At 59.4% G+C, this 57,671-nt stretch carries 44 protein-coding genes, 5 pseudogenes and 2 riboswitches; of the genes and pseudogenes, 20 read left to right on the top strand and 29 right to left on the bottom strand.

The window, feature by feature from the left end; translation table 11 throughout:
• Positions 1 to 159 precede the first annotated feature (159 nt).
• Both NKH19_RS17735 and NKH19_RS17730 read right to left on the bottom strand, forming a co-directional pair.
• Positions 160 to 1,119 (bottom strand): LysR substrate-binding domain-containing protein, encoded by a 960-nt coding sequence (locus NKH19_RS17735; protein ID WP_352982505.1) that lies wholly within the window; start codon positions 1,117 to 1,119, stop codon positions 160 to 162.
• A gap of 347 nt (positions 1,120 to 1,466) precedes the next feature.
• Positions 1,467 to 2,273: pseudogene (locus NKH19_RS17730) on the bottom strand (IS5 family transposase); the annotation flags it as partial.
• Between the two features lie 1,733 nt (positions 2,274 to 4,006).
• Here NKH19_RS17730 and NKH19_RS17725 point away from each other — a divergent pair.
• From NKH19_RS17725 to NKH19_RS17715, 3 genes are all read left to right on the top strand, one after another.
• Positions 4,007 to 5,047 carry an isopenicillin N synthase family dioxygenase gene (locus tag NKH19_RS17725; protein ID WP_352982503.1) on the top strand — a complete coding sequence of 347 codons (1,041 nt, stop codon included), beginning with the start codon at positions 4,007 to 4,009 and terminating at the stop codon, positions 5,045 to 5,047.
• A gap of 452 nt (positions 5,048 to 5,499) precedes the next feature.
• Positions 5,500 to 5,583, top strand: coding sequence for an IS4/Tn5 family transposase DNA-binding protein (locus NKH19_RS17720; protein WP_352982548.1), 84 nt, complete (start codon positions 5,500 to 5,502; stop codon positions 5,581 to 5,583).
• Positions 5,584 to 5,907: 324 nt separating this feature from the next.
• A complete protein-coding gene (locus NKH19_RS17715; protein ID WP_352982502.1) occupies positions 5,908 to 6,045 on the top strand; it encodes a hypothetical protein in 138 nt (45 codons plus the stop codon).
• 371 nt (positions 6,046 to 6,416) lie between these two features.
• Here NKH19_RS17715 and NKH19_RS17710 read toward each other — a convergent pair whose 3' ends face one another.
• The 4 genes and pseudogenes from NKH19_RS17710 to NKH19_RS17695 all read right to left on the bottom strand — a co-directional run bounded on the left by NKH19_RS17710 (position 6,417) and on the right by NKH19_RS17695 (position 12,647).
• Complete coding sequence (locus NKH19_RS17710) at positions 6,417 to 6,635, bottom strand: hypothetical protein (protein ID WP_352982500.1); 219 nt, start codon at positions 6,633 to 6,635, stop codon at positions 6,417 to 6,419.
• Between the two features lie 355 nt (positions 6,636 to 6,990).
• Positions 6,991 to 9,333, bottom strand: a pseudogene (gene metE, locus NKH19_RS17705) (5-methyltetrahydropteroyltriglutamate--homocysteine S-methyltransferase); the annotation flags it as partial.
• 88 nt (positions 9,334 to 9,421) lie between these two features.
• Positions 9,422 to 9,599: riboswitch (cobalamin riboswitch) on the bottom strand.
• Between the two features lie 87 nt (positions 9,600 to 9,686).
• A complete protein-coding gene (locus tag NKH19_RS17700; RefSeq protein ID WP_352982546.1) occupies positions 9,687 to 10,367 on the bottom strand; it encodes an OmpW/AlkL family protein in 681 nt (226 codons plus the stop codon).
• 189 nt (positions 10,368 to 10,556) lie between these two features.
• Entirely contained in the window at positions 10,557 to 12,647 is a 2,091-nt protein-coding gene (locus tag NKH19_RS17695; protein WP_352982545.1) for a prolyl oligopeptidase family serine peptidase, read from the bottom strand.
• Between the two features lie 1,562 nt (positions 12,648 to 14,209).
• Between NKH19_RS17695 and NKH19_RS17690 the strand changes: the two genes are divergently transcribed.
• From NKH19_RS17690 to NKH19_RS17680, 3 genes are all read left to right on the top strand, one after another.
• Positions 14,210 to 15,514: a lysine N(6)-hydroxylase/L-ornithine N(5)-oxygenase family protein gene (locus tag NKH19_RS17690; RefSeq protein WP_352982498.1), complete on the top strand. Its 1,305-nt coding sequence runs from the start codon at positions 14,210 to 14,212 to the stop codon at positions 15,512 to 15,514.
• A 505-nt stretch (positions 15,515 to 16,019) separates the two neighbouring features.
• Positions 16,020 to 16,799: a phytanoyl-CoA dioxygenase family protein gene (locus tag NKH19_RS17685; RefSeq protein WP_352487555.1), complete on the top strand. Its 780-nt coding sequence runs from the start codon at positions 16,020 to 16,022 to the stop codon at positions 16,797 to 16,799.
• Between the two features lie 331 nt (positions 16,800 to 17,130).
• On the top strand, positions 17,131 to 19,134 hold the full coding sequence (locus tag NKH19_RS17680; protein ID WP_352982496.1) for a class I tRNA ligase family protein: 2,004 nt from the start codon (positions 17,131 to 17,133) through the stop codon (positions 19,132 to 19,134).
• A 783-nt stretch (positions 19,135 to 19,917) separates the two neighbouring features.
• On the opposite strand, the gene NKH19_RS17675 is transcribed toward NKH19_RS17680, so the two are convergent.
• The 3 genes from NKH19_RS17675 to NKH19_RS17665 all read right to left on the bottom strand — a co-directional run bounded on the left by NKH19_RS17675 (position 19,918) and on the right by NKH19_RS17665 (position 23,166).
• Positions 19,918 to 21,384, bottom strand: a complete 1,467-nt coding sequence (locus NKH19_RS17675; RefSeq protein ID WP_352982494.1) for an NAD-dependent succinate-semialdehyde dehydrogenase — start codon at positions 21,382 to 21,384, stop codon at positions 19,918 to 19,920.
• Positions 21,385 to 21,731: 347 nt separating this feature from the next.
• Positions 21,732 to 22,229: an insulinase family protein gene (locus NKH19_RS17670; protein ID WP_502910963.1), complete on the bottom strand. Its 498-nt coding sequence runs from the start codon at positions 22,227 to 22,229 to the stop codon at positions 21,732 to 21,734.
• A 709-nt stretch (positions 22,230 to 22,938) separates the two neighbouring features.
• On the bottom strand, positions 22,939 to 23,166 hold the full coding sequence (locus tag NKH19_RS17665) for a hypothetical protein (protein WP_245260682.1): 228 nt from the start codon (positions 23,164 to 23,166) through the stop codon (positions 22,939 to 22,941).
• Between the two features lie 372 nt (positions 23,167 to 23,538).
• Between NKH19_RS17665 and NKH19_RS17660 the strand changes: the two genes are divergently transcribed.
• Positions 23,539 to 23,751, top strand: a complete 213-nt coding sequence (locus tag NKH19_RS17660) for a cold-shock protein (protein WP_023679670.1) — start codon at positions 23,539 to 23,541, stop codon at positions 23,749 to 23,751.
• A gap of 220 nt (positions 23,752 to 23,971) precedes the next feature.
• Here NKH19_RS17660 and NKH19_RS17655 read toward each other — a convergent pair whose 3' ends face one another.
• A complete protein-coding gene (locus tag NKH19_RS17655) occupies positions 23,972 to 24,442 on the bottom strand; it encodes a Ros/MucR family transcriptional regulator (RefSeq protein WP_023783325.1) in 471 nt (156 codons plus the stop codon).
• 412 nt (positions 24,443 to 24,854) lie between these two features.
• Between NKH19_RS17655 and NKH19_RS17650 the strand changes: the two are divergent.
• Together NKH19_RS17650 and NKH19_RS17645 are read left to right on the top strand one after the other, a co-directional pair.
• Positions 24,855 to 25,514, top strand: a pseudogene (locus NKH19_RS17650) (transposase); the annotation flags it as partial.
• A gap of 82 nt (positions 25,515 to 25,596) precedes the next feature.
• Positions 25,597 to 26,601 carry a glycosyltransferase family 10 domain-containing protein gene (locus NKH19_RS17645; protein WP_352753631.1) on the top strand — a complete coding sequence of 335 codons (1,005 nt, stop codon included), beginning with the start codon at positions 25,597 to 25,599 and terminating at the stop codon, positions 26,599 to 26,601.
• A gap of 137 nt (positions 26,602 to 26,738) precedes the next feature.
• Here NKH19_RS17645 and NKH19_RS17640 read toward each other — a convergent pair whose 3' ends face one another.
• A complete protein-coding gene (locus tag NKH19_RS17640; protein ID WP_023737108.1) occupies positions 26,739 to 27,092 on the bottom strand; it encodes a hypothetical protein in 354 nt (117 codons plus the stop codon).
• A 977-nt stretch (positions 27,093 to 28,069) separates the two neighbouring features.
• Between NKH19_RS17640 and NKH19_RS17635 the strand changes: the two genes are divergently transcribed.
• Positions 28,070 to 29,125, top strand: coding sequence for a cytochrome-c peroxidase (locus NKH19_RS17635; protein ID WP_023737107.1), 1,056 nt, complete (start codon positions 28,070 to 28,072; stop codon positions 29,123 to 29,125).
• Between the two features lie 444 nt (positions 29,126 to 29,569).
• Here the strand turns inward: NKH19_RS17635 and metE (NKH19_RS17630) are convergent, their stop codons facing one another.
• From metE (NKH19_RS17630) to NKH19_RS17595, 8 genes are all read right to left on the bottom strand, one after another.
• On the bottom strand, positions 29,570 to 31,921 hold the full coding sequence (metE, locus tag NKH19_RS17630) for a 5-methyltetrahydropteroyltriglutamate--homocysteine S-methyltransferase (RefSeq protein WP_352538837.1): 2,352 nt from the start codon (positions 31,919 to 31,921) through the stop codon (positions 29,570 to 29,572).
• A gap of 95 nt (positions 31,922 to 32,016) precedes the next feature.
• Positions 32,017 to 32,218: riboswitch (cobalamin riboswitch) on the bottom strand.
• A 568-nt stretch (positions 32,219 to 32,786) separates the two neighbouring features.
• Positions 32,787 to 34,481, bottom strand: a complete 1,695-nt coding sequence (locus NKH19_RS17625) for an alpha,alpha-trehalose-phosphate synthase (UDP-forming) (RefSeq protein ID WP_352982492.1) — start codon at positions 34,479 to 34,481, stop codon at positions 32,787 to 32,789.
• Positions 34,469 to 35,026: a hypothetical protein gene (locus NKH19_RS17620; protein ID WP_352538835.1), complete on the bottom strand. Its 558-nt coding sequence runs from the start codon at positions 35,024 to 35,026 to the stop codon at positions 34,469 to 34,471. The genes NKH19_RS17625 and NKH19_RS17620 overlap by 13 nt, the downstream gene beginning before the upstream one ends.
• Before the next feature lie 321 nt (positions 35,027 to 35,347).
• The gene (locus NKH19_RS17615) at positions 35,348 to 36,340 is read right to left on the bottom strand and encodes an adenosine kinase (protein ID WP_352558854.1); all 993 of its coding nucleotides are present in this window, start codon (positions 36,338 to 36,340) and stop codon (positions 35,348 to 35,350) included.
• Positions 36,341 to 36,389: 49 nt separating this feature from the next.
• The gene (gene metK / locus NKH19_RS17610) at positions 36,390 to 37,562 is read right to left on the bottom strand and encodes a methionine adenosyltransferase (RefSeq protein WP_023812683.1); all 1,173 of its coding nucleotides are present in this window, start codon (positions 37,560 to 37,562) and stop codon (positions 36,390 to 36,392) included.
• A gap of 53 nt (positions 37,563 to 37,615) precedes the next feature.
• Positions 37,616 to 38,953 carry a serine hydroxymethyltransferase gene (gene glyA, locus NKH19_RS17605; RefSeq protein ID WP_352538833.1) on the bottom strand — a complete coding sequence of 446 codons (1,338 nt, stop codon included), beginning with the start codon at positions 38,951 to 38,953 and terminating at the stop codon, positions 37,616 to 37,618.
• A gap of 28 nt (positions 38,954 to 38,981) precedes the next feature.
• Positions 38,982 to 39,311 carry an ArsR/SmtB family transcription factor gene (locus NKH19_RS17600; RefSeq protein WP_245260337.1) on the bottom strand — a complete coding sequence of 110 codons (330 nt, stop codon included), beginning with the start codon at positions 39,309 to 39,311 and terminating at the stop codon, positions 38,982 to 38,984.
• 264 nt (positions 39,312 to 39,575) lie between these two features.
• Positions 39,576 to 39,908, bottom strand: coding sequence for a recombinase family protein (locus NKH19_RS17595; protein ID WP_352538832.1), 333 nt, complete (start codon positions 39,906 to 39,908; stop codon positions 39,576 to 39,578).
• Positions 39,909 to 40,317: 409 nt separating this feature from the next.
• Between NKH19_RS17595 and NKH19_RS17590 the strand changes: the two genes are divergently transcribed.
• Both NKH19_RS17590 and NKH19_RS17585 read left to right on the top strand, forming a co-directional pair.
• Positions 40,318 to 40,620, top strand: a complete 303-nt coding sequence (locus NKH19_RS17590; protein ID WP_352538831.1) for a hypothetical protein — start codon at positions 40,318 to 40,320, stop codon at positions 40,618 to 40,620.
• Positions 40,617 to 41,093 carry a type II toxin-antitoxin system VapC family toxin gene (locus NKH19_RS17585; protein WP_352538830.1) on the top strand — a complete coding sequence of 159 codons (477 nt, stop codon included), beginning with the start codon at positions 40,617 to 40,619 and terminating at the stop codon, positions 41,091 to 41,093. Before NKH19_RS17590 ends, NKH19_RS17585 begins: the two co-directional genes overlap by 4 nt.
• A gap of 739 nt (positions 41,094 to 41,832) precedes the next feature.
• Here the strand turns inward: NKH19_RS17585 and NKH19_RS17580 are convergent.
• Entirely contained in the window at positions 41,833 to 42,327 is a 495-nt protein-coding gene (locus NKH19_RS17580) for a MaoC family dehydratase (RefSeq protein WP_352558848.1), read from the bottom strand.
• Between the two features lie 50 nt (positions 42,328 to 42,377).
• Between NKH19_RS17580 and NKH19_RS17575 the strand changes: the two genes are divergently transcribed.
• Positions 42,378 to 42,587, top strand: coding sequence for a hypothetical protein (locus tag NKH19_RS17575; protein ID WP_352538827.1), 210 nt, complete (start codon positions 42,378 to 42,380; stop codon positions 42,585 to 42,587).
• A gap of 218 nt (positions 42,588 to 42,805) precedes the next feature.
• Here the strand turns inward: NKH19_RS17575 and NKH19_RS17570 are convergent, their stop codons facing one another.
• The 4 genes and pseudogenes from NKH19_RS17570 to NKH19_RS17555 form a co-directional block, all read right to left on the bottom strand.
• Positions 42,806 to 43,198 carry a bifunctional hydroxymethylpyrimidine kinase/phosphomethylpyrimidine kinase gene (locus NKH19_RS17570; RefSeq protein ID WP_352607523.1) on the bottom strand — a complete coding sequence of 131 codons (393 nt, stop codon included), beginning with the start codon at positions 43,196 to 43,198 and terminating at the stop codon, positions 42,806 to 42,808.
• Between the two features lie 203 nt (positions 43,199 to 43,401).
• Positions 43,402 to 43,680, bottom strand: coding sequence for a beta/alpha barrel domain-containing protein (locus NKH19_RS17565; RefSeq protein WP_352607525.1), 279 nt, complete (start codon positions 43,678 to 43,680; stop codon positions 43,402 to 43,404).
• A gap of 49 nt (positions 43,681 to 43,729) precedes the next feature.
• A pseudogene (locus NKH19_RS17560) lies at positions 43,730 to 44,002 on the bottom strand (hypothetical protein); the annotation flags it as partial.
• Positions 44,003 to 44,035: 33 nt separating this feature from the next.
• Positions 44,036 to 45,193: a porin gene (locus NKH19_RS17555; protein WP_352538825.1), complete on the bottom strand. Its 1,158-nt coding sequence runs from the start codon at positions 45,191 to 45,193 to the stop codon at positions 44,036 to 44,038.
• A gap of 1,002 nt (positions 45,194 to 46,195) precedes the next feature.
• Between NKH19_RS17555 and hemN the strand changes: the two genes are divergently transcribed.
• Positions 46,196 to 47,557: an oxygen-independent coproporphyrinogen III oxidase gene (hemN, locus tag NKH19_RS17550; RefSeq protein ID WP_352538824.1), complete on the top strand. Its 1,362-nt coding sequence runs from the start codon at positions 46,196 to 46,198 to the stop codon at positions 47,555 to 47,557.
• A gap of 176 nt (positions 47,558 to 47,733) precedes the next feature.
• Here hemN and NKH19_RS17545 read toward each other — a convergent pair whose 3' ends face one another.
• From NKH19_RS17545 to NKH19_RS17530, 4 genes are all read right to left on the bottom strand, one after another.
• Positions 47,734 to 47,925: a hypothetical protein gene (locus tag NKH19_RS17545; RefSeq protein ID WP_023727257.1), complete on the bottom strand. Its 192-nt coding sequence runs from the start codon at positions 47,923 to 47,925 to the stop codon at positions 47,734 to 47,736.
• 228 nt (positions 47,926 to 48,153) lie between these two features.
• The gene (locus NKH19_RS17540; RefSeq protein WP_352982487.1) at positions 48,154 to 49,326 is read right to left on the bottom strand and encodes an NAD(P)/FAD-dependent oxidoreductase; all 1,173 of its coding nucleotides are present in this window, start codon (positions 49,324 to 49,326) and stop codon (positions 48,154 to 48,156) included.
• A gap of 136 nt (positions 49,327 to 49,462) precedes the next feature.
• A complete protein-coding gene (locus NKH19_RS17535) occupies positions 49,463 to 51,118 on the bottom strand; it encodes an MFS transporter (RefSeq protein WP_352558844.1) in 1,656 nt (551 codons plus the stop codon).
• A 210-nt stretch (positions 51,119 to 51,328) separates the two neighbouring features.
• On the bottom strand, positions 51,329 to 51,781 hold the full coding sequence (locus tag NKH19_RS17530) for a hypothetical protein (RefSeq protein WP_352538821.1): 453 nt from the start codon (positions 51,779 to 51,781) through the stop codon (positions 51,329 to 51,331).
• Between the two features lie 550 nt (positions 51,782 to 52,331).
• Here NKH19_RS17530 and NKH19_RS17525 point away from each other — a divergent pair.
• From NKH19_RS17525 to tnpC, 6 genes and pseudogenes are all read left to right on the top strand, one after another.
• Complete coding sequence (locus NKH19_RS17525; protein ID WP_081726247.1) at positions 52,332 to 52,619, top strand: hypothetical protein; 288 nt, start codon at positions 52,332 to 52,334, stop codon at positions 52,617 to 52,619.
• 1,057 nt (positions 52,620 to 53,676) lie between these two features.
• Complete coding sequence (locus NKH19_RS17520) at positions 53,677 to 53,877, top strand: ParB N-terminal domain-containing protein (RefSeq protein WP_352538820.1); 201 nt, start codon at positions 53,677 to 53,679, stop codon at positions 53,875 to 53,877.
• Positions 53,878 to 54,117: 240 nt separating this feature from the next.
• Positions 54,118 to 54,633, top strand: a complete 516-nt coding sequence (locus tag NKH19_RS17515) for an ImmA/IrrE family metallo-endopeptidase (protein ID WP_352538819.1) — start codon at positions 54,118 to 54,120, stop codon at positions 54,631 to 54,633.
• A 219-nt stretch (positions 54,634 to 54,852) separates the two neighbouring features.
• Entirely contained in the window at positions 54,853 to 55,188 is a 336-nt protein-coding gene (gene tnpA, locus NKH19_RS17510) for an IS66-like element accessory protein TnpA (protein ID WP_352651377.1), read from the top strand.
• Positions 55,185 to 55,532, top strand: a complete 348-nt coding sequence (gene tnpB / locus NKH19_RS17505; RefSeq protein ID WP_352651376.1) for an IS66 family insertion sequence element accessory protein TnpB — start codon at positions 55,185 to 55,187, stop codon at positions 55,530 to 55,532. The genes tnpA and tnpB overlap by 4 nt, the downstream gene beginning before the upstream one ends.
• Positions 55,533 to 55,598: 66 nt before the next feature.
• Positions 55,599 to 57,050: pseudogene (tnpC, locus tag NKH19_RS17500) on the top strand (IS66 family transposase); the annotation flags it as partial.
• Between the two features lie 27 nt (positions 57,051 to 57,077).
• On the opposite strand, the gene NKH19_RS17495 reads toward tnpC, so the two are convergent.
• The coding region (locus tag NKH19_RS17495) for a helix-turn-helix domain-containing protein (protein WP_352982542.1) at positions 57,078 to 57,671 on the bottom strand (594 nt) is incomplete at its 5' end.

Genomic DNA, 57,671 nt, shown 5'->3' with positions numbered 1-57,671 from the left:
GTCGCCGCGGCCTCAATGCCAGAGCGAGAAAGACCCTTGGCTGGAAAACCCCGGCAGGCGCTAGCGCAAATCCTGGTGGACTCGGCGGGACTTACCGGCGGCAACCGATAGGACCCATCGAGAGCTCGCCGCGGACGTGGGGAGCTACAACGGCGATCACTATTGATCACGTCGCTTATTCAAGCTCGGTTGCAGGGCTTGACCCTTTAGTTCACTTGAGCTGGTACCTCGCCAAGCAAGCATCCATGTGGCGAAAGTCTTGGCCGCAGCCGACAGCGGAACGTTCTTTCGCCAGACCAGATAGATACCGCCGTCGGCTTGAATCTTGTCATCGAACAGCTCAAACAGTTGGCCGGCTCGGACAAACTCGTTTGCTGTGCCAATCCATCCAAGCGCGATGCCTTCGCCTGCGAGAGCGGCCTGCATCATGGTCAAATGATTGTCAAAATGCGGCCCAGGCAGCTGGTGGGTCTTGACGCCATAGTGGGCAAACCATTGCTCCCAGTCGAACCATGTCTTGTCGTCCGCCCTTGCATGCAACAAACGGTGGTGGGTCAGATCTCGTGGACTCTCGATGGTGGCCGAACGTGCCAGATAGACCGGGCTTGCGACCGGAGTGATCAGCTCCGACAGAAGCAACTCGGCGTCACAATCGGGCCAGGTTCCCCTCCCGAACCGGACTGAAATGTCGATTCGTTCAGAGAGTTCGGGCAACCCCTGATACGCGGTCACCATATTCACCGTGATCTCAGGGTGGCTCTCGTGGAATTCCTTCAGGCGGGGCAGCAGCCAGAAGTTCGCATTGGCGAGGTTACATGAGACAGTTAGACTATCCGCATTTTCACAACGCTGAAGCGTCTCGCCCTCGAGGGAGATGATATCAAGACCGGCTACAAGGGCATCTACATAGCGCCTCCCCTCAATCGTGACGCGTACGGGCCTGCTTTGTCTGTCGAACAGCCTGACCGACAGGAACTCTTCCGCCTGGTTGATAAGGTGACTAATGGCCGACTGGGTCACGTTCAACTCAATTGCCGCCTTCGAAAGGCTCTCCAGACGCGCCGTCGCCTCTATGGCGAGCATCACGCGTAACGGGGGGACATATCGCCAATATTTCATGAGCTGCTCTCATGTGCCACGCGCATATCGCTCGGTCTCAATAGCGCATATTTTAAGGCCTGAGTTCACACAGATGATCTCCATCACATGAAGGCCCTTTGTATCAGGTGTCAAGGTCGTCGCACGTCACCGTGTTCACTCGTCCCGAAGTCAAATCTAATCCGGTATCATGGTCATGACCCTGAACAACCCGGCTGCGACGCCGATCGACACCGAGCGCGAAGCAGTCCTGCGCGCGAACCTACCCCAAGTCCCAAGTGAAACTTGAATGTCAGAGACCTACGACGCGATCATCATTGGAGGCGGGCACAATGGATTGGTCTGTGGCCGCCTACCTGGCGCGTAAAGGACTGGATCTTGCGGCCGCGCCGGCGCTGACGCTGCTGGAGAACGGTGGCGGCCTGGTAGAGAGGCCATTTGAAGAGCGCGTCCAGCTCCGCATCGCCGGCGATCTGGCGGGAGATGTCGCGAAGGGTCCGGCCGAGATAGTTCTTGAGCCTGCGCAGCGCCTTGTTGGCCCGCTTGAATTGCTTGGCGTGGGCGTAGCGCTGGTGCTTGATCAGCGCCAGCTTGCCGACCCGCACATAGGTCTGGCGCAGGTCGAGCCGCGTCTTCTTCGCCAGCCGCACCAGCCTTTCGCGGGGCCGGTGGATGAGCTTGGCGTCGGTCGGGAACATCACGTTCTTCGGCTGCACGGTCGTGTCCACGATCACTTGGCGCGTGTCGGTCGGCTTCATCGCCCCGGTCTTGACCGCAATACTGAGGCTTTCCTGCAAAAGCGCGACGATCCGCTCCTCGCCCATGCGGCTGCGCCAGCGCGTCATCGACGAGCGGTCGAAGGGCAGTGCGTGGCGGAAGAACTCCTTGCCGCACAGATATTGGAAGTAGGGGTTTTCCACCCAGCGCTCGCACAGCACCTCGTCTGACAGGTTGAAGGTGTGCTTGAGGATCGCCAGCCCCGCGATCAGCCGGGTCGGCAGCGGCGGCATGCCGGGACCGTCCGAATAGACCGCACCGAAGCGCGCCTCCAGCACCGGCCAGACGATCGCCTGCGCCAGGCGCACCAGCTCGTGCTTCATGTTGATGATCTGATCGAGCCTGGAGCGGAATAGATCCTGCTCTCCCGTCTCGCGCTTCTCGCGTGGCCTGGACACTGCGTCCCCCTCGATTCGCTGCCGCCGAACCGAGTGAATTACGCTCCGCAGCACAAGGGAACAGCAAAATCGAATTGCAGGAACAGCACCCAAATATCGCAAATCCTGCAATTCTAAAGCCGTCGTCCGCCTTAATCAGGATGTCAGATCAATGGCTTGCGGATAGTTAACGGCCGACGCTGCAGGATCGGTGGCTCGATATGTGCTGGTAGCTTCCCAGTCCATCGATGGAAAAGTGGCTGCAGAGACCTTCAAAACGTTGGTGTTGCGAGTGCTACGGCCGCGGCGCTTTGCCAACCCGAGGAGGTCGGGCAACCCTTCTCGTCCCCAGATCCGCGACGGCACCCGGCCAGGCGCTTCGCTTATGCCGCCTTTTTCGACGAGGGCAATGCGGCGTCTGATTGGCGGTGATCGACACCACGCTCATGAGGAGTGATCTTGGAGCCGGACGCGCGCATCCGTAACCTCGGACAGGACGTCGGTGGCGAGCAAACAGGAGCCTCACAGCGGATCCGCTCGGCGCCGGCGGCAAGCGCCGTGCGGTTGACACAACCTCCTGGGCTTTGAGCGACTTGGCGCCCAACACCCCAAGGAAGAGAGGAATCATACGACGGGCCCGCTCTCCAGCGCTACCACCGGGCAAGTGGAGTCGGATGAGCCGCAGCCGATCGCCACTTCTCTAGCAACCAAACAGGATTCATCGCGCCATCATAGATGATTAATTGTGATCTTCAACGGTATAGAAATAATTTCTGTAAATAAGGCTTAACATTGTAAAACGTATTCTTCGCATTAACCAACTTGCGAATGCCGCATTCAGGTGCTATTAGTTATTAACTTGCCTACAAATCCACTGATTTAATTATGGAAGGAAGTTCAATGTGTACTGTGGAGGCTGCAGGTAGCGCCGTTCCCGCCACCCGTTTCAATAATGAATCGGATTCATTGGCACTCGCAGCGTCATGCCGACCTACCGCCAAGCTTCTGGACACCAGCTTATCAGGTAAACACAGCAATTCCGCGGCCGCGAACGACTCGCTGGAAAAGGACACCCGCTGACAGGACGCACCGCAATGCGACCCGCGATTGCGGCATTTGTTCCATCGACCTGCCGCTGCTACGCAACGACAAGCTAGTAGGCGAACAGTGCGCCTTGGCCGCAATGCGCCGGACAGCGCTCAAGTCGACATATCCCGATTGAAGATGTTTGAGATCGCCCACCCGGCGGCAGCAGTTGGGGTGCATTTCGCTGAACCCATCCCCGACAGTCAGGCTCAGGGTGCGAAACGAAGCGTTATTGTGTTTGTGTTGAGCCGCGCACATTGCACTCAAATGACAACAGTACCGCATCACTCGTATAGAGGAACCATCATTAACATCGTCGATCAGCAAACGGCACTGGAGCAGGCCGCACGCAAGCGCATCAAGCATTCCCACGCCCTCGACGGCGACGCCGCTCGCCTGTCTCACTTGGATAGTGGCCGCGTCGGATACTGCGGGCCGATGGTCGTGGCGGAACTGGCGGGCTGGGTGCAGGCAGCCTATTTGGCCAAGAAGCGAGCAGCCACTACAATCCTGGACACTAGCTGCGGAACGGGCCTGATCGGAGTCCAGCTGGAATCTCTCGGCTTTCGGTTGATCGAGGCATTCGACCTCTCCGAAGACATGCCCGAAAAGGCTCGGAAAACTCGCGTGATCCAACAAGAAGATACCTTCCAAAGAAAGGTGTATCCATGTCTAAAGAAATCATGGCCAATATGGACGACAAACTTCGCGCTAAGCGAGAAAGCTTTGATAAGATCCCGCTGGTTGATATCGCGCCGCTTCTGGATGGCAGCAACGGGTATAGGGTGGCGAAGGAAATACGCTGGGCATTGTCGAATACTGGGTTCATGTATGTGAAGAACCACGGTATTCCGCAGGAGTTAGTGGATTCGGTCTTCGATGTGAGCCGCCGGTTCTTTGATCTGCCCATGTCGCAGAAGATGGAATTGCATGTAAGCAAATCGAATGTAGCCTTCCGCGGCTATATCGAGCCGTTCGGAGAGAACACCGATCCGGGGAGGACCAGAGACCTTAAGGAGTGCTTTGACATCGGTCCTGAACGTTCCACGTTTGAAGGTCCGTTTTTTGGCCCGAACCAGTGGCCCTCAAATCTACCCGATTTTCGGGAAGTGACGTACGAATACCATCAAAAGATGGTGAGTCTCGCGAAAATACTCTTGAAAGGCATCGCACTCAGTTTGGACCTGTCGAAAAGCTACTTCGACAACTTCATGCACAACCCGATGAGCATTCAGCGCCTGCTACATTACCCGCCGCAGAGTGGCTATATTGGTGAAGAAGTTATCGGCATTGGCGCTCACACGGATTACAGCCATCTCACCATCCTAGCGCAGGACGATGTGGGTGGTCTTCAGGTCATGAACCGTAATGGAGAGTGGGTCGAGGGCATTCCGATCCACGGCACATTCGTTATCAATATTGGTGATCTGATTCAGCGCCTCACCAATGATGTCTACTTGGCGAACATGCACCGCGTGGTGAATACCTCGGGACGCGAGCGATACTCAATCCCCTTCTTTATCGACGCTGATTTCAATGCGATCATCGAGCCATTGCCCTCATGTGTCACGGACAGCAACCCGCTTCGTTATCAGCCGGTAATGTGCGGCGAACACAAAATCGGGCGTTTCGCAGCAAGTTACGCTCACCTGACCAATGCGAGACGAGTAAGCGATGCGGACTTTTCGGAGATCGGCGTGAAGGAATGATGTTCAGAGCCTTTGAGGGTTTCGACATATGACCATTCTGAGCTTACGCTGAAGTCGAACGACTTGGAGCCGGTGCGCTGGTTTGAGGTGCTAACGGGTTTCGGCTGGCGACGCGAATGGCCTCCAGAGGAGAAGGCGCGGATCGTTTGCGGCGAGTCTACGAAATGCGCTTCCCCCGCAGCAACTATTTGCCTGGCGCCGTGCTGCGCGTAAGCCCTCGGCAAAGCGTACGCCTCCGGCGAGGCTTTCGATTACCCACATCGTCGGCAGGCCTATTGCCCCGTATGAATCTGCCGTGATTCTGTCCGTGACGCCGGAATCACGGAGGCGTCACGGATGCGAGACAAGACCAGCAGCAGCGAAGCCGCTTGGCAGGAAGAGCTTTGCGCGGCGGCCTTCCCGACAATCGCCTGGTCCGCCGGCTTCAGCGGTTGCTGGATCACCTGTCAGCAGTGCCGGGCAAGCCGATCCCGGCGGCCTGTGGCGACTGGGCAGCGGCGAAGGCGGCCTACCGCTTCTTGACAACCCGCGTGTGACCGAACATAGCGTTCTCGCCGGCCATTTCGCCGCGACTGCGGCACGCCTTGCGGCGAACGAAGGTCCGATCCTTATCCTGCAGGACACCACCGAATTTATCTACAGCCGCGCGCAGCCGGGCAAATCGGCTTCACCAAGACCATCAACGCCGGGCGCTACAAGGCCGGGCAGCCCAATGTGCTGACCTTGTGCGAGGTGCTGATGCATTCGAGCTTGGCCGTCACCCTCACCGGCACACCCCTCGGTCTGACGGCAGTGAAGTTCTGGACCCGAACGAAATTCAGGGGAACGCTCGCGCTCAAGCGGCACATCAATCCACGCGCGTGCCGATCGAGACGAAGGAGAGCTACCGCTGGCTGGAGAACTTGCGTCAGTCCATCGCGCTCGTGGGCGCGCCCGAGCGCTGCGTGCATGTGGGTGACGGGGAGAGCGACATCTACGAGCTCTATTGCACCGCGTAGGACCGTCACGGTCCATCAGGACGAGACGACCTGGCTGCAGGTGAAGTTCGCCGCCATCAACACCTTGCCGCCCGTGGGCAAACAGAAGCGCTACAGTCCGCAGGTTCTGACCTACATCCATGCCCTCGAAGAGGATCCGCCGGCCGGTCGCGAGCCGATCGACTGGAAGCTGGTAACCAACCTGCCGGTCGAAGATCTCTCCGTGGCGGTCGAGAAGCTCGGCTGGTACGCTCTGCGCTGGAAGGCGGAGGTGTTCCACAAGGTCATGAAGTCCGGCTGCCGTGCCGAGGAGGCGAGGCTCGAGACCGCAGAGAGGCTGGCGAAGTTCCTCGCTCTCATCGCAGTGGTCAGCTGGCGAATATTCTTGGTCACTATGTCGGCGCGCGCCAAGCCAGACGCCGCCCGACAGCGTTCTCACCTTCGCCGAGATCACTGCGCTCGACCAGATCGACGCGTCCCGAACGCGACCGCGCCTCCAACGGCCCACGCTCGCCGCCTACCTGCCGCAAATCGCCATGCTTGGCGGCTATTTCGCCCGCAAACATGCGTCCGGCAACATGGTCGTCTGGCGCGGCATGACTCGCTTGCACGACATCGCCTTCGGCATCTCCATTGGATCAAGCCGACGATGTGGGTAATCGAAAGCTTCGCAGGAGGCGTACCCAAATCGTACAGCCATCTTCCGCGAGTGCGCCTAATTCAGCATCCCCCCATCAAGACGATGGAGCGAAGCAGCCATGTCCTTGCGCTGGCGATGCCAGGCCGTCCTTCAACCAGAGGCTGCGCACGACTACGCGCTCGGTGTTGCTTCCACAAGAGCACAAGAGTGTGAAATCCGTGACCGGCGCGATAGCGGCGCGGTCAGGCTTTGCGAGATCTGGCTACGGTGTGCGCATTCGCGGTTTCGCGCGGCCTCGATCTCCCCTTCGGACCGTTCTTCTTGGCTGTTGGCCGTCGTAAGCTTCTCAGATTTCGCGCTGCTTCGACCATATTTATCAACGCAGGGCGGACCTCGTCCCAGCGACGTATCTTCAACCCGCAATCCGGATTGACCCAAATCTGATCGTCGGAAAGACGCTCTAGAGCGCGCAAGAGCAAACTCGCCATTTCGTTGGATTCTGGCACGCGCGGAGAGTGGATGTCATATATTCCCGGGCCGATCGCGTTGGGATAATCGAAGGCCTGAAAGGCATCGAGCAGTTCCATCTGCGAGCGGGACGCCTCGAAAGAGATCACGTCGGCATCCATATCTACGATCGCATTTATGATCTCATTGAACTCGGAATAGCACATGTGAGTGTGGATCTGCGTCGCATCGTCCACACCTGTCGAGGCGAGACGGAAGCACTCGACGGCCCAATCCAGATACGAGTCCCAGTTGGATTTACGCAGCGGCAATCGCTCGCGCAGTGCAGCTTCGTCGATCTGGATTATTTGGGCGCCCGCCTTTTCAAGATCGAGCACCTCCTCGCGTATTGCTAAAGCAATCTGACGGCAGACTTCGGAGCGGGGAAGGTCGTCGCGCACGAAAGACCAGTTAAGGATGGTCACGGGTCCGGTGAGCATCCCCTTCACCGGTCTCTTCGTCAGCGATTGGGCGAATTCCCACCAGTTCACCGTCATCGGATCGGGCCGCGACACGTCGCCGAATATGATCGGCGGCCTCACATAGCGCGACCCGTAACTCTGCACCCATGCGTGTTGGGTGAACACGAAACCGGAAAGTTGCTCCGCAAAATATTGCACCATGTCGGTGCGTTCGAATTCGCCATGGACCAGCACGTCGAGGCCAATTTCCTCTTGCCAGCCTATTGCCTCTTCAACCTCTTTCCTCAGGAGCAATTCAAACGCGAGGTAGCTAAGTCGTCCTTTGGCGTGAGCCGCCCGCGCATTGCGCACCTGCTGAGTTTGCGGGAAAGAGCCGATGGTCGTCGTCGGGAAAGGCGGCAGGCGGAGCTTTTCGATTTGAAACCGCGAACGTTCGGCAAAAACGCTCTTTCGCTGCTTCATGCAGTCGGCGATACCGGCAAGCTTTCTCTCGACGAGAGGATTATGCACCTTCGGCGAAGTTGCTCGGGCCGCAGCAGCGTCGTCAGCAGACTTTAGCTCCTCCGCAACCGTATGTCGACCTCCGGACAACGCGCTGGCGAGTACGGTCAGCTCGTCCATCTTTTGCGTCGCGAATGCGAGCCAGGACTTTGTGTCCCGATCAAGTGCGGTTTCCTGCTCAAGATCGACCGGAACATGCAAAAGTGAGCAAGACGGAGCGACCTCCACTCGGTCCAGCGGCCAGCCCGCGACAATACGCTTAATCCGGTCGAAAATGGCAGAGAGGTTCGCGCGCCAGACGTTACGGCCGTCGATCAAACCGAGCGACAGCACGAGGTCCTTCGGCGCAAGTCGGCCGGCCAGCTCCAGTTGCTCGGGAGCGCACGCAAGATCGACGTGCAATCCCGCTATCGGCAGCGAAAGGGCGGTCCCGAGATTGTCGCCCAATGCACCGAAATAAGTAGCCAGCATGATCTTGAGATCAGGCGCAGCTTTGGAGAGCCGATCGTAGGCAAATTCGAACGCGGCCTGCTCATTTGGGATCAGGTCAACAACTAGCGCTGGTTCATCGATTTGGAGCCAGTCGGCACCTGCGAAGTTCAAGCGCCGCAGAAGTTCCTCATAGACCGACAGCAACTTGGGAAGCAGAGCAATAGGGTTAAAGCCTCGGGCGGGCGACTTCGAAAGCTTGAGGAATGTAATTGGGCCAAGAATCACCGGGCGCGTATGAATGCCCAGCGCCCTAGCTTCGAGAAAATGGTCCACCGGCTTCGCCGAAGAAAGGACAAAGGCCTGGTCGTCAGCGAGCTCTGGGACGATGTAGTGATAGTTGGTGTCGAACCACTTCGTCATCTCCATTGCTCTCACCGCATGATCCACGCCTGCCGTCGGGCCCTCCGCAGCTTCGCCTTGGTGGCCTCGCGCCATTGCGAAATAAATATCCAGGGGGACGGGAAGATCCCCCTGGCTCCAGCCATAACGTTTCGGCACGGCACCGACCATTACCGCTGTGTCCAGAACATGATCGTAGAGGGAAAAGTCATTCGAGGGAATTATGGTCACGCCACGGTCGCGTTGCTCGATCCAGTTCGCCTCCCGCAGCGCCCGCGCCGTTTCCAAGAGGTCATCAGCGGCACATTTTTGCGACCAGTAGCTTTCAAGCGCGTGCTTCAATTCTTGACGACGGCCGATCCGCGGCAAGCCGAGCGTCGCAACTGGAACTTTCTGCAAGATAGACATACCACACCTCCGATTGAGGCGTGGATGCAAGGCAGACTTGACAAGTAGGCACAACGCCAGTTGCCGTGGCCGCCCAGACACCCCGCCTGTGGACCTCGTCGCCATGGCAGGTGGCTCACGGATCGTCACCTATGCCCGACTTCCCAAGGCTATTGACCTCAGTGACATCAGTGGGGCTTGGCTCGCCGTTGACAGGCGGGGGCAGCGCCGGAATTTTCGCCGGCTCCTTGCCTACGAGCAACAACACAACCTCTTCGAATGATCCGGTGGCCGATTTGGCTGTGCAGGACTGATGGTAAAAGGGCGCACCAGGCACCCTTCCTTTTCAGCGACCCGGCATTCGCCTTCCGTTATCAGAAGCGGTAGGTCACACCTGCGCCTATCAACCAGGGATCGAGAGCGGCCTTCCCCGTGAGCTTCGCGCCGTCCACCGTGACGTCGAAGTCTGGCTTCAGGAAAAGCTTCTTTACGTCGAAGTTGACGCCCCAGTGCTGATCCACCATGTAGTCGAACCCGACCTGCAGCGCGGTGCCGAACGTGTTCTTAACCTTGAGAGCATCGGCGCTGCCGGCGTCCTGGTTATAGAAGATCGTGTAGTTCACGCCGGCGCCGACATAGGGCTTGAGCGCGCCGAAATCGGTAAAATGATACTGCAATGTGAGCGTGGGCGGCAGCAGCCAAACCTTGCCGATATTGCCCAGCGCGCCGATCGCTCCTTGGCCCTCGATGTTGGCATAGGTGGTGCCGAGGATAAGCTCGGCGGCGATGTTGTCCGTGAAGAAATAGGAGATATCGAGTTCCGGCGTCACAGTGTCCGAATAGGAAAGACCGGAGCCGGGCACCGCATGTACGTAACCCGAATCTTCAGTGATGACCCCCAACGCGCGCAGCCGGATCTGCCAAGGGCTTGGCGCTTCCGTGACCGAGGCTCCTGCCTGCGGGACGCACGCGGGATGCGCAAGGTCCGCCGCGACGGCCTGCTGTCCCACCACCATGAGGATGACGGCCGCTGTTACTCCCCGCGCCACGCCCATTCGCTTTTTCGCCATGATATTCGCTCCTTGCTCTTCAGAAATGATGCGATGCACTATGAAAAATCCTGCTGGAATCGACGAAGCGCTCATGCGCAGTTTGCGTGGGACAGCGCACACATTATTTGCGCCGTGCTCGCAATCATCGACCTGTACTCACTTGTTGAAACGTTGCGGTTTGTCTCCGTCCACCTATCGAACGCCATCGGCTTGCCACCCGATCGCACTGCGAAGGAAATTGGTGCCCAGGGCAATGAATGCGGCCCGCTCCCGATTGTTCTTGCCGTAGCCGTGCCCGCCCGCGCCGGGCTCGTAGAAGTAGGCGGGATAGCCAAGAGCCTGCAGCTTTGCGGCCGTCTTACGCGCGTGGCCCGGGTGGACGCGGTCGTCCCGCTTCGTGGTGGCAAGCAGGATCGGCGGATAGGGCTGTCCTGGCGTCGCGGCGTGATAGGCCGAGATTTCCTTTAGGAAGATCCATTCCTCCGGCTTGTCGGGATCGCCATATTCGTCAATCCAGCTCGCGCCCGCCAAAAGCTTGGTGTAGCGGCGCATATCGGTAACCGGGACTGTGCAGAACAGCGCGCCGAAACGCTCAGGATAGCGGGTAAGCATATTGGCGATCAGAAGGCCGCCATTTGAGCCGCCCTGGGCGGCAATCCGCCTCGGCAGCGTAATGCCTCTTCGCACGAGGTCGGCGGCAACGGCGGCGAAATCGTCATGGGCGAGACGCTTGCCCGCCCTGCGCCCCGCCTCGTGCCAACGGGTGCCAAACTCGCCGCCGCCCCGGATGTTCGCCACCACGCACGTGCCGCCGCGTTCGAGCCACAGTTTGACGAGCGAGGAGTTGTAGTGGGGCAGGGCCGATTTGCGGTACCCGCCGTAGGCGGTGAGGTGAACCGGGGCATCCCCGTTCCCGTTCGCCGGACCGACCTGCGTATAGGGGATCATCTCACCATCGGTCGAGACTGCCTCGTGGCGCGTCACCACCAGCCCGAATGCATCGAAATTCTCCGGGTCGCGCTTCAGGATTACTGGAGCGCCGAGAGGCGCTGCGGCGTTGAGGTCCAATAGGAGAAGCTTCGGCGGCGTGATCGGGTCCTGAGCCGAAATGAGGACCTCTCCATTGGTCTCGTGACGTTCAGCATCGAGCGACGAAAGGTGAACAGTCCCTTCGGTGGACACGGTGTCCAGCGCTCGGCGCGTCCATTCCTGGCCCTCGGGGGTGAACATCTCGAAACGTGGATCGAGGTTGACGAGGTAGGAGATAACGAGCTTCCCGTTATTCCAGAAGAATGATTGCAGGGAGCGCCTGTCGCCTGGTTCAAAGAGGATGGCAAAACTGCGCTCGCCGGCGATGAAGGAGGAAAGCGAGATGGCGATCAGCGCGTCCGCGGCATGGGTCATCCCTCCCACTGTCCATGGCTTGCGCGGCTTTACCGCCAGCCAGTCGCCGAAGCCGCTCCACCAGGCGTCCCGAGGAAGGTCGATCCGCATCTTCGGCCCGCTCCTGTCGCCGATTCTGGCGATCGTCTCAAAGAAGGTCGACCCCTCGATGAACCAAAGGCGCTCGCTCTCGGCGGTGCGGTCCAGATGGCCGGACACGCGGATGGATTCGGAACCGGTTTCGAATATTACCGGCGCGGTGAGCGGATCCGCGCCACGCTTCCACAGCCGCACGGTGCGCGCGTAACCGGAGCGGGTGGCCATGCCATCACCAAGGGCACTGGAAAGCAGAAGCGTGTCAGGGTCGAGCCAATTAACCTCGCCCTTGGCCTCCGCGAGGTTGAAACCATCGGCGACAAAGCTAAGAGATCCCAGATCGAATTCGCGATGCACGACCGCGTCGCTGCCGCCGCGCGACAGGCGCAGAACGGCTCTTTCCCGTCTCTCCGGCTCAAGGGACGCGCCGCCCCAAATCCAGTCCTCTCCGTCGCTAGCGGCGAGGGCGTCCAGATCGAGCAGTAGCTCCCACTGGGGATCAACTTTCATGTAGGCGGCAAGGGTGGTCCGGCGCCACAGTCCGCGTGGATTTCGGGCATCTTGCCAGAAATTGTAGAGGTACTGGCCGCGGCGCCTGATCAAGGGGATCCGGTCAGGGCGATCGAAAATCGCTGTCAGGGCGTCATGGTCCCGCTCGAATTGCGTTCCACCGAAGTGCTCCAGGGTCCTGGCAGACTGGCTGGCGGCCCAGTCAAGTGCCCGTTCGCCTTCTACATCTTCGAGCCAAAGATAGGGATCATCGTCGGGAGCATTCACCGTTGGGCGGAAATCGAATACGGTCATGTCCGGATAACGTGAAGAATGATGTCGACTCGAAAACAGCCGCAACGTCCTGTCGGCTCGGAAAGGCCCAGTTTTCGCGGCTGCGACCGCATGTTCGGCGAGCTTGATCATGGCATGATTTTTCCTCAGTTCTTGCCGCAGCGCGTTTGCAGATAGCCTTGCACGTGTCGTGCCAAACGAGAAAATCATTTCACAACAATGCGATCACCCTGATGGCGCTGTGTGTCATGTCCGACTTTGTCGGAGACCGGACAACGAGTGCAGCCGTGACCGCCTGATAGAACCTCCTGTGCGAGCTCGGTGGGCACTGCGGAATAAGCAGTGAAGCTCACCGCGAAACTGGCCGAGCTTCGGACCGACATCGGCGACGGGGCGATCGATGACCACTACGTCGCCGGTGTCGGGCGCGGCACAGCCTGAGGACTCCGCGGCGGCGACATCAAACAACTGCGTTTACGATGGCTCCATCCTGGCCCACCGGTGGGCGCGCAAAAAGACTGCTTTGCGGCCTTGTCCCTCCGCCTGGATTGAGTCGCAGGGACCGAATGGCGCACGTGCTTTTGGAACCGGCAGAGTGGTCATAACGCAATTGTCTTCCGGCTATCTTTCCAGAGATTCGACAATCCAGTTGGTGAAGGTCCCATATCGCGCAAATCATCGATGCGCTTAGGTCTGGGCATGCGCCCATCCGCAACCATCTCATCAAGAGCATGGATCCGACACCAACATAGAGAATTGCTTCCCGATGAGAGAGGCCTCGCGGCGGACATGAGATTGCGTCACTCTTCATGATCGCGGTCTCCGAGGATGTCGGGATCGAGCCAGTGCAACGGCACGATAGAGCGAAGGATCTGGCAGCTCTTGCAACTGCCAACCTCGATGGGAGAAGGCATATCGCAATCTGCCGGCAGAGACACCAGGTTCTGCACTGTCCGTTCATGAAGACTTCGTGCTGGTCTCCATAAGAGAAGTATTCTGGTGCAGAAGGTGCCCGATTAGCTATTCGGAAAATGGCGACATCGACGTGCAAATCGGGCGCCGCCGTGAGGCGTCCCCTCAATGTCGGATTTCCGACAGGATCGCAAATCCGACAACCCATTGTTTAATAAGATTTTCCTTCTCTGGCACGGCCCATGCATGGGACTCTGCGAACGCATCAGCGAGACGTCTCCATGATCATGCGCACCGAAAATGCCGTCGCCGCAGTGAAAACCGCGCTCTCGCCTGCCATCAAGCCGCCGAAAGGCCGGCGCGTCCTGGTTTAGGCGGACGATTGCGCCGGCTTCAAACACCTCGATGGGCTGCGTCTCGCGTGACGGCGACGCGGGCATCCAGACGGGCGGATAGGACATACGTCGTTGCCCCACGTCGCCGGACTGACCCTCGATTGTCACCGCGCTGGAATGCTCGGGTCTACATTCGACGACGCGAACGCGCTGGAGAAATTCTCGCAAACCCGGTCGGGACCGGGCTCCGACAACGTCCGCGAGGGGCCCAATGGTTATGGCCGATATTCGCCGCGAACAAGCGCCTAGTGGGAAGACTCTATAGGAGGAAAGCAAGTGGAGTTATCTTGCGTTGGGGTCGGTGCTGGGCCGTCTAATTTGAGCCTTGCGTGTCAGATACACGAGCAAGTTGGGCAAGGGGCACTGTTCCTGGATCGGCAGGTCGACTTCCGCTGGCATCCAGGCATCGCTTTCGATTCCTCAGAGCTCCAGGTGAGCCACTTCAAGGATCTGGTCACGCTGGTGAATCCGCGATCAGCCTACACTTTCGTAAACTACCTGTACGAGAACGGGCGTCTGTACCACTTCCTGAACGCACAGTTCGAAGCCGTGCTCAGAGTTGAGTTCGAGCAATACCTGAACTGGGCCTTCCACAGGAACCCACTTGTCCGTGGCGGCGAGACCGTGCACGAAATCCGCTTTGATGGCGAGTTTCGGGTGCGGACGGATAAGGCGGTTCTGGGCGCCAGAAACGTCGTGGTCGGCATTGGCAAGCAGGCGCAAATTCCGCCTCAATTTCAGGGCTGGATTGGACGCAACCTGTTCCACTCATCGGTTTTACTGCACATCCACCCTGAGGTGCGGAGAAAGCATGTCTGCGTGGTCGGCGGAGGCCAGTCGGGAGCCGAGGTGATGTTGCACCTTGTCGGCCTGCCGAACGAACGGCGGCCTGCCTCGATCACTTGGGTCTCGCAGCGCGAAAACTATCTGCCTCTGGACAACAGCCCGTTCACAAACGAGTTGTTCATGCCCTGCTTTTCGGATCGCTTCGCGGCGATGAGCGAGTCGCAGCGTAAGCTGCTCCTGCGGCGTTTCGTGCTTGCTTCGGACGGCATTTCGGAAAGCACGTTGCGCGCGATCTATCAGGCGCTGTACCGCCACGCATTTTTCGAGCCATACCGATGCGACATCACACTGCGGCCGGGCTGCACCGTCTCGCACTGCATCAACGCCGGACCGGGTCACAGGCTGACCCTGCAGCATGGCACGGACGAGGTCGAAGAAGTCACGGCTGACATCGTCATCCTGGCCACCGGTTACGAGAACGCGGTCCCAAGCTTGTTGGAACCGATCATGGGCCGCTTGGAGCAGATCGACAATGAATTAGCTATTCGCGAGGATTTTTCGGTGAGCTGGGACGGACCGTGTGACAGACGCATCTTCGTACAAAATGCGAGCCTCGGGCAGCGCGGCCTGGCCGATCCGAACCTAAGCTTGCTGGCCTGGCGCGCGCGTCGCATCCTCGATAGCCTACTTGGGCGCGCGCCATGCGCGAACCCCGAGCATCCTGGCTTCATCACTCATACCTCGATCGAGAGCTGGCCCGACCACGCAGCCGAAGAAATGGGCAGTGGAATATGACTCGTATGCTTTTGATCATCGGCGGTGGCATCCTAGGAATGATGCCCGCCTGCGCTGCGGCGAACCCCGGAGGCTTCTCCGATATGATCGTGACCGACCAAGCCCTTCGACCAAGCGGCGCATCGCATCACTCTGGGGGCGTGCATTTCCCCTACGGTTGCCAAGGCCGTACCAAGTCGCTCACTCGAAAGACCGCCGTGGTCTTGGCGGCCATGGCTGGGTCGGCAGGTAGCGGATGGTGCCGGCCTTTGGCGATGCGTGTCGTGGTTGAACCGGGTGAAGCGATTGATCCGGCCCAGTTTGCGGAACGCCTAGACCCGGCTGAGCCTGACAAGGCAGTCTCGCGCCGAGCTTCTGCGGACAATATCCGCCGGAGCGGAACGCACTTAGCATCGCCTCCCTCATCACGTGAGTCCGTCTCTGTGGACCCGCAACTTGATCAGCGCCCGACCGTCCTAATTGGCATGTCCAACCAAACCAGTGTTTCCAACAGGAGGCTTTTCGCATGTTGACTGATGCACAAAGAGAAAAGTGGCAGAAGGACGGATACGTCAGGCTCGAAAGGTTCTTCGATCCAGCGGCTCAGGAAGATATCTCTACCTTTGTCGAAGATATGTCACGCTGGGCCGTCAGCGATGATAAATGGCTCATGTGGTTCGAGAAGACGACGGACAATCGAAAGATCACCTCCAAGATGGAGAATTTTCTCGACTTCCATGGTCCATTGCGTCGTTTGCTCTTAGAAGATCAGCGCATAAAGTCAGCGGTCGAGGAGTTGCTTGGCGAAGATTCGCGCAGGCTCAAGGAGCTGCTGATTTTCCACTACCCCGACAGCGGCGGCTATCTCCCGCATCAGGACATTTATCACATTCCACACAAACTCCCGGATCGGATGGTCCATGCGGTGGTTGCCATAGGCATCGACGACTCCGACGAGGAAAACGGCGGGCTTTTCTTCAGCCCCGGCAACCACAAGAAGGGGGTGTTTCCCATGGATGCCGGTGGGGTGATCGACCCTCAAGTTGCCGAAAAGTTCTCCTGGGAACCCGTAGTATGGAAGTCTGGCGACATCTTCATCTTCGACGATTACGCACCGCACTACTCACGACCGAACAAAAGCAATCGTTCTCGGCGGACACTCTACTTGGTGTTCCAGCGTGCTTCAACCGGCGGGCCGACCCGCGCTGAATATAACGTGCTTAAGCGCGCCCTCAACCCGCCCGAGGGGAAAGTGGCCGATCTCGACAATCTCAAGCCGCCAAATGGCATCTTCTATCGCGATTGAGCTCACGCAGGCCAGGCGGAGGTATGCACACGACTGATCGACCGCTCAAAAATGCGCGGACGGTATGGCCGTCTGATTTGCGGGCTCGCGGAGCATCGACCGCAGCCGGTTACGCCGCTTTGGCACGTTGCGGAGGTGTCGCAGGCGGTCTTCTGTGCGCCTACAGCCCGACCAGTGCCCCCCTTGGTCGCCCGCTTGCCGGCCTCAGAGCTGCACTATCTCTGCCCGGGCCGCCAATGGTCAGACTGCCGTTTCTCTCCACGAATTGCACGGGAGGCTGTTGCGTTGGCAGCCGAAGGTCCCACTGCTTCAACAGCTTAGGTTGGTTGTCATGCGCAAGTACACGTTTTCTCGAACGGAGCTGTCGCGGGCGTTCGGTATCGACACGGCCACGCTTGGAACGGGCAGCGCTCGCACGGGGTTTTCATTCGGAAAGGTTGGACCCGGCGTCACATCCGAGCCCCATCGGCACGACGAAATCGAGGCCTTCGTGGTCCTGTCTGGTGCGGGCAAGGTCACCACCGACCGGGGGGAAATCTCGGTCGAGGCGGGCGATGTCGTTCTGTTTCACCCTTTTGAAGCGCATGTGCTGCGCAACGATGGGGACGAAGACCTAAATTTCGTCGATGTCTACTGGCGAGACGACGACGCCGCTCATCATGTCGCTGCAAAGCTCACGGCTCCCCGCGCGCCGACTTTCGTCTTCTCCACGCCGCCGACGCCAAATGGCGATCTGCATCTGGGGCATCTTTCCGGCCCCTATTTCGGCGCTGATGTCTATACTCGTTTCCTGCGCATGAAAGGAGTCGAGGCCTATCACCTGACCGGAAGCGATGATTTCCAAAGCTACGTCGCCGCGCGGGCTGATGCCGATCAATCGACGCCGGCAAACGTGGCGCGCTACTATGCCGACGAGATTCGCGCCACGCTTGCACTTCTCGATTGTGAGGTCCACAGCTTCCAAGCCACGATGGGCGATGACGGTTATGGCGAGTTTCAAACCGCCTGTTTCCGCAGTCTTCTGAGCAGCACGGCGATAGATCTACGCCAGAGCCCTGCGCTTTTCGATGCCGTGACAGGCCGTTATCTTTACGAATCGGATGTTAGCGGCCTCTGCCCCGATTGCGGCGGCTCCGCGGGTGGCAACATCTGCGAGGAATGCGGTGCCCCAAACCTTTGCCACGACTTAGGTGCAGCGCGGTCACGGCAGTCTGCCGAGGCGCCGGTGGTCGGCTCCCTCCGCCGTCCGGAACTTGCCATGGACCAATGCTACGACAATATCGACCGGCATCTAAGGGCGTCGGGCGTCCCGCTACGGATCTTGGATCTCTTCGCACGCGTACGCCGACGCGGGAAATTTTCAGTGCCCATTACCCACCCCTCGGACTGGGGCCTGCCGGCGGAAGGGTTCCCGGGGCAAGTGATCTGGGTCTGGCCGGAGATGGCCTTCGGTTTTCTTTACAACATCCAGGCGCTCGGCCGCTCGATGGGTCGCAACTGGAAGGCGGAGATGCCCGGCAATGACTGGCAGATTGTCCACTTCTTCGGCTTCGACAATTCGTTCTACCACGCGCTACTATACCCCGCTCTTTACGCCGAGGTCTTCTCCCACTGGAAGCCACGCATCCGCTATCACGTCAACGAGTTCTACCTGCTCGACGGCAAGAAGTTCTCAACCAGCTGCCGCCATGCGGTCTGGGGCAAGGAGGTTCTGAGCCCAAAGACAGTCGACGTCGTGCGCCTTCATTTGGGCCTGACACGCCCGGAAGGTGAGCGGACGGATTTCACGCTGGACGCGCTGCGCCGCACCGAGAACGAGGTGTTCCAAAGCATCTGGCTGAACTGGCTTGAGGCGTTGAACCAGGAAATCAAGCAGGATTTTGCCGGCCGTGTACCCGATGCAGGCGACTGGAGCCCGGTCGACCGCGCCTTCTTTGCTCGCATAGAGATCTATCGCGCTGCGATGGAGCGCGCCTATTCGGACGAAGGCTTCTTGGTTCGGCGCGCGGCCACTCAGGTCTGCGAATTCGTGCGCGATTGCGTGATCTACCGCGGGGCGCGAGACTTTGCGGCGGCGCGACGTTTCTATCCTGCCCGCAATCGGACTTCGCTAGCCCTTCAGACGACGGCCGCTGCGATCCTGGCACCGACACTCGCTCCGCTGATGCCCCGCTTCGCCAGAACGCTGGCGCGAGGCATCGATGGCGCCTCAACCGAAACATGGCCCCGGTCCGTCCAGCGCCTTGCGCCCGGGACGCGCTTTGATCTCGGACCCGTGTTGGTGTTCTACGCCAAATCCGGCAATCCTCACCTCGATGACGAGGAAACACTATGAGCCCAAAGGTGCACCAGTGAGCTGTCCCCATCTCGACCAGATCTGCGCGGCAATCAAAGCCGACGATGCCAAATATCTTGACTCGCTGTCACTGGCGAGGGAAGCCGCTCTGAATGGCAGAGACTAGATTAGCTGACCTGAACCAACGCGTCGTCAAACAACCCTGGCCCGCCATTCAAGGACCGCTCGGCCGATCGCTTCCCAGCCCTTGCTGTTCGTGCCGAACCAACCTCTTCGGCATCGGGATTTCCGTCCTCCAGCCGGTCAAGGCTGTCATTCGGTTCGACCCGCTTGGTCAACCTGGCGCGCCCTGGACCGTGCGCCGATCACCAATGTGGATGCGAATGTGATGGTTCCTTCGATTCTGTCCGAGCGTGTACCGGCGCGGCAGTCAGCCGAAGAACAGCTGAGCTACTGATATCGGAATGTAGCAGGTCCAAATTCTGCCCCTGAAGCCGGATATTGCTCAATCAGCGTTGACGATGGCTTGGGCGCACAAGCTTCCAACCAGGCCGCGCAACGACAGCCCGTCGCCTGAGGATAGTCGGCGAGGGCCGCCAAATCGCAAGCGTATCCTCCGTCGCATGCGCGCCGTCTTCGCCGAAAATGCAGACGCTTGTCTCGTCGAGAGATACATCCAGCTATTTTAGGGGGCTCATCAGGGTTGCGTGTTTGCTCGGGTGCGGACCGCCCCTCAGTTCCAATCGAGGAGCGATTCTACAATTCACATGTTTGGAGATCGCTCGCTAGGTAACCCGTCTGTGAACCCTGCAAGCCGATGCTTCAGATGCCGCCCATGCAGAGGTATTTCATTTCGAGGTAGTCCTCGAGGCCATGGCGGGATCCCTCACGACCGATGCCGGACTGTTTTATCCCACCGAACGGCGCCGCTTCCGAAGACATCCGGCCGGTATTTACCCCGACCATTCCATATTCCAAGGCCTCGGCGACACGCCAGACACGCTTCAGGTTCGAGGCATAAAAATAGGCCGCGAGGCCGTAGATCGTTTCATTGGCATCACGCACGACCTGATCCGCATCTTTGAAGCGAATAATCGGTGCGAGCGGCCCGAATGTCTCTTCTCGCGCGACGGTCATCTCGCTGGTGACACCGGTCAGGACCGTTGGTTGGAAAAACGTGCCATTCGTGCCGAGGCGTTTGCCCCCGCATCGAATTGCGCCGCCTTTAGTTACGGCATCGGCAATATGGGATTCAATCTTGGCCAAAGCCTGCTTGTCGATGAGGGGTCCGATGTCCACTCCGGGCGCGAAACCGTCACCAACTTGAAGTTGGCGAGCCCGTTCCACGAATTTCTCGACGAACTCGTCGTGAACGCCCGACTGGACGTAAAGGCGGTTCGCTGAAACGCAGGTCTGGCCGGCATTGCGGTACTTCGCCTGGATCGCACCGTCAACTGCGGCATCGACATCCGCATCATCGAACACGATGAAAGGTGCATTGCCGCCGAGCTCTAGGCTGACTTTTTTGATCTGGTCCGAGCACTGGCGCATGAGTAGGCGCCCGATCTCCGTAGACCCGGTGAAGCTGATCTTGCGGACCTTGGGATTTGTGCAAAGTTCGCGGCCGACCGCGTCACCTTCGGACGCATAGATCAGGTTGACGACGCCTTCGGGGAAGCCTGCCTGATGGGCGAGGGCGAACATTGCTCCAGCCACGAGCGGCGTCTGTTCAGCGGGCTTGAGGACGATCGTGCAGCCCGCTGCCAAGGCTGGCGAGATTTTGCGCGCCACCATCGAGGCTGGGAAATTCCATGGCGTTATCGTGCCGACGACCCCGATGGGCTGCTTGATCACCAACATTCGGCGGTCCGTCGATGGTGCGGAGATCGTCTCGCCATAGACGCGATTTGCCTCCTCGGCGTACCATTGCAGATACGCCGCAGCATGCGATAGCTCCGATTTGGCCTCTGCAAGCGGCTTGCCCATCTCCGCGGTGAGAATTGCAGCGAGATCGTCGGCGTGGTCAATGATCAACTGATACCATCGCCATAGAACGTCGCTGCGCTCACGGGCGGTAAACCCTGCCCATCCAGGCTGCGCGACATAGGCCTTGTCGATCGCAGCGCATGTCTCTTCGACACCCATGTCGGGTAGTTCTGCCAGCACTTCGCCGGTCGACGGGTTGAGAACCTCGAATGTCCGCTCGCTAATCCGCGTGCCAAGTGTCGGCAGGCGATCAATGGATCGAAACAGGTCAGGGGATCTCAGGTGACGGTCATCGGCAGGCACAGGGGCAATACCGGATTCCTCCTCAAACGCAGCAGGGGTATATGGCAAGTGCGGTGTCTATTCCGGATGCCAAGTTCCTTATAGGGCCTCGGCCAGACAGCTAGCAGACCACGGTACCCAAGTGGAAAGGAGAATACCCTGAAATCGCTAGAAGATGCCTCGCGGTTCTACTAGTCGGGCTCGGCCGGTCAGGTGCGCGGGGGCAGGACCGGTCCGCGCGCAACCTTGCCATAGGTCTTCGCGGCCAGCGCCTTCACCGTCTCAGGCTCTGCGTCGCCGGCCGCCACCAGCACGGCGTTGTTCGGGTCGGCAGCATTTGTTGTAGATCGTGAATGCGTCGGTGCCGTTCAGCTTGTCCATCTCCTGCATCCAGCCGTTGACCGGAATGCGGTAGGGCTGATCGGCCGCAACGTCGCGTTGACCTCCTCGTCCAGCAGACCTGCGGGTTCGTCTCTCTGCGCCAACGGCGCTCCTCCAGAATCACGTTTCGCTCGGTCTTGATATCGTCGTTGAGGATGAGGTTGAACATGCGATCGGCCTCGAAGCCAATCATGTCGCCCAAAGCTAGTCATAGCGTTGGGGGCGTTATTGAAGCCGCCGCTGACTGAGACGGCTCGGTCGAACTCGCTGCCGGCGCGGTTGGTGGTCGCCTTGAAGATCAGACGCTCAAGGAAATGGGCAAGTCCGGATTTGCCGGGTGGCTCGTCGGCGCTGCTGACCTTGTACCATGTGAGTGACGACTGGCGCGCGGTGATCGCGGATGTCGATCCTTCCATGCCATAGTCGAGCACGAAATCCGCGATCTTGCCGCCGTCGGTGGCGGCCAGAGCCGGAGCGGTCGTCACCAGGGCCAGGGCGGTGGCAGTGAACGCCGTGCGCAGCCAGGGGGAGCGATCAATGGCTCCGGTTGGAAAGGCAAGGTTCGAGGCAAAGTGATTTGTTCCTCATTTTGATGAACGCGTTGCGTCTTCGCCTCCCCGTGGGGAGGATCGGCGGGCAGCGCCGAGCCAGACCAACATGCGGCCAGGCCTCACTCGAGCCTCATCTTCGGATGGACCCAGGAGACCTGCGGCGGTGTTCTTGGTGAGGTGGTCATTGGACGGATTTTCCTTGGTCCGCGACGTCTGCGGACGACCATGCATGCACCGTGCCAGATCAGAAAACCATTCGAGGCATGAAGACAAGTCGGGTCTGACATGTTGCGCATCCGACATTATGGGCCATCGAACAGGGCTGAAGGCGACGCGAGCATGGCTGAGAGTATCGTCTTCCTTCGGAAGACGATGAGGCGCGCTGCCGGGGAGGGGTACACGATGCGCTTCGAAGGCCGCTGCACTGACGGACAGAATTGAGATGTTGTCGCTCCAGCGCTCGCCGTGGGGGCATGCAGGCAACATTTGTCGCTGCAGGACAGCAGCACCGAAGCTGTGCGCGCTTGCCGTTGTCCCTGGGCACCAAACAGGAGAATTAGCAGTCGCGATTGATTTCATGTGCGTAAAATACCGCCTGGTGCGCTCGGCTGCAAATGCATGCCTGGCGGAGTGGTCGCTTAGGTCAAGAGCATCGCGTGAGTAACAGCCTGACCTTGCTCAATCTGATGCGCGCTAACCGCCTCGCCGGATTGTGGAACTGCTCGCGGGTGGCTTCTACCACAAACAGCAAGGTCATGAAATCAAGCAGGAAGTCGTCAATCGCTTGGGCGATTGTTTCTGACTTGCCCTTGAACTGGTCCAGCAAAACGCGCGCGCTATCGATCGCTTCCACGCTGGTCGCATCGATCAACCCCTCGACCCTCTTGAAACAATCCAAATCGAAACTCCTTCATGCGCTTGCCAAGCCGTTATGCTCGAAGGCAGTTCCGTGAACTACCCGGCCTTTGACCTGCGGCACGAGCAGCGGTCGGCCTTACGTCCCGTGCCTCCAAACACGAGCCATCGACGTGGCGCTGAGGAGCGTTGGAAGAAATTGGGCGCTTCCGGCCACGCTCGAGCGGTAGTGTAGGACAGTGCTTGCTGGCGGCTACGCCCACAATGGAGTGCGCCAGCTGATCGGGGCTTAACAATTTTTCGCTTTTTGCTGCGCCCAACTCTCGGCTATGACTCGGACAGGCCTAATGGCCTGCCCACGTTGCATTGTAAAAGAAGGAACAAGTATATGCCGACTGGAACGGTAAAGTGGTTCAACAGCACCAAGGGGTTTGGATTTATCCAGCCCGACAATGGCGGTCCGGATGTTTTCGTCCACATTTCCGCTGTCGAACGCGCGGGCCTCTCGACCCTCGCTGACGGCCAGAAGATCAACTATGAGATCGAGCAGGATCGCCGCACTGGCAAGTCCTCCGCTGGCAGCCTCAGCAAAGCTGGTTGAAATTTTCTCCTGCGTCCTGGCAAGAGTAGGCACGTAGGTCCTCACGGCCGCTCGATGGGACCGAGCAAAAACTGAGGGCAGCAGATTGCTGCAGGCGTCGCGAATTCCTCATGAAACAAAGTTGTTTGAAAGGAAGGCGGGGTTGGCCCCGCCTTTTTATATGACCGCGCAGATTAAGCCGATGGCTGAAACGCTCCAGAACGAATCTCGATTGCCGAAATCAAGCCGCGACCTTCTTGCGGGTTCGCTTCGTCGGCGCAGGCTCCGGCGCTTCCGGCGCCTTCGGTTTGCGGCCGAGCCCCATCGTCTTGGCCAATGTCGAGCGCGCCGCGGCGTAGTTCGGCGCGACCATGGGATAATCCGCCGGCAGGCCCCATTTGGCCCGATATCCATCCGGCGTCAGCCCATAGTGGGTCGACAGATGGCGCTTTAGCGATTTGAATTTCTTCCCGTCCTCAAGGGAGATGATGTAGTCCGGTGTCACCGATTTCCTGATCGGGACTGCAGGCGTAAGGGCAACCGGCTCTTGCGCAGAGACACCTCCGGCCGTCGCTCTCAGAGCCGCATGCACTTGGCCGATGAGGGCAGGGAGATCCCCCACCGGGATCGGATTGTTGGAGACATAGGCCGACACGACATCGGCGGCAAGCTCAATGAGGGTGTCGACGTTTTTTCCGGCTTCTTCTGTCATGAAACTCTCCAGGCGGTGAAACATAGTCAGCGAAGCGTCGCTTCATAGGGCCGGTTGCCGCTGAAAGCAACAATGCTCGACAGCGTTATTGCCAATGCTCGTCCAGAAGCGACATCGATGCGCCATATTTCCCGTCGTGACGCTGAGCCACTCGTTGTTGGCGACCCTGCCGAGGTGCGTGGCGCGTCCCGGCTGTAACTTTGCGTCGAACTTGCTAGTAGTCTTGAGCCTAAGCGCGGTTTTTTTGTCTCGGTATTACTTCTTTTGACTGTGAAATCAGGGATCGTGATCGCTTGCTGGTGGCGTCAGGGACGATGGAGTTCATTGGCCATGGCCAAATGTAAGTTCATCGCCCGGTGAGCCACTCTTCCAAGGGGCTGGGAACCGCCGCTGGTAACAAAGGACATCAATGTATTTCGGGGCGTTTCTTAGCCGGTCCTCGAGAGACGGCAATCGCTGCGGACGACACCTGTTCCACGATATCGAACAGCGCGGCGACACAGGCAGCTTCTCGAATCTGGAGCGGCTTCTCGCAAGTTGGCGCCGCACCGAGAGGCCGGGCAAGGACAGTGCGTCGCCTGCTTCAATCATGCGCATCAACCAGCCAGCGACGCTGTCCCGATACGGAATCCCGCGACTGGCCGTGTGATCTCGCCGGTAGTCGCCCCGGCCCTCTGCACGAAGCCTCGGGATGTGCTGATGATCAACCAGGCCACAAAGGTCGAGGTCCTGAAGCAGGGATCACATGAGTTTGCCACTATGCGCAGGCTTGCCATGCGCTTCCGCGGCATTTTGCGGGGCTTGTGAATTGGGCAAGCTCGACACTTCGATCGATGTGGCGTCAACTCCGGGTCCGTCGCCATCACGCGTTTCGGTCGGGTCCTACGCCGTGACGCTGACGCCGTTCGCGATGCCATTGAACTACCGTGGAGCAACGGCCAGGCGGAAGGGCTGATCAACCGCCTGAAGACGATTAAACGTACCATTGGGCAGAGCGGGCTGCGAACTCATTAGGGCACGCATGCTGCCACTCAGCCGGCCTGATCACCACACAAAGCGAGGAAGAACCTAGTCAAGTGCAAAGCGACAATCGCCTCGACAGCGGGTCCCGGAAGGTTTATGCTGGCCAATGTTACCGCAATCCGGAATGGCGATTGAATACCTTCACGAGTGAAGGGAGTGAAACTTCTTTGTCGGCCAAATTGTTGACGGAACGCCCGGCGCCCATTGTTGCTACATGTCTAGATTCTTGGGGCGTTTTGGATGATGCAATCCACCATCTCACTCCAAAGGGCAGTGGAATCTGGAACAATGTCGCTTTTGTTCGCACGACATCCTTCGTGCCCGATTGGCATATCGTCTTTAACTCTGCTTCTCTTTTTGGGCTCCCTGTTGATATCGAGGCGAGCCCAAACAGGACAATTTTTGCAATCGGCGAACCGCCGACGAAAGCTCATCGCGCGTTTCATGAAGGGCAGGGGAAAAATACTATCGTCCTGACGTGTGACGCAGAGCTGGCTGCTCGGCAGAATGCAGCGCGCCGATTCGTTTTGTCTCCACCTATCACTCGGTCTTGGTCTGTAAACAAGACATATGACCAACTTCTGGTCAGCGAAGTCGTGGATAAGCCGCTTCGGCTCTCATGGATTACCAGTGACATCGCCCTGCTTAAAGGACATCGATATCGGCTGGGGTTTCTGGAACGGCTGAGAAAGGAGCTCGATTTTGACCTGTTCGGCCGAGGTTTTCGGCTGATTGGAGATAAATGGAACGCACTCGCACCTTACCGTTACAGTATAGCGTTCGAGAATACTCGTGCTGATTACTATTTTACAGAGAAGCTTATGGACTGCTTCGTTGCTGAAACAATGCCGATCTATTACGGCAGCCCGGCAATCACGAGGTTCTTCCCTTCGGACTCTATGGTTCTGATTGACCCAGAGGACAAGAACGTAATCCCAAAAATTCAAGAAATCATCGACTCGGACCTCTGGAAGGAACGTCGCGGCGCAATAAGAGAGGCGAAGCGGTTGGTCCTTGAGAAATACAATACGTTTGCTTATCTCGCGCGCTTCATCGAAAGCGTTCAGGATAAACCCTTACCGCCGGAAATTATACACATCGATTCGCCTGAGGTCGATTTTGGAATAGACGAATGAAGTACTCCAACGCTCGCTTGGCGTGCCCGGCGGTCGGTGGTCTGGCGAGATCGGTACGGAACGCTCGGCGGAGAACGCCTGCTGCGCAGACGGGCCGGCACGGGCGCACGAGGTCATGCGCCCCCGGCTGCCGCTGATCAGACGAACTGGGGAAGGCCAGGAACGGAATTGAGGACCTCGTCCACGAGTTCGTCGCCGGCATGTTCCTTGGCGCAGGCGATCGTCTCGTTGGCGAGGCCGGCGATCTTTGCCATGCTGAGACCCTCACTCATCAATTGCTGGCCGAGCCCCATAAGGCCGCCACCCTCTGGGTCGTCGCCATGATACTTCGCTACTAATTCCGAAGCTCCCGGAATGGCCTCGATCATGCGCGCAACGGGACCGTCGGCCGCGTGGCTTTGCAGGAAACCCAGCATTAACCCAACGCCCTTCTCTGCGAGAGCCGGGCCGATGCCGGCACCAGTGGCGATGCGCGGTAAGAATTCTTCCATGCAGGGTCTCTCTCTCTTTGATAAGGTTTACACGGGGCCGGTCCGGCGCCCAGCGCCCTTGGCCGAACCACAATTGAACTCCACAAAAAATAGGCCAGCGGAAGTGCTATTGCGCGTAAAACCGCCTCTGTCAACGCAAGCTGCGTCGGACGTGCGTGTTTCGCAAACCGAAGATCATTCCAATTCACATCATTACGCATTGGCAACCGCACAGTTTGCGGTGGCTCGCTTATTGGCCAATGCCCCGCGCCCGTCAAATGATGACGACAAGGTGGTCATCGCCTAGGAATCTGTGGATCGAGGTGTGAGGCAGTTACAGCCGGTGGACCTGCTCAAGCGCCGCGCCGGCACCAGGGCTAGATTGGCGATACTACGCGTATTGGCCATGTCTTTCCTCGCGTGATGGGATGTTCGTAGAAGCGGAGCTATATGCCGGTGTGACGATCGACAAGGCGGACCGGCTATTCCGATAGGACATCCATACTGTCGCATAGACCGTCGCTGCTTAGGTGTCGCATAGACCGTCGCTGCTTAGGTATTGAAACCGCCATCGCTGGTGACATCGCAGTCGGCGGGTGTCGATAAGGTCGATTCACGCAATCAGCCGGTCAGGAGGAACGAATGAACCCTGAGGTTTCAGAAGCTCACTTTTCGCAAGGCGTGCAGCGCACATCGTGCAAGAGATTGCCATTCTTGCGGATGCTATCGACTTTCTCAACGATGGCGGGAAGATCGCAGTGACCGAATCTACGAAGCCGCCCCCAGGGCGTGCTTTGATGCATACAAACGGTTGCCGAGCAGGGATACTCCTCCTCCCTGAAGTCCAATCGACAACAGCGATCACTTCCAAGAGGGTCCCAGCTCCGCCGCGAAAACGGGTGCCAGACCCCGATCCTCTCCCTCAACTGATCTAGCTCAGGGCGTTCATGAGCCGCAGATCGCATAGTGGCTGCGTGCACGACGCAGGAAGACCATTTATGAAAATCCTATTCAGAACGATGGCTGTCACCTTGCTGGCACCCACCGCCTTTGCTGCGGATTCGATCCCCACCGACCTCAGAGATACGGCATTGGCCACCTTCAGGGCTTTGCCATCCACCACGCCGACAGTCGCCAACAACCCGATCACCCCGGAAAAGATCGCTCTCGGCAAGGCACTGTTCTTCGATCCACGCGTCTCGGCGTCAGGCGTCTTGTCGTGCAACTCGTGCCACAACCTGGCCACCGGCGGCGACGACAATCACGAAACCTCGATCGGCCATGGTTGGCAGAAGGGACAGCGCAACGCGCCGACTGTACTGAACGCTGTCTTCAACATCGCTCAGTTCTGGGATGGTCGTGCCGCAGACCTGAAGGCTCAGGCGAAGGGACCGGTCCAAGCCGGCATCGAAATGGCCAATACACCGGACCAAGTCATCGCCACGCTCAAGTCCATGCCGCAATATGTCGAGTGGTTCGATGCAGCTTTTCCGGCTGAAGCCGATCGGGTCACCTTCGACAACTTCGCCAAGGCGATCGAAGCCTTCGAGGCGACACTGGTCACACCGGCCCCGTTCGACAGCTTTCTGAATGGTGATGAGCTTGCCATGACTTCCGAACAGAAACAGGGCCTGGCGCTTTTTATGGACAAAGGCTGCTCGTCCTGCCATGCCGGCATCAACGTTGGTGGGCAAGCCTATTTCCCATTCGGCCTCGTGGAACAGCCCAGCGCCGAGGTCCTGCCGGACAAAGACAAGGGCCGATTTGCGGTCACCAATGCAGCCGATGACTACTATGTTTTCCGCGTGGCGCCGCTGCGCAACGTTGCACTCACCGCGCCATACTTTCATTCGGGCAAGGTTTGGGATCTGAAACAGGCCGTCGCCATCATGGGGACCACCCAGCTTGGCGTAGTACTGGCGGACGAAGAAGTTGACCTGCTTGTTGCCTTCCTCAACTCGCTGACCGGAGAGGCACCCGAGGTCGCCTATCCCATCTTACCCTCCGAAACGGCGACAACGCCCCGGCCTGTAACGCAGATCTCAGGAAAATAAAGGGCCAACTGGCTGCGGACGTCGCAATCGAAAATGATTGCGGCTTTTACTTGGGCCACACGAATTGCCACATCCATCTCCGAATTGGCGGGAGGCTAGCAATACCCGAAACCTGCCACCTCGCCCGTAGTCTGCGCGAATCAGCTGGGGAAGCGGACAGACGCGCAGCACCATATATTGTCGCCGCCTGAGCGAACATGCCAAGCAGTCTACTTTGAGAAACGACGTGTGTACGATTTGTTCGAGGCGCGGGGCCTGTATGTTCCCAAGGACCAATACTATAGCGTAGTGTCACATTCATATTTCTGCGGGATGAGGACACGTGCCGAAGGAAAATTGCACATTTTCGCCGAGTGGCTTATTTCCAAGAGTGTGATCGGTTTGGCATATTCCCGGCCGACATCCGCCAGTCGGCAACTCCCCACACGGTGAGGAAGAGAAGCCTCACGCCTGCACTTTCTGCCGGAGCGCGCGTGCTGCAGCGACCATGTTAATGAGGGCAGGGCGGACCTCCTCCCATTTGCGTGTTTTGAGGCCACAGTCGGGGTTTATCCACAGTTGGCCATCGGACAGTCGCTCGCGGGCAAGCATGACTAAGTCCGAAATCTCGCCGACTTCCGGGACGCGTGGTGAGTGAATATCATAGACGCCGGGACCGATTTCGTTCGGATATTTGGAGCTCGTGAAGGCGTCCAACAGTTCCATCTTCGAGCGCGACGTCTCAATCGAAATGACATCCGCATCCATTCCAGCGATCGCGTGAATGATCTCGTTGAACTCCGAATAGCACATGTGGGTATGAATTTGAGTCGCGTCCTTTACACCCGTTGAAGCGATCCGGAAACATTCGACAGCCCAGTCGAGATAGACTTTCCAGTCAGATTGGCGCAGTGGCAATCCTTCGCGAAAGGCGGCCTCATCGATCTGGACCATCCTTGCGCCGGACCTTTCGAGATCCGTCACTTCGTCGCGGATGGCGAGCGCGATCTGGCGGCAGGCTTCGGAGCGGGGTACGTCGTCGCGAACAAAAGACCAGTTGAGAATGGTGACTGGGCCTGTGAGCATTCCCTTCACGGGCTTTTCCGTAAGCGACTGGGCGAATTGCCACCAGCGCACTGTCATCGGATTGCGCCTCGATACGTCGCCGAAAATGATGGGGGGACGCACGTAGCGCGACCCATAGCTTTGTACCCAGGCATGCTGGGTGAACGCGAAGCCGGACAACTGCTCGCCGAAATGCTGTACCATGTCGTTTCGCTCGAACTCACCGTGCACCAGCACGTCCAGCCCGATCTCTTCCTGCCAGCGAATTGCAGCCTCGATCTCCTTCTTCAGGAACGTCTCATAGTCGACATAGCTCAGCTGGCCCTTCGCATGAGCGGCCCGCGCCTTGCGTACCTGCGGCGTCTGCGGGAAGGACCCGATGGTCGTCGTCGGGAACGGCGGCAGCCCGAGTGAGCCGGCTTGGACTCTGGAGCGCTCGCCAAAAGCGCTCTCTCGTCGCTTCGCGCTGTCCTCAATGCTAGCGATCCGCCCCTGAACAAGCGGGTCATGGATCCTCGTGGATGTCACGCGCGTGGCGGCAGCCTCGGCAGACGCTTTCAACGCGCCTGCCACCGCATCCCTGCCTTGGGACAGGGCCCGGGCCAGCAAGACCAGCTCGTCGGTCTTCTGGGCCGCGAAGGCGAGCCACGACCTGATGTCGGCGTCGAGTTCCGTCTCCATGCGCAGATCAATCGGCACATGCAGCATCGAGCAAGAAGGCGCGATCTCGACGCGGTCCAAGGGCCAGCCGGCGACGATCGGTTTGATGCGGTCGAGAATGGCGGGCAGGTTCGCACGCCAGACGTTGCGGCCATCGATCAAGCCAAGCGAGAGCACCAGATCCTTCGGAGCGAGCCGACCCACCGTTTCCAGCTGCTCGGGAGCGCGCACGAGATCAATATGCAGCCCGGCCAGGGGCAGAGAAACCGCGGTTTCGAGATTGTCTCCCAGCGACCCGAAATACGTAGCCAGCATGATCTTCAGCTCGGGCGCGGCTTTCGACAGCTGGCCATAGGCGAATTCGAACGCAGCTCGTTCGTTCGGGTTCAGATCGAGGACAAGCGCTGGCTCATCGATCTGCACCCAGTCGGCTCCCGACAGCTTCAGCTTCTGCAGGACTTGCTCGTAAACGGGCAGCAGCCGCGGTAGGAGCGCGATGGGACCGAACCCCTCGGCAGGCGATTTCGCCAGCTTGAGGAAGGTGATGGGTCCAAGGATGACTGGGCGTGTGTGAATGCCGAGAGCTTTAGCCTCGAGGAAATAATCGACCGGCTTCGATGACGAGAGGGCGAACGTCTGATCATCATCGAGTTCCGGCACAATGTAGTGGTAGTTGGTGTCAAACCACTTGGTCATTTCCATCGCGGTTACACCAGGTCCATGAGCTTCCTCCTGGTGACCAGCGTGTCCACAATCCTCCGTCTGACCCTGGTTGCCGCGCGCCATTGCGAAGTAGATGTCAAGTGGGACCTCGCCGCTATTCCAGCCGTAACGGGATGGAACGGCCCCGACCATGGCTGCGGTGTCGAGCACGTGGTCGTAAAGCGAGAAGTCGTTCGACGGGATTTTCGACACGCCGCGATCGCGCTGCTCTTCCCAGCTAGCGGCACGGAGCGCCTTCGACGTCGTGAGAAGGTCGCCAGCGGACGATGTTCCGGACCAGTAGCTTTCAAGCGCGAATTTCAGTTCTCGCCGACGACCGAAGCGCGGCACGCCGAGCGTTGCTACAGGAATTTCCTGAGAGTCAGTCATGTCATACCCCGATGGTTGGGGCGCCGATGACAAGGAAGGCGCTAGCAGGCCGGCACGAACGCCGGCTTGCAGCGGCCACCGAGACACCCCGCCCGTGGACGTAATTCGCCGTGGCAGGTCTCCTGGCTCGCGGGGTCATAGCCTCTACCCGTCTTCCTGAGGGTATTCGCCTCAGTGACATGAGTGGGGTTGGCTCGCCGCTAACAGTTGCGGGGGCAACGCCGGCATTGCACCGGCTTCCCTCTTAGCTCCGCTGCGGCAGCGCCGCACGCGAGAACCACGACACGCAGACAATCACAGCAGTCCGCTCTTTTGTCAATGACGCATAACGAAATGTTTATGTCGTTATGTGATTTCGCTTTTACGCTTGTCTAACATTGTGAAATATTCAGTCGCCCATTGGCGGCGCTGCTCCGCTGCCACCATAGTCCAACTAATGGATCCCTGTCGGGCTGCGACATCCCTCGCAGGTCGCCGATGAAGGATTTCGGACAAGACTTCAAGCGCGTGACAACGTCATTAGAATGCAGAAGATCGCATTGGTGGCGATGTTTAACGATGCGGCCGCAAGCCGTGCGTGCGTGGTAGAAGCGGTTTTCTCGGAGTGAGCGCCAAACCGTGGTCCGAGGGGAATTGGCACGCCAGTCGTCATCACGGGTGACTAGGCAATCGTGATGACTCCGCTCGGCGGCAAGAGACCACACTGACGGAGCCTGGCTCAAGGGTCTGATGCAAAGCCCGACTGTGGTCCCGATAAGCCGCTTAAGCCGCATTCAGGCGGTCAGGATAAGTATCTCTCTCTCCAAGCGCTCGGCATTGAGGGATGCGCAAATGCAGGCAAAGCTCGCGTGCTTCATATTCTGCATCATACGATCGGCAGGACCCAGTTTTTATCCAGTGCACGCGTCAGCGCGGTGTGCAATTCTGGCTCGGTCCGATACGAAGGCATTTGGGCCTCGCTGATCCAGCCCAAGCCAACATAGTGGAAGTGATCCGCAGGGACCGTAACCCGGCTGCTGTCCAGTTGCCGAACGAAGTCCGCTGACCAATGGTGGATCGTATACGCTTCAAGTTTGTCCATCATCCTCCGCCAGCGTTGGATGCGTTCTTCGCGCGGCATGCTGGCCGCTCTTGAGATCGCGGTAGCTATCTCGTCGGAGAGCCTCGGATTTACCAGCAGGGCGTCCTCGCCGAAGTCTTCGGCCGCGCCGGCAAACTTCGATAACACCAGAACGCCAGGGTCGCTCGGATCTTGTGCAGCAATGTATTCTTTCGCCACAAGATTCATGCCATCGCGCAACGGCGTCACAACGCAAACACGCGCGGCTCTGTAAAGACCCGCTATCTCAGCTTGGGTGAACGACCTGTTCTCATAGATAATCGGCATCCACTCGTCCGTGCCATGCCGGTTGTTGACTTGATTGACGAGTCTTTCGACGTCGCGCCGATATTCGCTGTACGCTTGGATGTCGCCACGTGAGGGAGTTGCGATTTGCAAGAGCGAGACACGTTGCGGCTCGACTGCCAGCAGATCGAAAGCTTTAATCCGATTGTCGATGCCCTTGGTGTAGTCGAGCCGATCGACGCCGATAACTAGCTTTGCTCCGCCAAGTTTCAACTGCGAAATGTAGGCTTTCTGCGCCTCAAGCGAATCTGCGGCACACTGTTCGAATTGCTTCGGATCGATACCTATAGGAAAATTTTGGCATTGCGTCTGGCCATGGTCCGAGAAAACGACCCCGTTCTTGCTCTCCAGCCCCAAATGAGATTGGACACAGGCGAGGAAATTGCTCACATCACGGTCGGTCTGGAAACCGAGCAGATCATACTCGAGCATACATTTCATTAGCTCGCCAGAATTGGGCACGCGCTCCATCATGTCAGACTCGGGCCATGGCGTATGCAGGAAATGGCCGATCGGCCGGTCAATGCCGAGTCTGTGCAAATCAGCGCCGAGCGGCAGGAAATGGTAGTCATGAACCCAGTAGACTGCGTTATCTCCCAATTCGGACACCGCGCGCGCCATGAAGGCATTGACGTCGCGATAACTTTTATAATCCTCTTCCGAGCCTGAGATCCGGTCCGGCAGCGAGTGGAGCGCCGGCCACAATATTGAATTTGCAAAACCTTGATAGTGCCGAGAATAGTCCGCTGCCGGCCCATCGAGCCACCCGATTTGACCTTTGCCACGCTGCACGAGGGGCACCTGTTGCTTATCCCCGTCGCCCAGATGCTCGGAAAAACCTACCCAGACCGCGCCGGAACGCTCCACGACGCACTCCAGGGCCGCCGAAAGCCCGCCTGTCTTGGGCTGATCAGAATTGACAGTCGCACCGCGGTTGGAAATTGCGATAAGACTCCTATGTGGCTGCTGGGCCGCCGTGTTGAAGCGCTGGTCTGCGGCTGAGACAACAGGACGGGACGGGCCAACTTCGGCTTGTTGTTCTCGCTCCTGTGGCAAGTCTCTCAGGGGTTGTTCAAAAGCGATTAGTTCGTGAACAGCCCCAGTTTGCCATGTGAGGTTCCGGCGCGGCGAGTTGGCGTTGTTCAATGCGTCCATTTCATGCCTCCGTTGAATATTTCCCCCAGATGGAGCAACTGGAATTCCAAATTGGCCCTGCTGACGAGAATCTGACGAGCGTCAGAGCAAATGGCGACCGATTGCCGCGTTTCGGCTTCGGCGCCCTCAAGAACCGGCTTATCGCGAAAATAGCTGGCGACCCGATCGAGCGGACCGTGCTTGCGGTAATTGTTGGATTGTTCGGATAAGAGATACACCCATGCCAGCACCTGTTGAAATGAACTGAAACTATGTCGCTGCAGCCAAGGCTGCCGGGCCCCGTGATGCGATCCTGCGTCTGCCGAAGAGTTTTGACACGGAGATCGGAGAGGGCGGGATAGTCCCTTTCCGCCCGTCAGGGCCGGTTTTTGAATCCCTTCCTCGTTGCCCTCGACGATCCCAAAATCGTGGAAGCCAGACCGCGATGTGAATACCAGCCAGGCGAGCACTTCCTGACATCCGCGAATGCCGGGCTCCACATCCGGCGCCTCGTCGAGATTGACGAAGATGAAGCCCTGCTGCCAATTCCGCTGGTCCCATACCAATGGCGAACCAGTCTGCCCGCATTCGGCATCGTGGGACGTGATCGCAAGTCAAGTGCTCCGACGGACGCCGCGAGTTCTCCGTTACCTCAGGAACCTTACTGGCCTTCCCCAAGCTGAGCTTCTGGAAAATGCCGGTGGCGATCTCGATGACGGTGAATGCCGTCAAGGCATGCCCGCCTTGCACCCCCTTCCAGCGAGCTTCACGGCAGCAGCATCGGTCAGTTCTCCGAAGCGAATGGCTGTCGTTATCAGCGAGCTTTGACACAGTTCCGCCACTGCGATGATCGCGTCGGTTGGGCAGCTGGTTAGTTGCCCGCGCATCTACAGCAACCCAGCCCGTTCCGCCTCGCGGCGCAAATTCTGCCTTGGCCTTGGGCCGATCTGCTGGATCACCAGGCCGGCCGCCAGCGAGCCAAGGTCGCCGCAGGTCTTGAGGTTGCGGCCCTGCGTGTAGCCATGCAGGAAACCGGCGGCGTAGAGATCGCCGGCGCCCGTCGTGTCGACCAGCTCCTTGATGGCGGTCGCCTCGATGACCACGGTCTCGTCGCCGCGCACGATCACCGAGCCTTTTTCCGAGCGTGTGACGGCGGCGATCTTGCAGTCCTTGCGGATCTGCGCCACCGCTTCGTCGAAGGACGAGGTCTGGTAGAGCGACTTGATCTCGTCGCTGTTGGCAAAGACGATGTCGACCGTGCCCGAGCGCATCAGATCGAGGAACTCGTCGCGGTAGCGGTCAACGCAAAACGAATCCGACAGTGTCATCGAGACTTCGCGCCCGGCCTCGTGCGCGAGCTTCGCCGTCTGCCGGATCGCCTCCTTGGCGCGCGGCGGGTCCCACAGATAGCCCTCGAAATAGGTGACCTTGGCGCCAGACGCCTTGTCGGCCTCGACATCCTCCGGCCCAAGCTCGACGCAGGCGCCGAGATAGGTGTTCATCGAGCGCTCGCCGTCCGGGGTGACGAAGATCATCGAGCGCGCCGTCGGCGGCTCGCCCTCGAGCGGCCTGGTGTCGAAGGCAACGCCCTGCGCATGGATGTCGTGCGCATAGATTTCGCCCAGCGCATCGTTGGACACCTTGCCGGAGAAGGCGGCGCGGCCGCCGAAGCTGGCGACGCCGGCCGCCGTGTTGCCGGCGCTGCCACCGGAGGCCTCGATCGCCGGCCCCATGTGGCTGTAGAGCAGCTCGGCGCGCTTGGTATCGATGAGGTTCATGGCACCCTTGATGATGCCGTTGGTCACCAGAAAAGCGTCGTCGCACTGGGCGATGATGTCGACAATGGCATTGCCGATGCAAAGCACGTCATAATCCGGCATCAATGTCTCCGCTTGGGCTTTCCGCTTGCCAATTCGCTCGCCGGCGGCTTCACGGGGCGGCTAGTCCTGCCTCGCGACGCAATTCGTCCGCCCTGTCTGTCTTCTCCCAGGTGAAATCAGGCTCTTCACGGCCGAAATGGCCATAGGTGGCTGTATTGCGGTATATAGGGCGCAAGAGATCAAGCATCTTGATAATGCCTTTCGGTCTGAGATCGAACAACTCAAGAATGAGGCGCTCGATCCTGCTTTCCTCAACCCTGGCTGTCCCGAACGTGTTGACCATGACGGAAACCGGACTGGCCACGCCGATTGCGTAAGCAAGCTGCACCTCGCACACGTCCGCAAGTCCGCTGGCGACGATGTTCTTTGCGACATAGCGGGCCGCATAGGCAGCTGAGCGGTCAACCTTGGACGGGTCCTTGCCCGAGAAGGCGCCGCCGCCATGACGACCCATCCCGCCATAGGAATCGACGATGATCTTGCGTCCCGTGAGACCGCAGTCGCCGCGCGGCCCGCCGACTACGAACCGCCCCGTCGGGTTGACCAGAATTCTGATGCCTTCCGTCTCCAGGTGGGTCGGCAGGACAGGCTTTATGATTTCCTCAATGACGCCCTCGCGGACAGTCTCTTGCGAGACCTGCTCGTCATGTTGCGTCGACACGACGATGGTATCCAGGGCGACCGGGCGCAACCCCTCATAGCGCACTGAGACTTGGGATTTCATGTCAGGACGCAACCAGCCAAGCTGTGCCTTCCGGACATACGCCTGCCGTTTCGTCAAGCGATGAGCGAGCTGGATCGGCAAAGGCATCAGGGTATCGGTTTCGCGGCATGCGTAGCCGAACATGAGGCCCTGATCTCCCGCTCCCTGCTGGAGGTCTTGCCCTCTTCCCTCGTCAACGCCTTGGCTGATGTCGGGCGACTGCTCGGTGAGGGCATGGACGACGGAGCAACGCCGGCCGTCGAAGCCGACGGCCTCGTCGTCGTACCCAATGTCGAGAATCGTATCGCGCGCAACTTGGCTGTAATCCACCTGGGCATCGCTGGTAATCTCGCCAGCCAGAACGACTATCCCTGATTTTACCAACGCTTCACAGGCGACGCGCGCCTTGGGATCTGTGCGGAGGATGGCGTCGAGGATGGCATCCGAGATGTTGTCGGCCAACTTATCCGGGTGCCCCGCGCCAACCGATTCGGAAGAGAACACGAACTGCCTAGCCATGAATACCTCGCTTCGGGTGTTGGATGTGGTATGGGCATTTTGCTTGGCCCACCTTACTTGTCGGAGATGCCCGGGACCTCGAACGCAGCGCACAAGTCGGCAACGTCTCTTCGCACGCAGGCATGGAGATCTTCGTCGTCTGGCCGCTGGAGGACGGAGTCAATGAAGCCAGCAATTTGCTGCATTTCCACATCGCGCATGCCCATTGACGTCACTGCTGGTGCCCCCAGGCGAATTCCGCTTGTGACCGCCGGATCCCGCGGGTCGCCAGGCACCATATTAAAGTTTGTGATGATTCCTGCCTTTGCTAGTCGCTCGGCATAGGCCTTGCCCGATAGTGGCCGATTGCGAAGATCAAGGATCAGCATGTGATTGTCCGTCCCCCCGGTCACCAGGTCATGACCTCGCTCAAGCAGTGCATGTGCCAGAGCCTTGGCGTTCTTGACCGTCTGTTGGCCGTAGCTTCGGAAGGACGGGTTCGCGGCTTCGTGCAAGGCAACCGCTAGCGCAGCGATGGCATTCATGTGAGGCCCGCCTTGCAGGTGAGGGAAGACCGCCCGGTCTATTCGTCTGGCGAGATTGTATTTGCTCTTTGTATGATACAGGGCCTGATAGCGATCTTCGTTCCTTGACAAAATGAAGCCACCGCGGGGACCGCGGATCGACTTGTGGGACGTGCTGCTGACCACGTCGCAATGGCCCACGGGATTCGGGTGCGCTCCCGCGGCAATCAGGCCGCTGATGTGCGCAATGTCGGCTACGAGATAGGAGTTCGCTTCCAGGGCAATTTCTGCCATTGCCGCGTAGTCAAAGACACGCGGGTAAGCAGTTCCGCCGACCCAAATGAGCCGCGGCCGTTCCCGCTTGGCTGTCTCGCGCAAGCGGTCATAGTCAATCTGCTGTGTCGTTTCATCCAACCCATAGGGCACGCGTTGATAGTCAGTACCGGAAAAGTTGATGGCCCAACCATGAGTCAGATGGCCCCCTTCCGGAAGGGGCAAGCCCATGACTTTGTCACCGGGACTCAAAAGCGCACGATAGACAGCCTGGTTGGCCGGCGAGCCGGAATAAGGCTGGACGTTGGCATGCTCGCTGCCAAATAGTGATTTCAGGCGCTCAATGGCTAGATTCTCAAGCTCATCAACGATCTCGTTTCCAGCGTAGTAGCGCGCACCGGGGTACCCCTCGGCGTACTTGTTCGTGAAAATCGAGCCGTTCGCTTCCAGCACGGCCGAGGACGCAAAGTTCTCTGAGGCGATGAGCTTGAGGGTCGTCCGCTCCTGCCGCTCCTGTCTCAGAAGCAGCTCGTGAACGCGGCAATCAACCGCGGCCAAGGAAGACCGCCCGTGGGTGTCGGGCTGTGCGATCGCACCGTCTGCGGAGTTGTCCATGGTAGCTTCGCGCTCCAATTGGATTGACCTATTTCACGATCAAGCACGCGGTCCCCTTCGGCCGCGTGTCTCGTACCGCTTCGAGCCGTTGCAGGTCCTGTTTATGATAGCCGTCGCGATGGGGCAGGAGATCGACCAATAATTGAACCAGCCCGCCGTCGTTGGATCCTGCGTTGAGATGGTACGAGCGCCACGGAGGCTGTTCGTTGCAGCAGAGAAAGTCGGCTCTGGCGAGCAGCCGGACGTGTCGCGCAACCCGCTCTCGACACACGCCCAGAATCTCCGCTAGCTCGCAGACAGTTAGGTCCGCATGCGCACAAAGGCCCAGGATTCGAAGGCGGTCAGGATGCGCTGCCATGCGTAGGCGACTAACCAGTGTCATCATGGCTCAGGACCAAGTCCTGCCGAATTTCTCATTTCGCGTTCTCCACAGAAGTTGCAGATTTCGAAGGATGTCCAACGAGCGGGCAAATCTCGGTGGCCGTGACGACCGTCGATATCCTGTGTCGAACAAACAAATGTGCGCTCTTCTTGCCTTTAGCCGAAATTGCAGGCAGGTCGGCGAGTCGAAGACAAGCGGGGCCACGGTTTGGAACCACTGACCTCAGACGTTGCAATAAGCCTACCATTCACAGCGAGCCGGAGTTGCTAAGAGTCTATGAATTTCCTTGAAGGATCTGTTGCAACGTTTGCCCAGCCGGGCCTGCTCCCGGTTTGCAGCGGTCATGGTCAGGCGATCCATCGCCTCTGCGAGCACGATCAGGAATTTGCCCTGCATCGCATCGCTGATCAGCTCCTGAAGGCCGGGACGCAACAGCGACGCGCCGCAGATCGCGCGGTGGGTATTGCTGTGGACGACTGTCCAGCCTTGCTTTTTCAGCACGCAAGCAGCAGAGCCGCAACTGATCCTCGATCGAGGCGTCTCGGTGATTGTCAGTTGAGTAGCGAGCGCCAAGCGCGACCTTCATGAGGCGGCCCCTTACTCCGGACGCGGTCTCGCGTTTGGCTATCCGTTTCGGCTTGAACGAAATCCCGTGCGGCCTGTGGCGCCAGCAGCCGGACCAGATTGACGAAGCGTCGATCGGGCTTCGGCGACGCAGGCACAGCCCTTCGCGGCCGCGCCTGCGACCACACGAAGCTATTCGGCTGTTGCACGTTTCGGTCGCGCTATGATCGCGTTCCTGTCCTGACGCGAAATACTCCGTTTCGCGACAATGATGCCAATCACAGTGCTTCGACAAGATGGAAATTGTTTTTGATCAATAACGCGCCTCGCGCAGGAGCCAGTGCTGGCCGATGACGGGGCACCTTGTGCTCCGAAGAAGCCAAGGCTATATATCCGGATAGAGAACCGGAGGCACGCGATGGGCAACACTGCACAGAAGAGAGCCATCGAGAATTATCGCTCTCGCCTGGCTGAGCGCGGCATCGCGCGGTTCGAGATCCAGGCGTTCGACGCAGACCGCGATCTACTGCGAACTCTTGCCCGAAAATTAACGGAGAGCGGGCCGGATGCCCGACAGCTTCGTCGGACCATACAGCAAGCCGTGGCGGGTGAGCCACCGAAAGCGGGCAGCATTCTCGCCTCGTTGCGTCGCTCGCCTCTGGTTGGCTCCAATCTCGACCTCAGCCGGCCGCGCGAAGAGGGGCGCAAGATCGACCTGTGACGCGCTACCTTCTTGATACCAATATCATCAGCAACGTCATAAAGCCGGAGCCTTCGGGCTCGTTGCTGGCCTGGATGGGCGCGCAGAAGGACGAAGACCTCTTCATTGCTTCGCTTACTGTCGCCGAAATTCGCAGAGGCATCCTAGAGAAGCCGAAGGGGAAAAAGCGCAGCAGCCTCGAAACTTGGTTCGAGGGCTCCGAAGGCCCGCAAGCGCTGTTCGCTGGCCGCGTGCTATCGTTCGACGAGAAAGCTGGCCTCGTGTGGGCGCGGCTGATGGCCAACGGCAAAGCCAGAGGCCGTTCGCGGAGCGCCCTAGACACAATCATTGCCGCTGTAGCCGAAGCCAACGAGTGTGTCGTAGTGACCGACAATGAAAAGGACTTCGAGGACGTTCAGATCATCAACCCGCTCCGTAGCTCTGGAAGCCAAGCGGGTGATGATAGCTCCAACAGTCCGGCCGATTCAATTTGAGGATTTCAACGGCACAAAGTCCGAACGTCTCGAGTTCCGCTTTAATGCCATCCCGGTTCATCTAGTCAGCTCGATCTACCAACAGCTCGCACGCACGAGCGGCGCGGACAAGGCGCGATCGCAGGGACTGCGCGATACGCGCGTCGAGCTCGTCCATCTTACACTCGCTCTCGTCTTCGAACGCCTCTCGCCAAACGCCACTGTAGTCGATCCCGCGTGCGGCTCGGGGGCCTTCTCATCGAGGCTTTCTCGGGACTGGTCTGGCGCGTTACCAATGGCAAGTTCGCCCGCCGGGAACTCGTCGGTCTGTACTCCCAGCTCTGGGCGTCCACATCAACTGCGGAGCTCTTGGCATCGCCGTGTTCTGCCTTTAGCTGGCAGCTCTCGAGCTCGACGAGCAGCCGATCAGCGACATCCGCGACCTCAAGTTCGACCCGGTTGACTCGATAACACCCTATTGGCAGATTCAGTCGGGGAGGATCTGCCCACTCCGATCACAAGCCGATCTTTCGACGCCGTGGTCGGGAATTCTCCATGGACCTTCATGAAGAAGGAATGCAGCGCCGAAAGCCGAAGCGCTTCCGATACATCGACGCCCCTTCCGAGACGGAGCCCCGATTAGGCATTCCTGCCACTCTATCTAGCCGACCCCCGTGGCCGCGTTGCCGATCGGTGCGCACTGGTCGCCTACATCGCCCCGGCACGTGAAGATCGTCTCCGCTGACGCTCGTTGAGCAATTCAGGCCGCCTCCGGCTGGGGTTTGATCAGCGTCAGCGTCAACCAGCGCGCGGTCAGCGCCGGCTTTTTCGAGCCCTCGATCTCAATCGTCACGCCCAGCGCCGTCTGCACCCAGCCCGACGGCCTGACCTTGACGTCGGCCAGTACGAAACGGGTGCGGATGCGCGATCCGGTTTTCACCGGCGCCAGGAAGCGCAGCGATTCGAAGCCATAGTTGACACCCATCTTGCAGTTTTCGAGCGGCCGCATGGTCTCGAAAGTCATCGCCGACAAAAGCGAAAGCGACAGGAAGCCATGTGCGATGGTGCCGCCGAACGGCGTCTCGCGCTTGGCGCGCTCCGGATCGCAGTGGATGAACTGGTGGTCATCGGTGGACTCGGCGAACTGGTCGATCATCCGCTGCGAGACCACCCGCCACGGCGACACGCCGACTTCCTTGCCGACGCTGGCCAGAAGTTCGTCGAGACTGATCGGTTCCACGCTAATGTCCTCCATTTCAACCGTCCGAAGCGCGAGCGGCTTCATTCCGTGAACAGTGTCACCCCATGCTGCACCGACTGCCGGCCATCCATCGGCAGGATGGCTTCGGTGAGATGACTGCCGTCACGGCTGCACGAATAGAACGTTCCGCCGGCAATCTCATTCGGCGCACCGATGCGGCCGATCCGAACATGGCCGCAGACGGGCTGGCTTCTACCTCGGTCACGGTGCGCGTCCTGCAGGCCACTGAAAACAGCTCGTCTTGCTACCGGTGATCATTCCGCCGGCGCCGCTATGCGGTATTGTCGCAGATTGATAAAATCAATTGTCTGGATAGGAACCATCCGTGTCTCGAATTTGGAGGAGTCCAGCAGACGGCGTGGCTTGTGGTCCTTGTTGAAGCGCGCCGACCTCATTGGCCGCTAGCTCTGAGCCGGCAAGAAGCGCCAGTTCAATGACATTGGGTGTCGACACGGCAAAGCGGCATCAGATGCTAATTTATTATGCGGAATAGCGCTTGCTTCAAGAAGCGCTCGGCCTGACGTGGAAGCAGCACTGGATCTGGATTGTCGGTATGCGCGGATATTCGCGCAGCACAGCGGCAACCGCAGCGACGATCGATCTCAGCCGTTGCGAGCATGCCGATGTTGGTGGCGGCCACTCTGTTAGGCTGAAGCGTAGCGCGCATCTGATCCGCCACCAGACCGGGTTGCGTAACTTGGATTTCCAAGGCGTCTTCATGGGTTTGCACCGTCAGCGCGCTGACAGCAAGGCAGGTGCGCACGCCAAGGCAAGCGATCGTCTCGATCTCGCGGGCAATTCCAGCCCCACCGCGGGAATCTGACCCGACAACGACGAGCAGATGCGGTTCTCGCCCCAGCGCCATTGCTCTGTCTTTCGATCCATTCTCGCGTGCGCGCTTCTGGGGCGTCGTTCAGCGCAAAGTCGGTGACCACGGCTGCGCTTTCCGCGCCAGCCTCGAAAAACGCCTTCGAGCCGGTCAGGTTGAGGCCGCCGATGGAGACCAATGGGATCGGCGCGACCTGGTGCTTCCACTCGCTGATCCGCTCGAGCCCTTGCGACGCCCATTCATCTTCTTGAGGCTAGTTGGATAGACTGGGCCGAGCGCCACATACTCCGGCTCGGCCACTGGCGCAGTTCGGTGTGATCGTGGATCGAAAGGCCGAGCTTCAATCCGGCGTATTTCATCGTCAGCATCGGCGGCAGCCAAATCCTTTTGACCAAGATGGACGAGTCGCAGCCTTCCTCGATTGCCGTGCGCCAATAGTCGTTGACGCTCACTTGGCAACCATGGACCGCGCAGGCGTCGTTCGCGCAGCGGATTTCCGTCAGTCCTTTCTCGTCCATATCCTTTATCCGGAGCTGCACCAGACTCACGCCGAGCGGCACCAGCCGGTCAATCCCGCCGGCACGTCCACGAATTCATGAGAAGACGGCCCTGCCACGTCGGTGGGTAGCGCGGTTCGAGCATTCCCGAGCTGAAAGCTTCACGACCGGCATCGACCGCTTTGCCGAACGCACGCGCCATGCCGACCGGATCGGCCGCCCTCGGGACCGCCGTGTTCAGGAGCACGGCGTCAAACCTGAGCTCCATGACGGTCGCCGCGTACGACGGCCGTCCGAGCCGTGGATCCACAATCAACGGAATGTAGGGGAAATGTCCGCGCATCAACTGGACCTCGGAGCTCAACGCTTCATCGCATTAGAATGAGCGTTCGAAACGCAGGATACCGCCGACACTGCTCTTCTTGTTGGCATTGGTCCAGTTCACTTCGGAAGCTTTCACCTTTCCGACGGCGGAGCCTCCGTAGCGGTCATAGTCGAGTTCAGCCGTAACTGTGAAATCTGGAAGAAGCGCGTAGGCGACGTTCCCAGCGACACCATAGTTCTTGAGCTGATCACCCGAGAGCTGAAGGTTCAACGAAGTTGTCTCGTTGAGCTCGTAAGCGGCGCCAGCCCAGAAAGCCCAGTTCCCGCCCCAAATCTTATAGAAGCCGCGACCATGAGCGTCGATCGCGTTCATGGGGTCGTCGTTGAGCTTGCCATTGGAACCGTAGCCGAACATTCCGAACAGCAACAGTTCGTTGGTGACATTGATGTCGACACGGACCTTGGCGGCCACCGATTCGTAGTTGCTATCATAACCAGCAACGCCGGTGATCGCTCCCCAGCCATGTGTGTATTTCAAGCCGCCGACTATGTGCGGAGCGTAGTTGTCGATTGTGCCGACCACGCCTGAGCCTTCTTCGAGCGAAACCACGGCCGAAAAGCCGTTCCCGGCGTCGAAGTAGTACTGGACCACATTGGTATCCAAAGCGCCGTACGGAACCGGCGTCTGGTTGAGTACGTCACCCGCGCCGCCAATAAACATGTCGAAGGCCGACCAGTCCTTACCAACTCGGAGGCCACCAAGCTGAATCCAGGCGAAAGTCAAGATGCTGTCTCCGTTGAAGGCATAGGACCGAGAACTGTCCGAAACCGAAGTGTGGCGGTTACCGAAATTCACGCGGGTTTCGGTGTAGGTCTTCAACGTGCCGAGTTCGGTCTCCTGGCCGGTCCAAGCTTTCAGTGTGAAGCGCGTGTTGTTTTGCCATGTACCCTGATCCTCACCAGTCCTCACATCTGAGGTTCTTGCGTGGTAAAACAATCCGACATCGCCCAAGCCCACGTAGTAGCTAAGATAGCCGCCGATGCGCAGGCAGGTCTCGGTGCCTGAAATATAGACGTAGCTGGAGCCGTAGACGTCGCAGATCTTGAGGTACTCAGTGGGATCAGGCTCGGGGACGATGATCACGGCGCGAGCGTCGGAAGCGGCGATCAGTGCCGCAGTTGAGCCGAGGAGGAGGCTCCCAATGGTCATTGTTGATCTCCGTCTAAACAGTAAAAGGAATCGAGACCGATAAATGATTTTTGCTAAGCAAACGATTGATAGCGCATCAAGCTGAATTCTAGGAGTGTTGCTGCACCTGTCGTGCTAATACTCAGGAGAATTTAGAATGTGACTGAGACTTGTTGTCACATATATTAAGCAGTTATCACTCCCGGACGGTCATACAACATTTTTATACAATCACCCCTTTTCACCTCCGCGGTGGGCCTTACAAAGGGTACTACTGCAAATAACGTACCATCCTGACGACCCAGCTGCGGCTTGAAGCTCAAATGTGCGGGCGGACCTTGGTTCCCGCTTCCGTTCTTTTTGCCTTGCGGATCCACCCAAGCAGGAACGGCAAATCTTTCGGCTACGGCTCGTCTGTTCGCTTCGCGACAGTTTGGCTTAATGGCGACGGCATTGTTTGCTGTGAGCCCCGCCGTTGAGGCATCATGCGGCGGCCACCGCCCGGTACGACGCCGTCACTTTGGCGAGCTGATGGTCGATAACCACGCGCCGCAGCCTTGCACCACTGAATCAGTAGGCGCTAGCCTTGGCAGTGCGGCGGACCTGACGGTCGCGTCGAGCAGGTTCTCGTCCTGAAAGCGGCGCGCCACAGCTAATGCTTCTTGCCAGCAATTCACACAACGAGCTCATCGAGATGGCAGAGATCACTATGGGGCGGCGCTAGCTGGCGAGCAAAGTCTGGTCCCAACACCGTATTGTCTCGTCGGATGCGGCATCTGCGCTCAGAAGAATCTCCCACGCGCAGATGAAGGGAAGGTACGGTGGAACAAAACGGTGCGCGTGAGGGTTGCGGCGGGAACACCACGCTGACCGAGTGCGCTCAGACCATCGCTGTCCAGCCAAGACTGAACGGCGCCCATTGCTAAAAAATTTCGAGCCCAAAGCGGAACGGACTGACATAGCGCAAAGACGCAGGCGAGCGCAGCGGTAAGGTTGGATGTTATCAGCATGGGACGGTGACCGTTGCAGACCACGAAATTTCGAGAGGCCCGGCTGCCTTGGTACACTATCTATCCGGCTGTGTCGGAGTTCTCTGGGGCGGTCGGCGCCGAGGCTTATGAGGAATGGCTCAGGAACCTGCCGGCTGATGATCCGGTGTCACTCTATCTGCACGTTCCGTTCTGCCGATCAGCCTGCTGGTATTGCGGCTTCCCAACCACCATCACCCGCCGTGATGCGCCCATCCTCAACTATCTGGCGGCGCTGCGTGACGAGATCCGTCTGGTTTCGGTGCGAGTGCCGAAGACGTTGCCCGTGAGCGACATACATTTCGGCGGCGGAACGCCGTCTCTCATCGGACCAGCCGAGTTCCTCGCTCTGATGGAGTTCCTGCGATGCCGCTTCGCCATCTCGAAAACAGCTACGGTCGCCATCGAGATCGATCCACGCACGCTCACGCCCGAGATGGCGGAAGGCTTGGGAGCGGCCGGCGTGAACCGCGCGAGCCTGGGCGTACAGAGCTTCGATCCCATTGTTCAAAAAGCGATCAACCGGATCCAGAGCGAGGCCCAGACGTCGGCTGCCGTGGAAATGCTGCGCCGGCATGGAGTAAGCCGCATCAACTTCGACCTCATCTACGGCCTGCCGCGTCAAACGGTGGAGTCGTGCGTCGAAACAGTGAGGGCGGCGGTCGCCATGCGCCCCGACCGGCTTGCCTTGTTCGGCTACTCGCACATCCCATCCCAAATAAAGAATCAGCGCCTCATCGAGGCGGAATTTCTTCCCGACAGCGCTGCCCGCGCTGAACAGTATGCGGCTGTCACCGTGACGCTGATTGCCGCCGGCTACCGACAGATCGGGCTCGACCATTTCGCCTTGCCGGACGACGAGCTCGCGCTGGCACAGGAAACAGGTCGCCTGCGACGTAACTCGTTGGGCTACTCGGCCGATACCTGCAGAACCCTGATCGGTTTCGGCGCGTCGGCTATCGGCCGCATCGGCCAAGGATACGTTCAAAACGAAGTTACACGGGATTCCTACATCCGGCACATCGCAGCTGGCCGACTGGCGACATCGAAGGGCCATCGCCTCACAGACGACGACCGCGTGCGAGCCGCAATTATCGAGCGATTAATGTGCGATTTCGAGGCTGACGTGCCGGCAATCTGTGTCGCCCACGGATCTGATCCGATCCATCTTCGCGATTCGGCTGAGCGCTTGGCCATGCTGGCCAAGGACGGGATAGTGGACTTCGAAAACGGCTTTGTCCGCGTACGGCGGGAGCATCGCTTTGGGATTCGCGCTGTCGCTGCCGCATTCGATGTGTTTAGGGATGGCGTTACGTATATCCCGCAGCAGCTTAATGCGATGCAAAGCACAACATAGTCCGGCATCAATGTCTCCGCTTGGAACCGCCGGCCTACTTGCCACGCCGGCCGGGCGCTGGTCTGGCAAGTGGGCTTTCCGTTTGCCAATGCGTTCGTTCCCGGCCCTCACGGGGCGGCGAGTCCCTGCCGTGAGCGCCTCACCCGCGAGGCTACATGGCGGCCGTGGAGACTACCTCAGCAGCGGCGCCCGATCGGAAACCTTAGCACCTCAGCGCTTTGGCGTGGCTGCTTGAACTCTTCGACGGCAACCGCCTCAATTAGCAGGTCCAAGGCTTCGCGGCCCCTTTGACTCATCGGGTCATCCCCACAAAGGTAGTCATACGCTCGATCTAAATGCACTCGGGCGGCGGAAAAATCGCTTGTCATATCATAGAACCCTCTCTACCCGCCCGCATTGCCGTCTACGAGGTGAAGGTAGTGCAATCGTCAATATATACAGATAAATTTGAATTAAATCGGAGATGATCATGGAGGCCGAGTTCCCTGACCTGATGCCGCCATCGAGCCCGCCGACGACCACTCGCTGGCGCTCGGTCGCTTCATAAATGCCGAGCACCCCGTCCCGCGACCACCTCTGACCTCCCTCCTTCGATGCTAGACGCGTGGAAGACATGGCTGCGCCGCCGCTGCGAGAAAGGCGTGTCCCGTTGCGCGGCGGCTGCATAGTGGGCAGCCAGCGCCGGGAGCTAATCGGCAAAGCCGCGTGTGGCGATTTTGCATAGCGGGCGCAGGCGAATCGCCACGCCCGTCCAGCATGTCCGATGCCGCGTAGGCCGCCAGGATCCCTGAGCGGAGTGCATGCACGATCCCGCGTGATGACAGTGGATCGGCACAGAACAGGCAGTCGCCCGCCGCGACCCAGCGGTCACCGGCGGCGGGATCGATCGTTGCGGTTCCCGCCGCCTTGATCATGCTGGCGGTCTCGATTGCGTTGGGCGGCACGAGCGGCGCGACGGACTGCGTTGCGGCTAAAGCGCGGTACCAATGTCCGGCTTTGCGCAGTTCGCTGCCCAGATCCGGATCGGTGAGGCACGCGCAAGTCGGCGCTGTACCACCAGCCTTCGGGACGCGCCTCGACGACCATGCTGCAATCGCCCGGTGCGCGGTCGAAAAAGCGTGTGTAGGCGGCAAGATGTCCGTGCATGGTGAGCTTGGCGCCGAAACATCGGGCCAGCCTCCAACTGGACCGGTCGCCCAAACCACGGCGCGGGCAACGATAGCTTCATCGGCCAGCTTGAGCAGCCAGCCTTGATCGTCGCGCACTGCCGAACCCACGGCCGAGCCAAACCGCGTGTCCACACCTGCCGCCTTGGCCGCCTGCACCATCAGCCGGTCGAATCGCGTCCGGTCGAGCTGCCAGCCGGCACCTTGAGCGGAAAACATGCCGTGCCGCTCGCTGGGAACTTCATTGGCCCACACCGAAACAAGCGCACGATTTTCAACGAAGCCGGCCTCGGCGAACGGCGTCCAGACACCAAGCTGACGCAGCAGCCCATTCGCTACTGCCGGCAGCACCTCTCCCGGCTTTGGCCGATCATGCCTTCCTGCTTCCAGCAACAGCACGCTCCGCGCGGGTGCATCGTTGCCAACGCCAGTCCGGATGTGGTCGCCGCCGAACGTGATCGTCTCAGCGAGCTGGCGGGACAAAATGCCAACCTCAAGATAGCGTTGGCCCGGATCAGCGAGGCGGACTGAGGAAGACTTTAAATTCAAAAGGTGACACGCGGCAATAGTCGCGTGCCGCTGTAGCCCCAGGCTCCGCTTCACCGTCGGGACCGATCGGTCGCACTCTCAGCCTGGGGTTCTTCTCTGCCACCCATCATCGAATTTTGGTGGATTGTCCGTCTCCCGCACCGGTTTGAGCGCGATAGACAAGAATCGCGTTTTCTGTGCCGGCCGGGCTTCAATGACGGGGATGGCGAAAAGCTGAGTGCTCGGGCTTGCGGGCCGAGCTTGTCGGCCGCTCGATGGAAAGGGTCATTTGAGGTGGGGTCTCGGCCGCGTGCAGCTGAAAGACACGCTCGTCCAGTTCCTTGTCCACTTCCGTCAGACGATGATTGAGGCGAAGGTAGTCCGTCCAGGTCGGCGTGCGGAACGTTTCTGTCCAATGCATAGGCTTCTGCAGGTTCCGCTGGAGCGTCCAGTTCCGAGCACCGACGCGGCTGTGTACATGGCGCCGCTGCCGCATGAGGTCGAGGAAGGCCTCGAGATTTCTCTCGGCTATCAGATATTCGATCTTGACCACGATCGGGCCGCTCCTCGGCTTCAAGTTGAGAGAGACAGCTGGGGCATCGAATTCCTCCAAGGGATCGGGCTCGGAGTCGCGGTGCTCTCGAAGAGGAAAGAGAACGCCGGCTGCAGCGACGATCAACAGGGCTCCAGCGGAGCCCTCCAGCGCCCAGGTCAACGAATGGTTTTCGGCCACCGTGCCCCACACCCAGCTGCCGAGCGCGATGCCGCCGTCTATCAAAGCATAGTAGATCGAGATGGTGCGCCCCACGACCCAGCGCGGGCTCGCCAGCTGCACGCTCACACCAACCCCGGACCAGGCGGTCACCCAGCCCGCGCCGCCCAAGGCGAGTGCAATTGCCGCAACGGCAATCGAAGATGTCAGTGCCAGGGAGAGAGAACACGCCGCACAGGCGACGCAGGAGAGCCTCATCAGCCTTTCTTGCGACAAGCTCCGTCTGAACAGGCTGTTGGAGAGGCCGGCGAAAACGGCACCGGTCCCGAAGCCAGCCATGAGCGCGCCATAGGCAAGCGGGCCTCCTCCCAGCTGGTCGCGGACAACCACCGGCAGCAGCGCGAGTATGGCGATGCTCGCCAGGCCAAAGAGGGTTCCGCGCGCGATCGCGGCCTTGATTTCCGATGACATCGCCGTGAAGCGCAGCCCGTCATAGATCGCCGTCCTCATCGACTCGCGTGGAAGAGGGGAAGAACGAACCTTCCACTTGCAGCGCCAAATAGTGGCCAAGGGTACGAAATAGGTGAGCGTGGTCACCGCGAATGCCGCCATAAGGCCAAACGAGGCAACTACAATGCCGCCGAGCGCCGGGCCCACAGTCCGGACGGTATTGAATCCAACAGAAAGCAGGGTGACGGCAGCGGGAACATCTCGTCGATCCACAATATCGCCAACCGACGCTTGCCAGGCCGGATCATTGAGAGCACCGCCGCTTGCGATCAAGAAGCTGAAGCCGAGGATCATCCACGGACTGACAAAGCCCAGCGCCAGCGATGCGGTCAGCATCGCGGAGGCAGTCACCATAAGGCACCGACCGGCGAACATGACCCGGCGCCGGCTGAAATTGTCAGCGAGAGCCCCGGCGAAGACAGACAAGACGAAGGCGGGCAGGTTCGATGAAGCCTGAACCAACGCAACCATCAGATCGGAAGTCGAGATCGTTGCCATCAGCCAGCTGATGGCGACAGTCTGCATCAACCAGCCGAGGCTTGAAACCTGCGTGGCGAGCCAGATCGAGCGAAAGGTGGGCTGCAGAAGTGGCCCAAAGGTCGTTGGTGCAGCCAAATCTTCGTTTGATCCAGCCACCCTACTCATTTTGCGAACCTTTTCTTTCCGTTATTGTCGCTTCCCATGTAATCTAGGCTGAACCGTGGCGGCTTAAGAATAGATGGCCCATTTGCCTACGACGAATGTGGCCACAGTTCCTCCTGACCAGTTGTCAGGCGGCCGGGACGCAGACATGGGCCGGCTCACTCGCCTTCAACGACATCTTGGTGAGCCGGGATTCACATGTCATTTGAGGCATCATGCTCGATCGACGCGCTGCCGAGCGATTTTTCGCGAAACGTTACCCTGTTCTTTTGTTGGAAACTCACTCATCAGCGGCGTTCGATGCTGAGTGTGGCTTCCGAAAAGTGAGGACGCTTGCAGATCTTTGACAGGATCAGTTCCCTGATAGATGCAGACGATTGCCAGGCCGCGATCGAAGACGCGCGCGCCCTGCTCCTTCAGTTCGGACAAAAGTCTGATGCGCTCACACATGCGATCGACGAGTTTCTGCTCGACCTGATGACATTGGCTTTCATCGTCGAATGTTACGGACGCGGCTTTGAACTTTTGGCGCGAACGCTTGCCCGTAGAAGGCTGGCGAAGGTCAGACTGTTGTCGGGAGGGGTCGGCCGGGCAGAACGGGTTCCAAAGCCTGATGGCTGAACCGGCGATCGAGCCGCGTTCCATTAACGACGTGGCGACCGCCAAAAAAAGGGCATCGGAAAACCGAGGCCCTTTAGGTGTAAAGTCAAAACCTTCAGAGGGGAACAGCTGATACCATGGAATGGGAGGAAACCATCGCGTGCATCAGCTGTAAGCTTAATGGCTAAAAGTTGTGCAATGCGCAAACACATTTTGTGCAATGCAGCTATGCAGTAACGCAAAGCCTCAAGTTGCAAGATCGATTTTGGAAATGTTTGCTGCTCGTACGGTGATGGGCGAGATCCTTAAGCGTATGTACGGCGGCATGATGGACGCTTGCAAGCAGCCAGACAAGATTATCGCGAAGCTAAAATAAGAGGTTCGATCCAATCGGCGATGCTCAATACCCGCGCCATTCTGGTTCAGCCGGGCGTTACATCGCCTCGCCAAGTTGAGGATGTATTGGTCGCGAGCAGCCGTGCGCCAATTTGGAACCCACGACCATATGCAACGATTGGGGACTGTCCGAAGAAGGCCGAGAACGGTTGAAAGTGCGCTAGATGGAGATATTCTGAATTGGAACGGGGGCCTGGTTCATCGCCAAAGCGAGACATGGATGAAAAGCAGATCGCGCCCAACGCCTGATCCAACCATTGCAACGGAAGTCCCCTGGTCGGAAAGCCTAACCGCATATGATGACAAGCATTTCGAGCTCTATTTGAAGCTCATGGACGCTTGCGCCGACAGTGCCAGCGAAGAGGAGATGGCGCTGGATGTACTGGGTATCGATCCGGTCAAAGAGCCAATCCGCGCCCGTAAGGCCCTTCGCAGTCACCTCAAACGGGTGCTCTGGTTTATGCATGAGGGCCATAAGGAACTGCTTCCAAGCCGGCCGCCTCAATAACTGCGGCGCCGAACAAGGTTGCCCGAGAGATCAGGTGGCGCCCTCGGGGGATGCGAGGACACTTGAAAGCCGCAATCGGGTTATCATCTCCATACTGCGTGATCTCTCGGTGTACTACGGTCCCGACTTTACGGATGTCACCCCCGTCGGCCTGGGGCACCCCTTCAAGGTGACATTCACGTCGGCCCCGGATTTGTCTGGCACCTACGAGAACGTTGCAGGGAGCGGCTCGGTAAGCGGCTTTGAACGACCCGGTCAACTCGTAATGACCTACTCCGGAGCAGATGGGATGTCCCATGGAGTTGCCATTCTCCAAGACATTCAGACCCACCTTTCTTCCAACAACGTCGAGCATGATTACGTGGGAGCCGTTTTGGTCCACGCTTGCTATAAGGCGGACACCCAGCAGTGCGATGCCGCCAAATCACGCAATATAAATTCTGCAGGGCGATTTTGTCGAAAAACAGGGAACCCGACAAGGATCCTTCCCTCAAGGGTTACTCGACGAACCATGTTCGGCTTTTCAGAACGATCTGAAGCTGAAACTTAGCCCGACGGCACAGCTTTAGGCACGAAGGCGCTCACCAGGGTCGCAGCTCAAAGAGAACGGCGCCCTTCGCCGGGGGGCCGTCCGTTCCGCATCCCGCCTGACGGCGGCGCGTTGCTGATGCTCCTACGGCCGCCCTGTTGAGCCGGTCTCAGGGCCACGGTCTTTCTCCTGCACCGATCTGACTTGGTCCCGCTGGCGGGCATTTAGGTGCTTCCGTTTTGTACGCTCTTCTTTCTTGGGCCGCTTCGCGGCACGGCTGCGCCGACATGGATGTGCCTAGCGGCACCTCTCCTATGTAGCGGGAAGAGAGGCGCGCGGCCCTCTCTCCCCAGCAAGCCGCCGCGGGCGGGTTCCCCCATCTTCCTCCGCTTCGCTAGGTGCAGACCGGGGAGACCCCTCCGCCCCCGGGACTTGCCCCCCCCTCGCTCCCCGCTACTCGCCGCGAGGCAGGGGTTCAGGGGACCTGAACCCATCAGGTCAATCCCTGAAATCAACACGAGCAAGTCCATGAATACCGCAGTTATCACTATCCCGCCCGCAGGTAGGGCCGAACTGGCCGCCAGCATCGAGGCCCATGGCCTCATCCATAACCTTTTGACCCGCAAGGCCCCGAAGGGAGCCAAGTTCGAAGTCGTCGCCGGAGGGCGGCGACTGGGGGCGTTGCGGTTGCTGCTGGACGAGGGCCGCACCTACAGGGCGTGGCTGTGACCAAGGATTATCCGGTCAACCGCTGGCTTGAAGACATTACGGCAGTTGCCGGCCATTATGCGTTTCTCCCTGAAGTCGACCTGCCAGATTTACTCAACGGCTTAGGCTACCGAAGCCTGGGGATGAGGATCTGGAGGGCATTGCCCAAACAGCGCGAGAGCACTGGGGAATCGGATTGCGACCGACCCCAACGTAGTTGCTCTGCTGGAGCAGATCGGCGTCGTCGTGGCGAGCGAACCAATGGAAACCACACAGTTGGATGGGCTAAGCAGGTGGGGATCTGATCGTCGCCCACACGTACTTCTAGCGCAGTCATTCGCGCGAAGACAATTTGATGCCGCGCACGAGTTGGCCCACCTCTTGCTGCACCGTGCAGTGTCCGAGGATGAGCTTGTCGAGAACTTCAAGCTGATCCAAGACCAAGCTCATCGGTTCGCTTCAGCGTTGCTTCTGCCGGCGAGTCAGTTCTCGGCTGAGGTCACTAGTGCCTCGCTTTGGGAGCTGAGAAGGTTCGCTGGCGCGTGTCCATCAAGGCTCAGATCATGCGTCTCCAACGCCTCTGCATTGTCGATGCCGAGGGAGCGACCCGCCTTTATCGTAGCTACAGCGCCAAGGGCTACTCAGGATCCGAGCCCTACGATGACGTTTGGCCGCTGCAGCAACCTACGTTACTGGCTGATGTATTTCGGACCGTGGTGGATGACGGGGGCTGTCCAAGGAAGAGCTTCGGCACGATCTGCCGTTGTTCGCTCATGATGTTGAGAGCTTGGCTGCACTTCCTCCGGGCTGGCTCTCGCAAGAGCCTGCTCGCGTCGTGAAGCTGAAGCTCGTGGCGCCGACCCGCGGTGAGGGGCCGTCCGGCCAGCTCGGCGAGCTCATAGTACGCCTCCGGCGAAGGCCGCCTTGCGGGAGCATGGCATGGTAGCGAGGCTGCGCTCTTAAGGTCGTCCTTACGAGCGTAGTTAGCAGCACAGCATGAGCCATGTGACGTTATTGACCGGGCCGGAGCGTCGTCGTCGTTGGAGTGAAGAGGATCAGTGCCGGATACTGGCCGCGGCATTCGCGCCCGGGGCCACGGTGACGGCGGTGGCGCGTCAGTACGATGTCGCGACCAGCCTGATCTATAAGTGGCGCCGCACGGTGAGAGCCCGCGAGACGGGCTTTGCCGAAGTTGTCGTGGTTCCCGATGAGGTGCCGGCGGCGCCAGCGATGATCGAGCTGGAGATCGCCGGCAAGGTGCGGCTGCGGATTCCGCTGACCACGCCGCCGACACTGGCGGCGGCGATGGTGAAGGCGCTGGGCGTTTCATGATCCCGGTTCCGAGCCAGGTGCGGATCTGGTTGGCGGTCGGCCGGACCGATATGCGTCGCGGAATGCAAGGCCTCGCTCTGCAGGTTCAGGAGACGTTGGGCCGGGATCCGCATGCCGGCGATCTTTATGTCTTCCGCGGCCGTAGCGGCAATCTGATCAAGATTATCTGGCATGATGGGCTCGGCATGTCGCTGTATGCAAAACGGCTCGAGAAGGGCCGGTTTCTATGGCCATCGCCGGCGGCCGGTACGGTTTCCATATCACCGGCGCAGCTCGCCTACATGCTCGACGGGATCGATTGGCGCAACCCGCGCCACACGTTCCGCCCCCAGCGCGCGGGCTGAGTTTTTCTTTGAGTTTGCGCCATTTTCCGCGAGTCAGCGGACGCGTTTTATGATTCACTCCAGGGCATGGTTGCCACCGCCCAGGATGCTGTTCCGGACGATATCGGCGCGCTGAGAGCGGCGCTGACCGCGGCGCTGGCCAGAGCCGAAGACGAGGCCGCGCGCGCTGCGCTGGTCGAGGCCGAACTGGCGGTCGCCAGGGCCAAGGCATCGGATGATGCGGCGCTGATCGCACATCAGGATCTGACGATCCGGAAGCTGCAGCGGGCGCTGCATGGTCAGAGTTCTGAACGCTCAGCCCGCCTGCACGACCAGATGGAGCTCACCTTCGAGGAACTCGAGAGCACGGCCACGGAAGACGAGATCGCCGCCGAGCAGGCAGCGGCCCGGACCACTGAGGTGGCACCTTATGTGCGCAAACGACCGGCGCGCCAACCATTTCCCGAGCATCTGCCGCGCGAACGCGTGGTCGAGCCGGCGCCGACCGCTTGCCACTGCTGCGGCGGTCATCGGCTGCGCAAGCTGGCTGAGGATATCACCGAGACGCTGGAGGTGGTGCCGCGGCAATGGAAGGTGATCCAGCACGTTCGGGAGAAGTTCACCTGCCGCGACTGCGAGGCGATCAGCCAGGCTCCGGCGCCGTTCCACGCCACCCCGCGCGGCTGGGCCGGTCCCGGCCTGCTGGCGATGATCCTGTTCGAGAAGTTCGGACAGCATCAGCCGCTCAACCGCCAGGCTGAACGCTATGCCCGCGAAGGCGTGCCGCTCAGCCTGTCGACGCTCGCCGACCAGGTCGGCGCCGGCGCCGCGGCGCTGATGCCGCTGTTCAAGCGCCTCGAAGCCCATGTGCTGGCCGCTTCACGTCTGCACGGCGACGACACGACGGTGCCGGTCCTGGCCAAGGGCAAGACCGATACCGGCCGATTATGGACCTATGTGCGCGATGACCGACCGTTCGGCGGCGCCGATCCGCCGGCGGCAGTGTTCTACTATTCCCGCGATCGTCGAGGCGAACATCCCGCGGCGCATCTCGCCGGCTGGAGCGGCATTCTGCAGGCCGATGCCTTTGGCGGTTATGGCGATCTCTATGCAACGGGTCGTCAGCCGGCGCCTGTTCTGGAAGCCAGCTGCTGGGCCCACAGCCGGCGCAAAGTGTTCGAGCTGGCCGATGTCGAAGCGGCGGCGCGCAAGAAGGCGCGCGGCGAGAAGCCCAACCTGGTCTATCCGCTAGCGGTTGAAGCCGTGAAGCGCATCGATGCCCTGTTCGATATCGAGCGCGGGATCAACGGCCTGTCGCCGGCCCAACGCCACGCCGTGCGCCAGGAGCGGAGCGTGCCGCTGGTCACCGAGCTCGAGCGCTGGATGATCGAGACGCGCGACAAGCTCTCGCGCGGACACGATCTGACCAAGGCCTTCAACTACATGCTGCGCCGCTGGTCATCCTTCACCCGGTTCCTCGACGATGGGAGCATTTGCCTATCGAACAATGCAGCCGAGCGAGCCCTGCGCGGCATCGCGAAGACCGATTCATTATGCACCTCCTTTTCAAATGGCGGTGAACAGCGATTCCTGGTTGTCGTCGTGGATGCGATGCGGAGTATTGCGCGCCAAATCGGCCTTGATCCGTTCGTCTTCGAGGTCGCTGGCGCGGATCTGGTAGGGTGCGCCGCGCATGACCTGCTCGGCAGGCAAGAGGCCATCCCTGATGAACCGGCGGATTTTGACGTGCGAGACTCCAAGCCGGGCGGCCGCGTCCGACATGGTGAGCCACTCGCCATTCTTGTCGGAAGAGCGATAGCCGCTGATCTTGTGCACCGTGCGCAGCGATTGGACGCGACGCGCGGTCCAGGTCTTTCCCTGACCGGTCTGCATGCCCATGCGGTTGAGTGTGGCAGCGATTTCGGCATCCGACCATCGGGTTGCCATGGATCGCATGATCGCCAGAGCCTCCTCAGGCGTACGCTGGCCATGCTCTCCGGATTTGGGCTTGCGAACCCGTACCTGCGAGTGCTGGCCTCCGTGCCAGTGGATGGTCAAGATCACGTCGCGCGCATCGTCATCGACATCCGCCACGATGTCCTTGATGAGCGCGCGCAGCAGTTGCTGACGACAGCGCATGTCGACACCCGGCGCATTCCA

Source organism: Mesorhizobium sp. M1338, from assembly GCF_040318045.1.
Classification (GTDB): Bacteria; Pseudomonadota; Alphaproteobacteria; order Rhizobiales; family Rhizobiaceae; genus Mesorhizobium.
This window is presented reverse-complemented; position numbering and strand designations above follow the sequence as displayed.

Bases quoted from the DNA above. Each gene is read 5' to 3' on its own strand.
- NKH19_RS17735 (WP_352982505.1), bottom strand. From the start codon at position 1,119: ATGAAATATTGGCGATATGTCCCCCCGTTACGCGTGATGCTCGCCATA.
- NKH19_RS17725 (WP_352982503.1), top strand. From the start codon at position 4,007: ATGTCTAAAGAAATCATGGCCAATATGGACGACAAACTTCGCGCTAAG.
- NKH19_RS17700 (WP_352982546.1), bottom strand. From the start codon at position 10,367: ATGGGCGTGGCGCGGGGAGTAACAGCGGCCGTCATCCTCATGGTGGTG.
- NKH19_RS17695 (WP_352982545.1), bottom strand. From the start codon at position 12,647: ATGACCGTATTCGATTTCCGCCCAACGGTGAATGCTCCCGACGATGAT.
- NKH19_RS17685 (WP_352487555.1), top strand. From the start codon at position 16,020: ATGTTGACTGATGCACAAAGAGAAAAGTGGCAGAAGGACGGATACGTC.
- NKH19_RS17680 (WP_352982496.1), top strand. From the start codon at position 17,131: ATGCGCAAGTACACGTTTTCTCGAACGGAGCTGTCGCGGGCGTTCGGT.
- NKH19_RS17660 (WP_023679670.1), top strand. From the start codon at position 23,539: ATGCCGACTGGAACGGTAAAGTGGTTCAACAGCACCAAGGGGTTTGGA.
- NKH19_RS17655 (WP_023783325.1), bottom strand. From the start codon at position 24,442: ATGACAGAAGAAGCCGGAAAAAACGTCGACACCCTCATTGAGCTTGCC.
- NKH19_RS17640 (WP_023737108.1), bottom strand. From the start codon at position 27,092: ATGGAAGAATTCTTACCGCGCATCGCCACTGGTGCCGGCATCGGCCCG.
- NKH19_RS17635 (WP_023737107.1), top strand. From the start codon at position 28,070: ATGAAAATCCTATTCAGAACGATGGCTGTCACCTTGCTGGCACCCACC.
- metE (WP_352538837.1), bottom strand. From the start codon at position 31,921: ATGACTGACTCTCAGGAAATTCCTGTAGCAACGCTCGGCGTGCCGCGC.
- NKH19_RS17625 (WP_352982492.1), bottom strand. From the start codon at position 34,481: ATGGACGCATTGAACAACGCCAACTCGCCGCGCCGGAACCTCACATGG.
- NKH19_RS17615 (WP_352558854.1), bottom strand. From the start codon at position 36,340: ATGCCGGATTATGACGTGCTTTGCATCGGCAATGCCATTGTCGACATC.
- metK (WP_023812683.1), bottom strand. From the start codon at position 37,562: ATGGCTAGGCAGTTCGTGTTCTCTTCCGAATCGGTTGGCGCGGGGCAC.
- glyA (WP_352538833.1), bottom strand. From the start codon at position 38,953: ATGGACAACTCCGCAGACGGTGCGATCGCACAGCCCGACACCCACGGG.
- NKH19_RS17600 (WP_245260337.1), bottom strand. From the start codon at position 39,311: ATGGCAGCGCATCCTGACCGCCTTCGAATCCTGGGCCTTTGTGCGCAT.
- NKH19_RS17590 (WP_352538831.1), top strand. From the start codon at position 40,318: ATGGGCAACACTGCACAGAAGAGAGCCATCGAGAATTATCGCTCTCGC.
- NKH19_RS17580 (WP_352558848.1), bottom strand. From the start codon at position 42,327: ATGGAGGACATTAGCGTGGAACCGATCAGTCTCGACGAACTTCTGGCC.
- NKH19_RS17575 (WP_352538827.1), top strand. From the start codon at position 42,378: ATGCTGCACCGACTGCCGGCCATCCATCGGCAGGATGGCTTCGGTGAG.
- NKH19_RS17570 (WP_352607523.1), bottom strand. From the start codon at position 43,198: ATGGCGCTGGGGCGAGAACCGCATCTGCTCGTCGTTGTCGGGTCAGAT.
- NKH19_RS17565 (WP_352607525.1), bottom strand. From the start codon at position 43,680: ATGGACGAGAAAGGACTGACGGAAATCCGCTGCGCGAACGACGCCTGC.
- NKH19_RS17555 (WP_352538825.1), bottom strand. From the start codon at position 45,193: ATGACCATTGGGAGCCTCCTCCTCGGCTCAACTGCGGCACTGATCGCC.
- NKH19_RS17545 (WP_023727257.1), bottom strand. From the start codon at position 47,925: ATGACAAGCGATTTTTCCGCCGCCCGAGTGCATTTAGATCGAGCGTAT.
- NKH19_RS17535 (WP_352558844.1), bottom strand. From the start codon at position 51,118: ATGAGTAGGGTGGCTGGATCAAACGAAGATTTGGCTGCACCAACGACC.
- NKH19_RS17525 (WP_081726247.1), top strand. From the start codon at position 52,332: ATGAAAAGCAGATCGCGCCCAACGCCTGATCCAACCATTGCAACGGAA.
- NKH19_RS17520 (WP_352538820.1), top strand. From the start codon at position 53,677: ATGAATACCGCAGTTATCACTATCCCGCCCGCAGGTAGGGCCGAACTG.
- NKH19_RS17515 (WP_352538819.1), top strand. From the start codon at position 54,118: ATGGAAACCACACAGTTGGATGGGCTAAGCAGGTGGGGATCTGATCGT.
- tnpA (WP_352651377.1), top strand. From the start codon at position 54,853: ATGAGCCATGTGACGTTATTGACCGGGCCGGAGCGTCGTCGTCGTTGG.
- tnpB (WP_352651376.1), top strand. From the start codon at position 55,185: ATGATCCCGGTTCCGAGCCAGGTGCGGATCTGGTTGGCGGTCGGCCGG.